Origin of the sequence: Aureimonas sp. Leaf454, from assembly GCF_001424685.1 — a bacterium.
Taxonomy (GTDB): Bacteria; Pseudomonadota; Alphaproteobacteria; order Rhizobiales; family Rhizobiaceae; genus Plantimonas.
This window is the reverse complement of record NZ_LMQT01000005.1, coordinates 1-54970: the sequence shown is the minus strand read 5'-3', so window position 1 is coordinate 54970 and position 54970 is coordinate 1. Positions and strand designations below refer to the sequence as shown.

54 protein-coding genes and 3 pseudogenes (1 of these 57 cut by a window edge) are annotated in these 54970 nt (G+C 68.7%); 29 read left to right on the top strand and 28 right to left on the bottom strand.

Features of this window, described 5'->3' with window-relative positions; all coding sequences use genetic code 11:
• From ASG43_RS07130 to thpR, 10 genes and pseudogenes are all read right to left on the bottom strand, one after another.
• Positions 1–103: the start of an ATP-binding cassette domain-containing protein gene (locus tag ASG43_RS07130; protein WP_056502350.1), read on the bottom strand. It extends 641 nt beyond the left edge of the window; the window shows 103 of its 744 coding nt (coding positions 1–103); its start codon is at positions 101–103; its stop codon lies beyond the left edge, outside the window.
• A gap of 302 nt (positions 104–405) precedes the next feature.
• Complete coding sequence (locus tag ASG43_RS07125) at positions 406–1065, bottom strand: glutathione S-transferase (RefSeq protein WP_056502346.1); 660 nt, start codon at positions 1063–1065, stop codon at positions 406–408.
• Between the two features lie 59 nt (positions 1066–1124).
• A complete protein-coding gene (locus tag ASG43_RS07120) occupies positions 1125–1376 on the bottom strand; it encodes a BrnA antitoxin family protein (RefSeq protein WP_056502342.1) in 252 nt (83 codons plus the stop codon).
• Between the two features lie 70 nt (positions 1377–1446).
• On the bottom strand, positions 1447–1911 hold the full coding sequence (locus ASG43_RS07115) for a hypothetical protein (RefSeq protein ID WP_056502340.1): 465 nt from the start codon (positions 1909–1911) through the stop codon (positions 1447–1449).
• Positions 1912–2011: 100 nt separating this feature from the next.
• Entirely contained in the window at positions 2012–3202 is a 1191-nt protein-coding gene (rlmN, locus tag ASG43_RS07110) for a 23S rRNA (adenine(2503)-C(2))-methyltransferase RlmN (protein WP_348271066.1), read from the bottom strand.
• A gap of 199 nt (positions 3203–3401) precedes the next feature.
• Positions 3402–3635, bottom strand: coding sequence for a type II toxin-antitoxin system RelE/ParE family toxin (locus ASG43_RS07105; protein ID WP_056502333.1), 234 nt, complete (start codon positions 3633–3635; stop codon positions 3402–3404).
• Positions 3636–3730: 95 nt separating this feature from the next.
• Positions 3731–3937 (bottom strand): annotated as a pseudogene (locus ASG43_RS23490) (type II toxin-antitoxin system ParD family antitoxin); the annotation flags it as partial.
• Positions 3938–4121: 184 nt separating this feature from the next.
• Entirely contained in the window at positions 4122–4544 is a 423-nt protein-coding gene (locus tag ASG43_RS07100; RefSeq protein WP_244488010.1) for an invasion associated locus B family protein, read from the bottom strand.
• A gap of 478 nt (positions 4545–5022) precedes the next feature.
• Positions 5023–5409, bottom strand: a complete 387-nt coding sequence (locus tag ASG43_RS07095; protein WP_082490714.1) for a YkvA family protein — start codon at positions 5407–5409, stop codon at positions 5023–5025.
• A gap of 166 nt (positions 5410–5575) precedes the next feature.
• Complete coding sequence (gene thpR, locus ASG43_RS07090; protein WP_056502328.1) at positions 5576–6175, bottom strand: RNA 2',3'-cyclic phosphodiesterase; 600 nt, start codon at positions 6173–6175, stop codon at positions 5576–5578.
• Positions 6176–6377: 202 nt separating this feature from the next.
• Here thpR and ASG43_RS07085 point away from each other — a divergent pair, with 202 nt between their 5' ends.
• Positions 6378–7061, top strand: a complete 684-nt coding sequence (locus ASG43_RS07085) for a GNAT family N-acetyltransferase (protein WP_056502325.1) — start codon at positions 6378–6380, stop codon at positions 7059–7061.
• Positions 7062–7094: 33 nt separating this feature from the next.
• Here ASG43_RS07085 and ASG43_RS07080 read toward each other — a convergent pair whose 3' ends face one another.
• Positions 7095–7808, bottom strand: coding sequence for an arylesterase (locus ASG43_RS07080; protein WP_056502322.1), 714 nt, complete (start codon positions 7806–7808; stop codon positions 7095–7097).
• A 64-nt stretch (positions 7809–7872) separates the two neighbouring features.
• Here ASG43_RS07080 and ASG43_RS07075 point away from each other — a divergent pair, with 64 nt between their 5' ends.
• The 4 genes from ASG43_RS07075 to ASG43_RS07060 all read left to right on the top strand — a co-directional run bounded on the left by ASG43_RS07075 (position 7873) and on the right by ASG43_RS07060 (position 14443).
• Positions 7873–8610, top strand: coding sequence for an ABC transporter ATP-binding protein (locus ASG43_RS07075; protein WP_244488009.1), 738 nt, complete (start codon positions 7873–7875; stop codon positions 8608–8610).
• Positions 8611–8711: 101 nt separating this feature from the next.
• Positions 8712–11204: an ABC transporter permease gene (locus ASG43_RS07070; RefSeq protein ID WP_056502434.1), complete on the top strand. Its 2493-nt coding sequence runs from the start codon at positions 8712–8714 to the stop codon at positions 11202–11204.
• 204 nt (positions 11205–11408) lie between these two features.
• Positions 11409–12173, top strand: coding sequence for a Bax inhibitor-1/YccA family protein (locus ASG43_RS07065; RefSeq protein ID WP_056502319.1), 765 nt, complete (start codon positions 11409–11411; stop codon positions 12171–12173).
• A gap of 503 nt (positions 12174–12676) precedes the next feature.
• Positions 12677–14443: an MFS transporter gene (locus tag ASG43_RS07060; RefSeq protein WP_082490711.1), complete on the top strand. Its 1767-nt coding sequence runs from the start codon at positions 12677–12679 to the stop codon at positions 14441–14443.
• Between the two features lie 56 nt (positions 14444–14499).
• Here ASG43_RS07060 and ASG43_RS07055 read toward each other — a convergent pair whose 3' ends face one another.
• From ASG43_RS07055 to leuB, 3 genes are all read right to left on the bottom strand, one after another.
• Positions 14500–14988 carry a hypothetical protein gene (locus ASG43_RS07055; RefSeq protein ID WP_056502315.1) on the bottom strand — a complete coding sequence of 163 codons (489 nt, stop codon included), beginning with the start codon at positions 14986–14988 and terminating at the stop codon, positions 14500–14502.
• Entirely contained in the window at positions 14985–15338 is a 354-nt protein-coding gene (locus ASG43_RS07050) for a nucleotidyltransferase domain-containing protein (RefSeq protein WP_056502313.1), read from the bottom strand. The genes ASG43_RS07055 and ASG43_RS07050 overlap by 4 nt, the downstream gene beginning before the upstream one ends.
• Before the next feature lie 113 nt (positions 15339–15451).
• Positions 15452–16567 (bottom strand): 3-isopropylmalate dehydrogenase, encoded by a 1116-nt coding sequence (gene leuB / locus ASG43_RS07045; protein WP_056502310.1) that lies wholly within the window; start codon positions 16565–16567, stop codon positions 15452–15454.
• Between the two features lie 288 nt (positions 16568–16855).
• Here leuB and ASG43_RS07040 point away from each other — a divergent pair, with 288 nt between their 5' ends.
• The 3 genes from ASG43_RS07040 to ASG43_RS07035 all read left to right on the top strand — a co-directional run bounded on the left by ASG43_RS07040 (position 16856) and on the right by ASG43_RS07035 (position 19118).
• Complete coding sequence (locus tag ASG43_RS07040) at positions 16856–17824, top strand: mechanosensitive ion channel family protein (RefSeq protein WP_056502307.1); 969 nt, start codon at positions 16856–16858, stop codon at positions 17822–17824.
• Positions 17825–17869: 45 nt separating this feature from the next.
• Positions 17870–17995: a hypothetical protein gene (locus ASG43_RS23710; RefSeq protein ID WP_280137199.1), complete on the top strand. Its 126-nt coding sequence runs from the start codon at positions 17870–17872 to the stop codon at positions 17993–17995.
• A 106-nt stretch (positions 17996–18101) separates the two neighbouring features.
• A complete protein-coding gene (locus tag ASG43_RS07035) occupies positions 18102–19118 on the top strand; it encodes an LLM class flavin-dependent oxidoreductase (RefSeq protein ID WP_056502428.1) in 1017 nt (338 codons plus the stop codon).
• 3 nt (positions 19119–19121) lie between these two features.
• Here ASG43_RS07035 and ASG43_RS07030 read toward each other — a convergent pair whose 3' ends face one another.
• Positions 19122–20333, bottom strand: coding sequence for a multidrug effflux MFS transporter (locus ASG43_RS07030; RefSeq protein ID WP_056502424.1), 1212 nt, complete (start codon positions 20331–20333; stop codon positions 19122–19124).
• A gap of 307 nt (positions 20334–20640) precedes the next feature.
• Positions 20641–21147: a MarR family transcriptional regulator gene (locus ASG43_RS07025; protein ID WP_056502304.1), complete on the bottom strand. Its 507-nt coding sequence runs from the start codon at positions 21145–21147 to the stop codon at positions 20641–20643.
• A 315-nt stretch (positions 21148–21462) separates the two neighbouring features.
• On the opposite strand from ASG43_RS07025, the gene ASG43_RS07020 reads away from it, so the two are divergent.
• The 4 genes and pseudogenes from ASG43_RS07020 (at position 21463) to ASG43_RS07005 (ending at position 26214) form a co-directional block, all read left to right on the top strand.
• Positions 21463–23391 (top strand): M3 family metallopeptidase, encoded by a 1929-nt coding sequence (locus ASG43_RS07020; RefSeq protein ID WP_244488008.1) that lies wholly within the window; start codon positions 21463–21465, stop codon positions 23389–23391.
• A 202-nt stretch (positions 23392–23593) separates the two neighbouring features.
• On the top strand, positions 23594–25423 hold the full coding sequence (typA, locus tag ASG43_RS07015; protein ID WP_056502301.1) for a translational GTPase TypA: 1830 nt from the start codon (positions 23594–23596) through the stop codon (positions 25421–25423).
• Between the two features lie 116 nt (positions 25424–25539).
• A pseudogene (locus ASG43_RS07010) lies at positions 25540–25907 on the top strand (type II toxin-antitoxin system RelE/ParE family toxin).
• A complete protein-coding gene (locus tag ASG43_RS07005) occupies positions 25891–26214 on the top strand; it encodes a DNA-binding transcriptional regulator (RefSeq protein ID WP_056502300.1) in 324 nt (107 codons plus the stop codon). Before ASG43_RS07010 ends, ASG43_RS07005 begins: the two are co-directional and overlap by 17 nt.
• Before the next feature lie 29 nt (positions 26215–26243).
• Here the strand turns inward: ASG43_RS07005 and ASG43_RS07000 are convergent, their stop codons facing one another.
• Positions 26244–27914 carry an NAD(P)/FAD-dependent oxidoreductase gene (locus ASG43_RS07000; RefSeq protein ID WP_056502299.1) on the bottom strand — a complete coding sequence of 557 codons (1671 nt, stop codon included), beginning with the start codon at positions 27912–27914 and terminating at the stop codon, positions 26244–26246.
• 178 nt (positions 27915–28092) lie between these two features.
• On the opposite strand from ASG43_RS07000, the gene ASG43_RS06995 reads away from it, so the two are divergent.
• Both ASG43_RS06995 and ASG43_RS06990 read left to right on the top strand, forming a co-directional pair.
• Positions 28093–28476, top strand: a complete 384-nt coding sequence (locus tag ASG43_RS06995) for a PH domain-containing protein (protein ID WP_056502298.1) — start codon at positions 28093–28095, stop codon at positions 28474–28476.
• 207 nt (positions 28477–28683) lie between these two features.
• On the top strand, positions 28684–29190 hold the full coding sequence (locus ASG43_RS06990; RefSeq protein ID WP_056502297.1) for a GNAT family N-acetyltransferase: 507 nt from the start codon (positions 28684–28686) through the stop codon (positions 29188–29190).
• 83 nt (positions 29191–29273) lie between these two features.
• Here ASG43_RS06990 and ASG43_RS06985 read toward each other — a convergent pair whose 3' ends face one another.
• The 6 genes from ASG43_RS06985 to tsaD form a co-directional block, all read right to left on the bottom strand.
• A complete protein-coding gene (locus tag ASG43_RS06985) occupies positions 29274–29942 on the bottom strand; it encodes a methyltransferase (RefSeq protein ID WP_056502290.1) in 669 nt (222 codons plus the stop codon).
• A gap of 76 nt (positions 29943–30018) precedes the next feature.
• Positions 30019–30282, bottom strand: coding sequence for a DUF3072 domain-containing protein (locus ASG43_RS06980; RefSeq protein ID WP_056502283.1), 264 nt, complete (start codon positions 30280–30282; stop codon positions 30019–30021).
• A gap of 125 nt (positions 30283–30407) precedes the next feature.
• On the bottom strand, positions 30408–30845 hold the full coding sequence (locus ASG43_RS06975) for an EVE domain-containing protein (RefSeq protein WP_056502281.1): 438 nt from the start codon (positions 30843–30845) through the stop codon (positions 30408–30410).
• 4 nt (positions 30846–30849) lie between these two features.
• Positions 30850–31140 (bottom strand): YciI-like protein, encoded by a 291-nt coding sequence (locus ASG43_RS06970; RefSeq protein ID WP_056502278.1) that lies wholly within the window; start codon positions 31138–31140, stop codon positions 30850–30852.
• Positions 31141–31200: 60 nt separating this feature from the next.
• A complete protein-coding gene (locus tag ASG43_RS06965; RefSeq protein WP_056502275.1) occupies positions 31201–32220 on the bottom strand; it encodes an NAD(P)H-dependent glycerol-3-phosphate dehydrogenase in 1020 nt (339 codons plus the stop codon).
• On the bottom strand, positions 32217–33332 hold the full coding sequence (tsaD, locus tag ASG43_RS06960; RefSeq protein ID WP_056502418.1) for a tRNA (adenosine(37)-N6)-threonylcarbamoyltransferase complex transferase subunit TsaD: 1116 nt from the start codon (positions 33330–33332) through the stop codon (positions 32217–32219). The genes ASG43_RS06965 and tsaD overlap by 4 nt, the downstream gene beginning before the upstream one ends.
• Positions 33333–33634: 302 nt before the next feature.
• Between tsaD and ASG43_RS06955 the strand changes: the two genes are divergently transcribed.
• The 7 genes from ASG43_RS06955 to ASG43_RS06930 all read left to right on the top strand — a co-directional run bounded on the left by ASG43_RS06955 (position 33635) and on the right by ASG43_RS06930 (position 41456).
• Positions 33635–34663 carry an NADP-dependent oxidoreductase gene (locus ASG43_RS06955; protein WP_056502416.1) on the top strand — a complete coding sequence of 343 codons (1029 nt, stop codon included), beginning with the start codon at positions 33635–33637 and terminating at the stop codon, positions 34661–34663.
• Positions 34664–34817: 154 nt separating this feature from the next.
• The gene (hemC, locus tag ASG43_RS06950; RefSeq protein WP_056502413.1) at positions 34818–35765 is read left to right on the top strand and encodes a hydroxymethylbilane synthase; all 948 of its coding nucleotides are present in this window, start codon (positions 34818–34820) and stop codon (positions 35763–35765) included.
• Between the two features lie 6 nt (positions 35766–35771).
• A complete protein-coding gene (locus ASG43_RS22070; RefSeq protein WP_082490710.1) occupies positions 35772–36677 on the top strand; it encodes a uroporphyrinogen-III synthase in 906 nt (301 codons plus the stop codon).
• Positions 36562–38301, top strand: coding sequence for a hypothetical protein (locus ASG43_RS22610; RefSeq protein WP_056502270.1), 1740 nt, complete (start codon positions 36562–36564; stop codon positions 38299–38301). The genes ASG43_RS22070 and ASG43_RS22610 overlap by 116 nt, the downstream gene beginning before the upstream one ends.
• A gap of 10 nt (positions 38302–38311) precedes the next feature.
• Positions 38312–39880 carry a heme biosynthesis protein HemY gene (locus ASG43_RS06940; RefSeq protein ID WP_056502266.1) on the top strand — a complete coding sequence of 523 codons (1569 nt, stop codon included), beginning with the start codon at positions 38312–38314 and terminating at the stop codon, positions 39878–39880.
• Between the two features lie 311 nt (positions 39881–40191).
• Entirely contained in the window at positions 40192–40665 is a 474-nt protein-coding gene (locus tag ASG43_RS06935; RefSeq protein WP_056502260.1) for a TerB family tellurite resistance protein, read from the top strand.
• 38 nt (positions 40666–40703) lie between these two features.
• Positions 40704–41456: a glutamine amidotransferase gene (locus ASG43_RS06930; protein WP_056502410.1), complete on the top strand. Its 753-nt coding sequence runs from the start codon at positions 40704–40706 to the stop codon at positions 41454–41456.
• A gap of 35 nt (positions 41457–41491) precedes the next feature.
• Here the strand turns inward: ASG43_RS06930 and ASG43_RS06925 are convergent, their stop codons facing one another.
• The 3 genes from ASG43_RS06925 to ASG43_RS06915 form a co-directional block, all read right to left on the bottom strand.
• Positions 41492–42769 carry an MFS transporter gene (locus ASG43_RS06925; RefSeq protein ID WP_056502257.1) on the bottom strand — a complete coding sequence of 426 codons (1278 nt, stop codon included), beginning with the start codon at positions 42767–42769 and terminating at the stop codon, positions 41492–41494.
• Between the two features lie 105 nt (positions 42770–42874).
• Entirely contained in the window at positions 42875–43756 is an 882-nt protein-coding gene (locus ASG43_RS06920) for an aldose 1-epimerase family protein (protein WP_056502254.1), read from the bottom strand.
• 152 nt (positions 43757–43908) lie between these two features.
• Positions 43909–44808 (bottom strand): sugar phosphate isomerase/epimerase family protein, encoded by a 900-nt coding sequence (locus ASG43_RS06915; protein WP_056502250.1) that lies wholly within the window; start codon positions 44806–44808, stop codon positions 43909–43911.
• Between the two features lie 217 nt (positions 44809–45025).
• On the opposite strand from ASG43_RS06915, the gene ASG43_RS06910 reads away from it, so the two are divergent.
• The 7 genes from ASG43_RS06910 (at position 45026) to ASG43_RS06880 (ending at position 53080) form a co-directional block, all read left to right on the top strand.
• Entirely contained in the window at positions 45026–46048 is a 1023-nt protein-coding gene (locus ASG43_RS06910; RefSeq protein WP_056502246.1) for a LacI family DNA-binding transcriptional regulator, read from the top strand.
• A gap of 45 nt (positions 46049–46093) precedes the next feature.
• The gene (locus ASG43_RS06905; protein ID WP_056502243.1) at positions 46094–47101 is read left to right on the top strand and encodes a substrate-binding domain-containing protein; all 1008 of its coding nucleotides are present in this window, start codon (positions 46094–46096) and stop codon (positions 47099–47101) included.
• Positions 47102–47335: 234 nt separating this feature from the next.
• Positions 47336–48829, top strand: a complete 1494-nt coding sequence (locus ASG43_RS06900) for a sugar ABC transporter ATP-binding protein (RefSeq protein ID WP_056502241.1) — start codon at positions 47336–47338, stop codon at positions 48827–48829.
• A complete protein-coding gene (locus ASG43_RS06895; RefSeq protein WP_056502237.1) occupies positions 48822–49853 on the top strand; it encodes an ABC transporter permease in 1032 nt (343 codons plus the stop codon). The genes ASG43_RS06900 and ASG43_RS06895 overlap by 8 nt, the downstream gene beginning before the upstream one ends.
• Positions 49846–50964, top strand: coding sequence for an ABC transporter permease (locus tag ASG43_RS06890; protein WP_082490709.1), 1119 nt, complete (start codon positions 49846–49848; stop codon positions 50962–50964). Before ASG43_RS06895 ends, ASG43_RS06890 begins: the two co-directional genes overlap by 8 nt.
• The gene (locus ASG43_RS06885) at positions 50961–52379 is read left to right on the top strand and encodes an FGGY family carbohydrate kinase (RefSeq protein WP_056502232.1); all 1419 of its coding nucleotides are present in this window, start codon (positions 50961–50963) and stop codon (positions 52377–52379) included. The genes ASG43_RS06890 and ASG43_RS06885 overlap by 4 nt, the downstream gene beginning before the upstream one ends.
• On the top strand, positions 52376–53080 hold the full coding sequence (locus ASG43_RS06880) for a class II aldolase/adducin family protein (protein WP_056502231.1): 705 nt from the start codon (positions 52376–52378) through the stop codon (positions 53078–53080). Before ASG43_RS06885 ends, ASG43_RS06880 begins: the two co-directional genes overlap by 4 nt.
• Positions 53081–53526: 446 nt before the next feature.
• On the opposite strand, the pseudogene ASG43_RS23485 reads toward ASG43_RS06880, so the two are convergent.
• Positions 53527–53610 (bottom strand): annotated as a pseudogene (locus ASG43_RS23485) (hypothetical protein); the annotation flags it as partial.
• 89 nt (positions 53611–53699) lie between these two features.
• Positions 53700–53828 carry a hypothetical protein gene (locus ASG43_RS23705; protein ID WP_280137198.1) on the bottom strand — a complete coding sequence of 43 codons (129 nt, stop codon included), beginning with the start codon at positions 53826–53828 and terminating at the stop codon, positions 53700–53702.
• Positions 53829–54261: 433 nt separating this feature from the next.
• Here ASG43_RS23705 and ASG43_RS06870 point away from each other — a divergent pair, with 433 nt between their 5' ends.
• The gene (locus ASG43_RS06870) at positions 54262–54888 is read left to right on the top strand and encodes a hypothetical protein (RefSeq protein ID WP_056502230.1); all 627 of its coding nucleotides are present in this window, start codon (positions 54262–54264) and stop codon (positions 54886–54888) included.
• The last annotated feature ends 82 nt before the right edge of the window (positions 54889–54970 follow it).

Below are 54970 nucleotides of genomic sequence, written 5' to 3'. Positions count from 1 at the left end.
GACCGAGCACCTCGCCCTCGTGGATGTCGAGAGAGACATCGTTCAGCGCACGGATCGCGCCGAAATCCTTCACGATGCCGTCAAGACGCGCGAGTATCGCCATCCCCAATGCTTCCTGACAGTTTGTTACGCTTCACAACAAACATGCCGGCCGGGGTCCGTCAATCCAGTCTCTGAAAGTAAAATGGTGCATCGCAATATCACGGTGCTTGGCGCGCGATGTCGAACATCTCGTACCTTCGACGAGAAGCTTTCCGAAAAACTCGTCATCTGGCGGACATTCGATCGGTCGCTGAGATTTTCAGCGCATCGGCAGGGATGATTTGCTGTACCGGGACGCCGATGACACCCGAAGCTCGGCCCTTTCCGAAGGTCTGTGCCCAGCGACGCTGGTCCTTCCTTCTCTCAGGCGTAGGCGTACGGCCCGCCCCGCTCCAGCGCGGCCTTGTAGGCGGGCCTTGCGTGAATGCGGGCGAGGAAGGCCGGGAGGTTGGCGCGCTGGCCGAAGCGGACGCGGGAGGCGGCGGCCTCGACGGGGAAGCTCATCATGATGTCGGCGGCCGAGAAGTGCTCGCCGGCGAACCAGCCGGAGCGGCCGAGGGCGCGCTCCCAATGGTCGAGATGCCCGGAAATCTGGGGGTCCAGGAGGCGCTGGTTCACGGCTTGCACCGTGCCTTTCAGGATCGGCTTGGCGAAGAAGGGCGCTTCGGTCGGCAGGCGCGAGAAGATCAGCTTCATCACCAGCGGGGGCATGGCCGAGCCTTCGGCATAATGCAGGAAGTGCTGGTAGTCCCAGTAGGCCGTGGTGCCGCGCTCGGGAACGAGGCGGCCGGCGCCGTGGGTCTCCAGGATATAGGTGACGATCGCGCCGGTCTCGGCGAGCGTCAGCTCGCCCTCGGTGAGGATCGGCGACTTGCCGAGGGGATGGACGGCTTTCAGCGCCGGCGGGGCCTGCATCGAGGCCAGCCGCTCGTAGCGCTTCACCTCGTAGGGCACCTCCAGCTCCTCCAGGAGCCAGAGCACGCGCTGCGAGCGGGAGTTGTTCAGGTGGTGGATCGTGATCATCGGGGGAAGCTGGGCGGCGATGGGCGGCCGGCAAGGCTCCGGCGGCCGGGAACGCTCCTTCAGATCCCGGCGGCGGCCCGTAGCGCGGCGTTGATGCGGTCCTGCCAGCCGGGGCCGTCCTCCTGGAAATGATCGAGCACGTCGCGATCGATCTTGAGGGACACGAGCTCTTTGGCGCCCGGCACGGCGGCGGTGCGGAACTGCGTCTCGTCCACGCGCTGGGGCTTTTCGGTCACCTTCTTGAAGGCGGCCTCGGCGGCGCTGCGGGGATCGGTCGGGCGGCGCGTGGTGCGTTCGGGGGGCTTGGCCATGGCGTTCGTCGTCTCCGAGAAAGGGGCGGGCAGGCGGCGGGCAGGCCGCCGGGGTCCGATCGTGATCGGCTCAGGATGCGGGCGGCGCGGTGATCGGCTCGTTCGGGCGTCGGGCGGGCGTCGCCGTCCTCCAGCGGCCGGCGCCCCGTCCGGCGATGATCCAATAGACCAGGGCGAAGGCAAGGCCCGCCACCGCCATCGCGGTCTGGACGCTCGCATGGGGCAGCGCGCCGGCATAGGCGAAGCGGGTGGTGAGAAAGCCGGCGGCGAGGCCCGCCAGCGCATGGAAGATCAGCGAGCGCCAGCCCAGAAGCTCCGTCGCCAGGACGAAGGCGCCCCAGGGCACGAGCGCGGTGGAGCCGACCTGGGCGGCCTGCGCTGCAAAGCCCAGCCCGATCTGCAGCCAGAAGAAGGGATCGCCGTCTTTCGCGCCGGACAGATCGACGAAGGGCCAGAGCAGCGCGAAGCTCGCGGCGCCGCAGGCCGCGACGAAGCCGAAGGGAATGACGAAGAGGAACCGCAGGAAGGCGATCATCGTGCGAGGGGCCCCAGGCCCGATCCCGACGCGCCGGCCTTTGCGCCCCGTCGTCCGGGGGCCCCGCCGCGAACCGCCCGCCCGCCTCGATCCGCCGGGCTCACGCTCCGGCGGCCTCCAGCGCGAGGCGGTCGGTCTTCTTCATCCGCTCCGATTCCGACTTCAGCTGTCCGCAGGCGGCGAAGATGTCGCGGCCCCGCGGGGTGCGGATCGGCGAGGCGTAGCCCGCCTGGTTCACGACTTCGGCGAAGCGCTCGATCTGGTCCCAGTCCGAGCACTCGTAGGCCGAGCCCGGCCAGGGATTGAACGGGATGAGGTTGATCTTGGCCGGAATGCCCTTGAGGAGCCGGACGAGCTCGCGCGCCTCGGCAAGGCTGTCGTTGACGCCCTTCAGCATCACGTATTCGAAGGTGATGCGCCGCGCGTTGGACACGCCGGGATAGGTGCGGCAAGCCTCCAGAAGCACCTTCAGCGGGTACTTCCTGTTGATCGGCACCAGTTCGTCGCGCAAGTCGTCGCGCACGGCATGGAGCGAGATGGCGAGGCCGACGCCCATTTCCTCGCCGGTTCGCGCGATCATCGGGACGACGCCGGAGGTGGAAAGCGTGATGCGGCGCTTGGAGAGGGCGAGGCCTTCGCCGTCCGAGATGACCGCGAGCGCCTGCTTCACCCCGTCGAAATTGTAGAGCGGCTCGCCCATGCCCATCATCACGACATTGGAGACGAGGCGTCCTTCGGAGGGCAGGATGCCGCCGGCCGGCGTGTCGGCGTCGGGGAAATCGCCGAGCCGATCGCGCGCGACCATGACCTGCCCGACGATCTCGTCGGGCGTGAGGTTGCGCACCATGCGCTGCGTGCCGGTGTGGCAGAAGGAGCAGGTCAGCGTGCAGCCGACCTGGGAGGAGACGCAGAGCGTGCCGCGGCCCTCCTCGGGAATATAGACCGTCTCGATCTCGACGGGGCGGCCCGCCCCGCGCGCGGGAAAGCGGAACAGCCATTTGCGGGTGCCGTCGACGGAGATCTGCTCCTCGACGATCTCGGGCCGCGCGATGGTGGTGCGCTCGGCGAGGATTGCGCGAAGATCGCGCGAGACGTTCGCCATGACGGAGAAGTCCGAGACGCCGCGCACGTAGAGCCAGTGCCAGAGTTGGCCGACGCGCATGCGCACCTGCTTGTCCGGCACGCCCGCCTCGCGCAGGACGGCGCCGAGCTCCTCGCGGCTCATGCCGACGAGATGGGGTTTTTCCGGCACCGCCACGATCTCCGGCTTCACCAGCGTCACGGGCACGATCGCGTCCGCACCGGGCAGGCGGGACGCGGCCGATGCCGGCATGTGCGAGAGGTCGATGGAAACGGCCATGATCTGCCTTCGGGCGGCCGGCGTCGTCGCAAAACGCGGACGCCTACGATGTCTGATAGGGATCGGAACCCTCGCTAGATGGCCTTTTCTCGCGATTTTCGCAAGTCGGGGCCGATTTTTCGGAGGCAATTCAATCGAACAGCGTCTGCCAATCCTGGCGAGAGTGAAGGACGCGGACGATCAGGACATCGTCGTCGGGCTGGATGAGATCGACGATCAGGTGCGCGCCATGCGGCAAGAGCCGGATCGGCGGCTGGAATTCCAACCGTTCGCGCGCCATCCGAGGCTGCGATGCGATACGCTCGAACGTCGCCTCGAAACCCCGAAGGTAACGGTCCGCCTGCCGTGGCTCGAAATCACGGATGCCGCCCAGATAGATGTTCGCAAGGTCGCGGTCGGCCTGTCGCGTCCTTCGGCAGGTCCAGATCTCGCCGACGCACTCAGCCGGGCTTGGGTGACGACGTCTGCGAAGGATTGCTCGCGGATCCCGCTGTCGATCCCCTCATCGACGAAGCGCTGAAGCTCGTCAATGGCAGCCGCCCTCGCCTGATCCCGGCGGATCAGATCACTGACATAGGCGCTTTCGTTCTCGAAACGTCCGGATCGAGCCTGGGCTTCGACCCAGTCCTTCATTCCATCGGGGCGTGATACGTTCATGACCGCCATCGCCAACCTCCGTGCTACAGAATCGTCCCTAAAATCGGAGAGGATGTTCGGAGAGGCTGATGCGTAGAATCAAAGAGTTAGAGCGTCTTTTGTGCGTCCGAAAGGACGCACGGCGCTCTAGGATGAGGCTGGAGCGTCGGCGATGTCAATCTTGGAAGAGCCCGACAGGCGTGCGCCGGAAAATCTACTTGCAGTCGTCGATCGACTTCAGGGCGGCGGTGACGCCGGCGAGGGAGTAGGTGTAGTTGGTGGCGGTGCCGCGGCGGGACTTGGCGTCGACCTTCATCGACGTGCCGTTGCGCAGCGCGGCGACGAATTGCGGCTCCTCGGCGGCGTTCTCCATCCAGGCGGATTCGCCGCGCGTGAAGAGCGTGTATTTCTTGCCGTCGATGTCGACGATGACCTTCGAGCCTTCCTGCATCGGATAGCCCATCACGGCCTGCGGCTCGTAGGAGACGCCCTGGCCGGGCTTCTGGGAGACGAGAAAGAAGATGTCGCCGTGATCCACGCTCGGCGGCTGCATGGAGGTGGGCGTCGAGAGGATGTAGCAGACCTTCGCGCCGGACGCGGTGTAGGAATAGCTGCCCCAGGCATTGAACTGCGCCATGCGCGTCGGCGTCTGCGCCAGCGCGACCGAGCCGCCGAGGAGAAGGAAGGCGGTTGCCGCGGTCAGGATGGTCTTCAAAGGAAAGCTCCCCACTGAGTTCGGCTGCGGCCGACGGATTTTGACCGTCCGCGACCTGCGCCACTTGCGTCCGATTTGACTCAAAAGCTCTTTACACGCCGTAAACATGGGCCGGTTTCGCCCTGTCGAAACCGGATCCCGGCCGTTCGCGAAACTCGAAAAGCGCAGCATCTTCAAGGGAGAAGATGCTGCTCGAGCGAGGAATCGCCGGTGTATCGAGCATCCTGGGACGCGCTGGTTCGTCGCCCCATCCGCGGCCGACTGTTCGAACGAAATGGGCGAGAATGGGGCGAGCGTCGCCGCCAAGAGCCCGGTGCCCTATTGCGTCGTCCTCAAGCCTTTCACACGAAGGTTTGAGGACGATGTCCGGCCTGCCTTTGCGTCGGCGTCGGCGTCGGCGTCAGTGCTCGGTCTCGAGATCGGTCAGCGCCTGCCGGGCCTTGTCGTAATGTTCGGGCCGGATGCTGGTGCGCACGGCCTGCACCGCGGCGAGGAGCACGGCGACATCGTCGGTAAAGCCGAGGCCGAGGAGAAAGTCGGGCACGATGTCGAAGGGCATCACGAAATAGGCGAGCGCGGCGAGAAGAATGCCCTTGGAGGCCGAAGGCGTCTGCGGGTCGATCGCGCAATAATAGGACGCCGCGACGTCCTCCATGAAGGGGACGTGGCGCATGGCGCGCTTCACGGTCGCAAAGAAGCCCGAACGCACGCGCGCTTCGCGCCGATGCTCCTCGTCCGGATGCACCGGGGCGAGAATCTCGCCCACCTTGACCGTCTCCACCTGCATCGAAGCCTCCGTCCTGTCCCTTCATGTCCCGGCGAGATGGAGCGCCGGGGGCCGGACCTCAAGGCCAAGGTGCTGGCGACGCGGCCAAGACGGAAGCCGGGCACGCGCGCGCGCCCATGGACCGGAGCGCGGGAGCCGGGAATTCGGACCGGAGCGGGCGGGGTCCTCAGGTCACGGCGAGCCCGAGCCGCGCGCCGCCTTCGCCGACGCGTTCGTTCGGCGTGCCGGCGGGGCCGGTGAGGCGGTAGCTTTCCTCCAGGAGGTAGGGACCGCCGCCGACGGAATCGCGCGAGGAGTAAAGGACGAAGCGCCCCACGGGAAAGGCGGGCGTGCGGAAGTCGCCGCGCCCGGCCAGATAGTGCGCGACATCGTCGGCCTTGGGCTGTCGCAGACGGGCCAAGGTCACGTGCGGGACGAAGCGACGGATGTCGCTGGGCAGGCCGAGCCGTCGGCAAGCGCGTTCGATGTCGGCCTGCAGCGCTTCCAGCGCCGGGCTCGGAGCGACGCCGGCATAGAGCGAGTGGGGCTTCTTGGAGCCGAAGGCGCCGACACCCTGAAGCTTCACCTCGAAGGGCGCCCGGCTGATCCGATCGAGCGCGGCGACGATCTCGTCGGCCAGCCGGCTTTCGACATCGCCGATGAAGCGCAGCGTGATGTGATAATTCTCCGCATCGATCCAGCGGGCGGAGGGAAGGCCTCCCCGCAGGAAGGACAGCGACAGGGCGGCATCTCGCGGAATTTCGAGGGCGGTGAAGAGTCGCGGCATCAAATGTCCTTTCCCAGTGGATCGTCCCAGTGGATCGGAGGCCTTCACGCCGAAATCCTTTCACCTCGCGCCGCCTGCAGCAAGCGCGAGGCGCGGATCCCGGCCCGGATTTCAGCTTGATCCCGCTGCAATGCACAAGTACTTAAGACGGGGGCGACGGGAGACGCCGGGAGGATCGACTCGGTCTTGCGAAAGTCTCCCGATGGCCTATCCCCTTCCCCCCGATGCAGACGCGCCCGTCCGCGACCCCGTGGCCTCCGGGACGTCGTCCGCGACCGGCGAGACGATCGTCCTCAGAAGCCTGCGCGCCGACGAGACCGCGCTCTTCACCGCGCATCTGGCGCGGCTCGATGCGGAAACGCGCCGTCTTCGCTTCGGCAATCCGGTGAACGACGTGTTCCTCGCCCGCTATGCCGAACTCGCTCTGTCCTCCGACGCGATCGTGAAGGGCTGTTTCGTCGACGGCACCCTGCGCGGCGTCGGGGAGCTGCGCTTCCTGTCCGGCGACCGGACGGATGCGGAGGGCGCCTTCTGCCTGGAGCGGCCCTTTCAAGGACGCGGCCTCGGCGACCGTCTCTTCGAGCGCCTCGTGACGGCCGCCCGCAATCGCGGCGTGAAGCGCCTGTTCCTGACCTGCCTGCGCGAGAACCGGCGGATGCAGCGCATCGCCGATCATCACGGAGCGGAGCTGTCCTTCACGGGCGGCGACGTGATGGCCGAAATCCGCAGGCCCTATGCCGATGTCCGCTCGCTGTCCCGGGAGTGGCGGGACGAGGGCGAGGCCTTCGTGTTCGCGATGCTCGACTGGCGCGGGCTCGGCCTCAGGCGCCTCGCTGCGCCGTTCCGTCGGTTCACCGCCGGGCGGCGCGGCGAGCGTCCGTCCTGACGACGGGCCGCATCCCGTTCGACGGCGCCGGGATCAATCGGCGGATGCCGCGTCGAGTTCGGCGCTGACGACCGGCAGCAGGCGCTCCACGATGCGGGCGACGCCCTCGGCATTGGGGTGCATCTTGTCCGCCTGGTTGAGGGCCGCGTCGGCCGCGACGCCGTCGAGGAAGAACGGGTAGAGCGTCACGCCGTATTTCCCGGCCAGGCGCGCATAGATCGGGTTGAAGCGGTCGGCATAGTCGGCGCCCATGTTGGGCGGGGCGATCATGCCCGCCAGAAGCGTGCGGATGCCGCGTTCCTGGAGGCGCGCGAGCATGGCGTCGAGATTCGTCTCGGTGATGTCGGGCGCGATGCCGCGCAGCGCGTCGTTGGCGCCGAGCTCGAGGATCACGAGATCGGTGCCGTCCGGAACCGACCAGTCGAGCCGCGACAGCCCGCCGGTGGAGGTGTCGCCGGAGACGCCGGCATTGACGACGCTCACCTCGCGCCCCGCGGCGGCGAGCGCCGCCTGGAGCTGTTCGGGAAAGGCCTTGCCCGGCTCGACCCCGTAGCCGGCCGACAGGCTGTCGCCGAAGGCGACGATCACGGCGGGCGCGGTCGAGGGCTCCGCCGACGGCGCGGCTTCGACGGGGGCGGGGGGCTGCGGCGCGGGTTGTGCGCTCGCGGCTCCGGGCAGGAGCGTCAGACATGACAAGGTCGCGAGCACCCGCGCGAGCCGGCGGGGGGACGGTTTAAAGCGGTTCATCGGCGGCCCATATAGCGATCGGCCCGTGTGGTCGGACCCTTCAAGAGAGCGATATAGGAACCCCGTGGCGATTACAGAACCGGCAGCCGCCGCTCCGTCCCGACCGGCGGCGATCCGCCTTGCGGACGTCCACCTGACGCTCGGGCGCGGACGCACCTCCGTCCACGTCCTGAAAGGCATGGGACTTTCCGTCGCACGCGGCGAATCCGTCGGCATCGTCGGGCCGTCCGGATCGGGCAAGTCGACGCTTCTCATGGTGCTCGCCGGGCTCGAGCGGGCCGATTCCGGTCTCGTCGAGATCGCGGGCCAGCCGCTGGGCTCGCTCTCGGAAGACCAGCTCGCGAGCTTCCGGGGCCGCAACATCGGCATCGTCTTCCAGTCCTTCCATCTCATCCCGAACATGACGGCCCTCGAGAACGTCGCGGTGCCGCTGGAGCTGGCGGGCGAGCCCGATGCCTTCGCGCGCGCCGAGCGCGAACTCGGCCATGTCGGCCTCGCCGGCCGGATCACGCATTATCCCGGCGAATTGTCCGGGGGCGAGCAGCAGCGCGTGGCGATCGCCCGGGCGCTCGCGCCCGAACCCGCGATCCTCATCGCCGACGAGCCGACCGGCAATCTCGACGGCGAGACGGGCCGGCAGATCGCCGATCTCCTCTTTGCCGAACAGGCGCGGCGCCAGATGACCCTCGTCCTCGTCACGCACGACAAGGGTCTGGCGGCCCGCTGTGGCCGCGAGGTCTGGGTGCGCTCGGGCGTGATCGAGCGCGACGGCGTGCTGTCCGGCGACGCGGTGCCGGCATGACGGCGGTCGATGCGGGCCGCACGGCCGCGACGCGCGAACAGGGGGCCGCCGCGCGGCGTTCCACGCGGCTGAAGCTCGCGCTCCGCTTCGCGCTTCGCGAGATGCGGGGCGGGCTGTCCGGTTTCTACATCTTCCTCGCCTGCATCACGCTCGGCGTCGCCTCGATCGCGGCGGTCAACTCGGTCTCCTCGATGATGACCGAGGGCATCCAGCGCGAGGGCCGGTCCATCCTCGGCGGCGACGCGCGCTTCCAGCTCGTCCAGCGCGAGCTTTCGCCCGAAGAGCTCGACTATATCGAGGGGCTCGGCACCGTCTCCAAGGCGTCCGACATGCGCTCCATGGTGCGCAATGCCGATGGCACGGGCGATCCGACGCTGGTCGAGGTGAAGGCCGTCGACGGCGCCTATCCGCTCTACGGCGCGGTGGAACTCGACCGGCCGGATTCCTTGTCGGCGCTTCTCGCCGAGCGGAGCGGACGCTACGGCGCGGTGGCGGCGCCCGAACTCTTTGATCGCATGGGTCTCCAGCCCGGCGCCGTCCTCAAGCTCGGCACGATCGAGGTGGAGCTTCGCGGCATCCTGAAGCGCGAGCCCGATCTCCTGTCGGACGGCTTCACCTTCGCGCCGCGCCTGATGGTGGCCGGTCCCGCGCTCGCCGCCACCGGGCTCGTGCAGCCGGGAAGTCTCGTCGAGAACGCCTACAGGCTGCGCCTCGATCCGGGTGTCGCCGGCGGGCAGGCGCTGAAGGACGCGGCGAACGCAAGGTTTCCGGAGGCCGGCTGGAACATCCGGGACGCCTCCGAAGCCGCGCCCTCGCTCCAGCGCAACATCGAGCGCTTCTCGCAATTCCTGACGCTGGTCGGCCTCACCGCGCTGATCGTCGGCGGCGTCGGCGTCGCCAACGCGGTCAACGCCTATCTCGACGGTAAGCGGCAGGTGATCGCGACGTTCAAATCGCTGGGCGCGGCCGGCGGCTTCGTGGTCGAGATCTATCTCCTGCAGATCATGATCATGGCGCTGGTCGGCGTCGCGCTCGGTCTCGTCCTCGGCGCCGTCGCGCCCTTCGTCACCGCACGCTTCCTCGAAAGCGTCATCCCCGTCGCGGCGCAGGCCTCGGTCTATCCCGGCGCGCTCGCGATCGCCGCCGCCTTCGGGCTCCTCACCGCGCTCGCCTTCGCGCTCCTGCCGCTCGGTACAACGCGCGACGTCGCGGCGACCGCGCTCTTCCGCGACGCCACGGCCGGCGGACGGCGGATGCGGCTCGGCTATCTCGCCGCCGCTCTCGGGCTCGCCGCCGTGATCGCGGGGCTGGCGCTCGTGATGGCGAGCGACCGTTTCGTCGCCGGCACGTTCCTCCTCGCCACCGCCGTCGCCTTCCTGGTGCTGCGGCTCGTCGCGGTCGGCATCCAGTGGCTGGCGCGCCGCGCACCGCGCGTCCGATCCACGCCGTTGCGGCTCGCGATCGGCAACATCCACCGGCCGGGCGCGCTGACGCCCTCGGTGGTCCTCTCGCTCGGCCTCGGCCTGACGCTGCTCGTCACCCTCGCCATCATCGACATGAACCTGCGCCGCGAGATCTCCTCGGGCATCGCGACGCGCGCGCCGAACTTCTTCTTCGTCGACATCCAGAACAACGAGATCGACCGCTTCCGCTCCGAGATCGAACGGCTGGCGCCGGGCTCCTCGCTCGACGCCGCCCCCATGCTGCGCGGGCGGATCACCAAGCTCGGCGGGGTCGAGGTCTCCAAGATGGAGATCCCGGCCGAAGGCGGCTGGGTCCTGCGCGGCGACCGGGGTCTCACCTATGCGCCGACGCTGCCGGAGAACTCGAACCTCACGGCGGGCGAATGGTGGCCGGCGGACTATGCCGGCGAGCCGCTCGTCTCCTTCTCGGCGGAAGAGGCCGGCGAACTCGGCCTTTCGATCGGGCAGACGATCACGGTCAACGTGCTCGGCCGCGACGTGACGGCGAGGATCGCGAACTTCCGGACGGTGGAATGGGAATCGCTCTCGATCAACTTCGTGATGGTCTTCACGCCGAACACCTTCGCCGGCGCGCCGCACGCCTGGCTCGCGACGCTCGCCATCCCCAATGCCACGGCCGAGACGGAGAAGGCGGTCCTGTCCGGCATCGCCGAGGCCATGCCGGCGGTGACGACGGTGCGGGTGAAGGACGCGCTGGATGCCGTGAACGGCCTCGTCGCGCAGCTCGCGCTCGCCATCCGCGCGGCGGCGGCGGTGGCGCTGGTCGCGTCCGTCCTCGTCCTGTCGGGGGCGCTGGCCGCGGGTAACCGCAACCGGATGCACGACGCGGTGGTCCTGAAGACGCTCGGCGGCACCCGTGCCACGCTGATCCGCGCCTTCGTCACGGAATACATGCTGCTCGGGCTCGCCACCGCGATCTTCGCGATCGGCGCGGGGGCGGCGGCGGCCTGGTTCGTGCTGGCCACGATCATGCAACTGCCGTTCCATTTCAGCGCGGGACTGGCGCTCGCGACGATCGTCGTGTCGCTGGTGCTCACCGTCGGCTTCGGCCTTGCCGGGACGTGGCGGGTGCTCGGGCAGAAGGCGGCGCCGGTGCTGCGGGAGCTTTGAGACGCGGCATCCGTCTAACGCCGAATTAACCTCGCCGGGGTCCGATCCGCCTGCCTTCGGACGGTTGCGGCCTTGTGCGGGGGCGGCCGCCGCCGCATATTATCGGACAGGCATGCTGGGCGCCCCGCCAGCGGGGCCTCGATGCGCGAGCCTTCTGGTTCCGCCGCGTCGACACCGGACGGGACACGCAGAAAGGATATTCCGATGGCTGACAAGTGGAACGGGGGCGTGCGCAGCGTCCCGATGACCGGCTCGAGGGCCGACGCATCGATCGACCAGGGCCTTCGCACCTATATGCTAAAGGTCTACAACCTCATGGCGGGCGGTCTCCTGATCACCGGCATCGCGGCCTATGCGATGTTCGCGGGCTCCGTCGTCACCAATGTGGCCGGCGACATCACCGCGCTGACGCCGCTCGGCCAGGCCGTGTTCGGTTCGCCGTTGAAGTGGGTGCTGATGTTCGCGCCGCTCGCGATGGTCTTCTTCCTGTCCTTCCGCATCGACAGGATGAGCGTTGCCGCGGCGCAGGCGACCTTCTGGGGCTATGCGGCCCTCGTCGGCCTGTCGCTTTCGACCATCTTCATGGTCTACACGCAGGAATCGATCGTCCAGGTCTTCTTCATCACGGCCGCTTCCTTCGGCGCGCTGTCGCTCTTCGGCTATACGACCAAGCGCGACCTCTCGGCCTGGGGCTCGTTCCTGTTCATGGGCGTGATCGGCATCGTCCTCGCCTCGATCGTGAACATCTTCCTGGCGTCCTCGGCGCTCGCCTTCGCCATCTCGGCGATCGGCGTCCTCGTCTTCGCGGGGCTCACCGCCTACGACACGCAGCAGATCAAGGAGATGTACTACGAGGGCGACGGCTCGGCCGTCATGGGTCGCAAGGCCATCATGGGCGCGCTTCGCCTCTACCTCGACTTCATCAACATGTTCATGTTCCTGCTGCAGTTCTTCGGCGATCGCCGCTGAGCGGACGCAGCGGCCGGGCGCCTCGTCGCCCGGTCTTCTCCGACATCGACATGCAAAAAACCCCCGGTCGCGAGACCGGGGGTTTTTCGTTTCCGGCGATGCCGCGCCGATCAGTCCGCGCGGCGCGGCACGACCGGGCGCTGGCTGCCGCGCGCGGCGCGCTTGGCGAGCCAGCCGAGGAAAAGCGTCTTGAGGATCGTGCGGATCATGGGATCGGTCCTTCGCTATGGGATGTTGCGGTCCTAACGCGGGATGGCGGCAAGAGTTGCGTGCGGCAATCCCCGAGAACCGCGCGCTGTACGACTAACGGCTCAATTTTCGTTGATCTCTCCTCGGTATAGAAAGCTTTAACGGTGCGGCACGTGGAGGACGCGAGCCCATCCGGCGGGACGTCCCGGGTCGAAGATCCGGCGTCTTTCGTGCGGCCGATCGGGAGTCGGCCGTTTGTTCTTGGCGATGCGGCCGGCGCGAGCGCGCCGCCATCGACCCCTGGGGAGGGAACCATGTCCACGATGAACCCGACGGTCGGCGAAAGCCCGGCCATGACGAAGGAGGAGCGCAAGGTCATCTTCGCCTCCTCGCTCGGCACCGTCTTCGAATGGTACGACTTCTACCTCTACGGCTCGCTTTCGGCCGTCATCGCCGTGCAGTTCTTCTCCGGCGTGAACCCGACCGCGGCCTTCATCTTCGCGCTCATGGCCTTCGCGGCGGGCTTTGCCGTGCGTCCCTTCGGCGCGCTGGTCTTCGGCCGGCTCGGCGACATGATCGGACGCAAGTACACGTTCCTCATCACCATCCTCATCATGGGCCTGTCGACCTTCATCGTCGGCATCCTGCCGAACTACGAGACGATCGGCATCGCGGCGCCGATCATTCTCATCGCGCTGCGCCTCCTGCAGGGCCTCGCGCTCGGCGGTGAATACGGCGGCGCCGCAACCTACGTCGCCGAGCACGCGCCGCACGGCAAGCGCGGCGCCTACACGTCGTGGATCCAGACCACGGCGACGCTCGGCCTCTTCATGTCGCTGCTCATCATCCTCGCCTGCCGGGCCTCAATGACGGCGGAGGACTTCGCGTCCTGGGGCTGGCGCATCCCGTTCCTCGTCTCGGTCGTCCTGCTCGGCATTTCCGTCTGGATCCGCCTGATGCTGAGCGAAAGCCCGGCCTTCGTGAAGATGAAGGCGGAGGGCAAGGAGTCCAAGGCGCCGCTCACCGAGAGCTTCGCGCGCTGGGGCAACCTGAAGATCGTGCTTCTCGCCCTCTTCGGCCTCGTCGCGGGACAGGCCGTCGTCTGGTACACCGGCCAGTTCTACGCGCTGTTCTTCCTGACGCAGACGCTGAAGGTCGACGCGCAGCCGGCGAACCTCATGATCGCCGCCGGTCTCCTGATCGCGACGCCGTTCTTCGTGATCTTCGGCACCCTGTCCGACCGCATCGGCCGCAAGCCGATCATCATGGCCGGCCTGGCACTCGCCTGCCTGACCTACTTCCCGATCTTCAAGGCGATCACGCATTACGCCAACCCCGCCCTGGAGCAGGCCATCGCGACGTCTCCGGTCGTCGTCACGGCCGATCCGGCCGAGTGCTCGTTCCAGTTCAACCCGGTCGGCACCTCGAAGTTCACGACCTCCTGCGACGTGGCCAAGGCCTCGCTCGTCAAGCGCGGCATCCCCTACACCAACGTTGCGGCTCCGGCGGGAACGCCGGCCGTCGTCTCCGTCGGATCGACGCAGATCGACTATGCCATCGCCTCGATCGCCCCCGCAGCTCCGGCCGCCGATGCCGCGGCCCCGGCTCCGGCGACGCCCGCGGCACCTGCCGCGGCCTCGGGTAGCCACTCCCCGGTGCCGGCACCGGCCGCCGCCGCCGCGACCAGCCCCGCGGCCGTCTACGACAAGGCGCTTGGCGCCGCCGTCGTCGCCGCCGGCTATCCCGCCAAGGCGGATCCGGCCCAGACCAACACGGTCATGGTCATCCTGATGCTGACGATCCTCGTCATCTACGTGACCATGGTCTACGGGCCGATCGCGGCCATGCTCGTCGAGATGTTCCCGACCCGCATCCGCTACACCTCGATGTCGCTGCCCTACCACATCGGCAACGGATGGTTCGGCGGCTTCCTGCCAACGACCTCCTTCGCCATGGTCGCGGCCACGGGCGACATCTACTACGGCCTCTGGTACCCGATCGTGATCGCGGCCGCGACCTTCGTCATCGGCATGCTCTTCGTGCGCGAGACCAAGGACGTGGACATCGACCGCATCGCGTAAGGGCGGTCGCCAGAACCCAAATCACAACACGAAAAGGGGCCCGCCGGGCCCCTTTTTCATGGCTGCAAGGGCGGGTCGATCCGGTCCCTGAAGGCCAGGATGCAGGGCTTCAGACTTGATGCCAGCCGCCGCGCCGCTTCGATCGCGGGGCCGGCGCGGGTCGGATCGAAATTGTCGTAGCCGTGGGTCGCACGATGGCGGAAGCGCCGGGACTCGTCGACGTCCCGCGCGACCTCCGGCGTCAGGATCGCCGGCCGGGCATGCCCCGGCACCGTCACCGGCTTCGCCGCGCGGCGGATGAGATCGAGGTGGGACTGGCTGCCGACGGGGGCCTCTTCTCCCAGAATCTCCAGAATGCGTTTCAAGCCGCCTTCGAGCGACGTATGAGCCGACTGCATCGCGTGAAGCAACGCCATGCGTGCCCGGTAGCCCGACAGATCGTCCGCATCGAAGCCGCCTTCGTCGGCGAGACGCGTGGCGTTGCGAAAGTGGAGCGCGGCGGAATCGACGTCGTCCTCCACCTCGATCCAGCGCGCATCCGTCATTGGAGAAGGCGCCCCTTCTGACGGACGCGATCGACGAAGGCAGCCCTGCTCGTCGATGCGTCGTGAAGATCGATGGGGATCGCGTGGCGGCGGGCGACGTCTTCCGCGAAGATCCAAGCTTCCACGGCTCGATCGGCCGGAAAGTCCACCAGGACGTCCAGATCGCTGTCGAACCGCATGACGCCGTCGACATAGGACCCGAAAAGGACGAACCGTCCTCCTCGCTCCCTGGCATGATCGTGCAGATCACGCACCGCTGCGTCGGCCGCCGCTTTGCGCCGATGGGCTTCGGACGACTTGCGCCGGGCAAGGGTCGTGACCTCGGCTTCCGGTGGGACCAAGCTCGACATGCCGCTCTCCAAGGATTCCCTTCGTTCGCCCGCTGTCACGCCCCGCCGTGCGGACGCGACCGACAAGCGCAAGATGCACCACGATGGGGCGGACGGCCAGGGCCGTCGACCCTTTACCCCGCGAGGCGCCTCCGGAACGCGGCCGTGACCGCGTCGCCCATCTCGGCCGTGCCGACCTTCGTCGCGCCGGGCGCCATGATGTCGGGCGTTCGGGTGCCGGCTTCGAGGGTCTGCGCGATCGCGGCTTCCAGCGCGTCGGCCTCGCGGATGCGCGCGAAGGAATAGCGCAGGCACATGGCGAAGGAGGCGATCATCGCGATCGGGTTGGCGACGCCCTGGCCGGCGATGTCCGGTGCCGAGCCGTGAACGGGCTCGTAGAGGGCGCGGCGCTTGCCCGTCGCGGGGTCTTCCGCGCCGAGCGAGGCCGAGGGCAGCATGCCGAGCGAGCCGGTCAGCATGGCCGCGATGTCGGAGAGCATGTCGCCGAAGAGATTGTCGGTGAGGATCACGTCGAACTGCTTCGGGGCACGGACGAGCTGCATGCCGCCGGCATCGGCCAGCATGTGGTCGAGCGCGACGTCGGGATATTCGTCCCGCCCGACGCGCGTGACGACCTCGTTCCAGAGGACGCCCGACTTCATGACGTTGCGCTTCTCCATGGAGGTGACCTTGTTGCCGCGCGTGCGCGCCAGCTCGAAGGCGGCGCGTGCGATGCGCTCGATCTCGTAGGTGTCGTAGACCTGCGTGTCGATGCCGCGCTTCTGGCCGTTGCCGAGGTCGATGATCTCCTTGGGCGAGCCGAAATAGACGCCGCCGGTGAGCTCGCGCAGGATCAGGATGTCGAGGCCCTCGACGAGCTCGGGCTTCAGCGAAGAGGCCTTCGACAGAGCGGGATAGCAGATGGCGGGCCGCAGGTTGGCGAAGAGCTCGAGATCCTTGCGAAGGCGCAGCAGGCCCGCCTCCGGGCGCTTCTCGTAGGGCACGGCATCCCATTTCGGCCCGCCGACGGCACCGAAGAGGACCGCGTCCGCCGCCAGCGCCAGCGCCATGTCGGCATCCGAAACCGCTTCGCCATGGGCGTCGTAGGCCGAGCCGCCGACGAGACCGTCCTCGGTCTCGAAGGACAGGTCGGTCTCGGCATTCACCACCGCCACGACCTTGCGCACCTCGTTCATGGCCTCCGGCCCGATGCCGTCGCCGGGAAGAAGGAGGAGCTTGGCGGTGGTCATGGCGGGATCTCCGGGAACGGGTTGCCGCCCGCTTAAAGCCGGGCCGGCGCGACAGGGCAAGCCCGGCCGGGGGCGGGCTGCCACCGTTGCAGCGTTAACACATTCATATCAAAGGCGAACACGCCCTGCGAATGCCGCGGTTCCGACACAATCCGGAAAGGTCTCCTTAACCCTCCCGGCGCGATATCCATCCCAACACGTGACGATGCTTCGACGGCGGAGTCGGCGGCTTTTCCGAAGAGGGAGACCGCCGGCAGGGCCACCGCATCGTCCAACCGGAGGTTATCGATGTCCCTGTCCGCACCCTCGCACCCCCTGGCATCGTCCGGCTTCGCCGATACGGCCGCTTCCGGCAACATCGTCTGGAGCTTCGCCATCGTCGTTGCCTTCGCCGGGATCCGGTTCGCCGCGGAGCGGTATTGGACTCCCTCCGGCGACCAGGTGGAGGTGCGCCAGCGGCGCTTCGCCCTGCGCGCCTCCACCAACGCCATCCTCGCCATCTGCCTTCTCGGCGTCTGGCTGTCGGAGATCCAGAACCTCGTCTTCTCGCTCGCCGCCGTGATGGTGGCGCTGGTGGTGGCGACCAAGGAGCTGATCATGTGCGCGGCGGGTGCCCTGCTGCGCGTCGGCGGCCGGCTCTTCAAGGTCGGCGACCGCATCGACGTGCTCGGCTTCTGCGGCGAGGTCGTGGATCACGGCATCTTTTCGACGACGCTGATGGAGCTGACCTCGGCCGGGCACGGCACGGGCGGCACGGGGCGGCGCGTGACGATCCCGAACAGCCTGCTTCTCGCCGGCCCCGTGCGGATCGCCGCCCAGCCGCGTCAGTTCGCCCCGCATCGCTTCACGGTGACGCTCGAACATCCCGTGCCGCCGGTCTACGCCCTGTCCCGGCTGGATGCCGTCGCCGCCGATGCGCTCTCCGGCGACATGGACCGCGCCTCCCGCTTCCATCGTCTCTCCGCCGCCAAGTCCGGGGTCGAGACGGAGGGCCCCGGCGCCAAGGTCCATCTCGGCACCAGCGATATCGGCAAGATGCAGTTCCACGTCATGCTCTACTGCCTGTCGAGCGATGCGGCGGACCTGCAGAACCGCGTCACCGCCGGCTTCCTCGCCGAGGTTCTCCGGGCCAACGACCGAAACGCCGTCGCGAGCGAGCGGCCGGAGGTGGCGACGCGATCGAAGGTCCACGAGGCCTTCGCCGATCTCGCGCGCCAGCTCCAGGAGCCCCGCGCCAAGGCCTCGAACGCCGCCTGAACGTCTTGTCTCGTCTTCGCCCCTCGCATCCCGAAAGATCCGGTCATGAACCCTTCCCGCATCTCCTCCTCCATCCGTCCCGGCACGCGGCACGGCGCGTGCGCTCTGTCGATCGTCCAGCCCGCGCGCGTCGCCGGGCGCGACCGCACGGCCCGCCGGACGGCCGCCTGACGGACCGGACGCCCCGGCTCGGCCAGCGGCTCGGCCTTCCCATCGGGTGGAAAGGACGGGATCGCACCCCCATATTCGAGGCGATTGATTTCAAACGGTGTTCGCCATGATCCCCTTTTCCGTGCTCGACCTTTCGCCGATTCCGGCGGGAGGCACCGCCAAGGACGCGCTCGACAACAGCCTCGATCTCGCCCGCCACGCCGAGGCGCTCGGCTATCACCGCTACTGGCTGGCCGAGCATCACAACATGACCGGCATCGCGAGCGCGGCGACGGCCATCGTGATCGGCCATGTCGCGGCGGGAACGCGCACGATCCGGGTCGGGGCCGGTGGCATCATGCTGCCGAACCATGCGCCGCTCGTGATCGCGGAGCAGTTCGGAACGCTCGCGACGCTGTTTCCCGGCCGCGTCGATCTCGGTCTCGGGCGCGCGCCCGGATCGGACATGGAGACGGCGCGGGCGCTGCGCCGCAATCTCGCGGGCGGCGACAGCTTCCCGCAGGACGTCCTCGAGCTCATCGCCTATTTCGCCGAGGAACACGGACTGCGCGTGCGGGCGGTGCCGGGCATCGGGACGAAGGTGCCGATCTGGATCCTCGGCTCCAGCCTCTACGGCGCGCAGCTCGCGGCCCATTTCGGCCTGCCCTATGCCTTCGCCTCGCATTTCGCCCCCGCCGCGCTGGACGAGGCCGTGGACGTGTACCGACAGACCTTCCGCCCGTCGGAACATCTCGACGCGCCGCATTTCATGCTGGCCGCCAACGTCTTCGCCGCCGAGACGGATGCGGAGGGCATCCGGCTGCGAACGTCCATGGAGCAGGCCTTCGCCAATCTGCGCACCGGGCATCCCGGACCCTTGCCGGCTCCCGTCGACGACATCTTCGCGGTGCTCGATCCCCTCGTGAAGATGGGCGTCGACCAGGCGCTCGCGATCTCGGCCACCGGCTCGCCGTCGAGCGTCGAGCGCGACCTCGAGCGGCTCGTCCGGCGCTACCGCCCGGACGAGGTGATCCTGACCGGGCAGATCCACGATCCGGCCGCGCGCAGGCGCTCCTTCGCGATCGCCGCCGAGGCGATGCAGGCGATCGGCCGGCGCTCGGCGCTCGCGACCGCGGCCGAGTAGCGCTCAGGTCTCCGGCGCGTCCACATCCGCCGGAGCCTCCTGACGGCTCTGGCGGGCCAAGCGGACATGGGCGAGGTAGCCCGTGAGCGAGGTGAGCGCCAGCGCGGGGACGACGAGTTGCACCGCGCGGACCGGATCGGCCATGGCCGCGCAGACGAGGCCGCCGGCAAGGCCCATGCCCATCTGGACGAAGCCGAGAGCGGCCGATGCCGCCCCCGCAATGGAGGGAAACGGCGCGAGGGCCGCCGTCGTCATGGCGGGAATGACGAGGGCGATGCCGAAGGCATAGAGCCCGACGGGTCCCATGACGGTGAGATAGGTCGGCTCCGCGAACCCGGCCGCGAACAGCGCCGCGGCGCCCGCGAGCATGAAGCCGAGACCGGGGGCGACGAGATCGGCCGCCGGGCGGTGGCGCATGAGGAGGCGCAGCGCCAGCGAGCCGGCCAGGAACATCCCGCTCTGTCCCAGCATGCCGAGCCCGAACTCGGCCGGCGTCAGCCCCGCACGACCGATGAGGACGAAGGGCAGGACCGTCGCCAGCGTGTAGAGCGTTCCCACCGCTCCGCCGAGCGTGAAGGCGCTGGCGAGAAATCCGGGATCGCCGAAAATCTGTCGATAGGAGCCGACGAGCCGAGATGGAAGCGCGAGCGCGCGATCGGGTCGACCGGTTTCCTTCATCACGAACAACGCCAGCGCGACGATGCCGAGACCGAAGGCCACCATGAGCAGGAACACGGCGTGCCAGCTCGACAGATGGAGAGCGATGCCCCCGATCGTCGGCGACAAAGCGGGGCCGATGGCCAGGACGATGCCGATCGAGGCCATGATGCGCGCGGAGCGCTCGCCCAGGAACTGGTCCCGCACAATGGCCCGCGCCGTCGCCACGCCGACGGAGGCTCCGATGCCCTGCAGCAGGCGTGCGGCGAGGAGCCAGGCGATGTCGCGAGCGAGAAGGGCCAGTACCGATCCCGCGAGATAAAGGAGCATGAAGAGAACCGTCACGCGCCGACGGCCGAAGGCATCCGACAAGGGACCGCAGAGAAGCTGGGTCACCGCGAAGCCGCCGAAATAGAGGGTCAGCGTCAGCTTGACGACCGCCTCCGACGTGTCGAAAGCCGAAACGAGCGTCGGCATGGCCGGTGTGTAGAGGGCCATCGACACCGGACCGACGGCCACCAGCAGGCCGCCGACGAGGCTGGTTCGCCGTTCGGACATGACGGGGTCCGCCGTCGAGGCGTGCGGAAGCGCGCCCCGAACGGCGTCCCGGTTCGGTTCTGTCGTCACGGAGTCAGGATGTAAGGACTTCATGCCCAAGGCCGTGCGTCGTCTGGCGCATCGGGTCAAGGCAAAGAAGCCGGATCACCACGCCGTTGTGATGATCGGGAAAGGATCGCCCCATGGCGGCGGCGAAAAAGTGTATCGCGCTCGCCGCGAGATCCGCGACGGCTTCAGGTTTCACCCGCTCTGCCTCCGGCGCAAGCCGGTCCGGGCTGGGTGGAAGATGATCTCTCTGGAAACGCCGTCAGGCGGCCGCACCCTTGGATTCCGCCAACCGAGTTTCCCCCACGCGCGAACGGCGGTCGGAGGAGGGCTCGTAGCCGAAATTGGCGCGCATCGCGACGAGGCTTGCCTCCATCGTCTGCACCTGATCCGGCGACAGGCCGCGGGTCGCCTGGCTGTAGACGCCGAGGGCGAGGGGTCTCACCTCATCGAACAGCTTCTCGACCTTTTCCGTCGGACGGATCACCTTGGCCCGGCGATCGGTCGGATCGGGCATCCGCGTCACGAGGCCCTGCATCTCGAGCCGGTCGATATAGGCCGAAAGTGTCATGGGTTCGACGCCCATGAGCTCGGCCAGGACCGCTTGGCGCGAGCCGTCGTAGGTTGTCACGTGGGCGAGCGCACGGATCTCACCCGGCGTGAGCTCGAGGCCCGACTGCTCGACCGCCTTCTCGAACGACTGCCGAAAAAGGCGGGAAACGTCGGTCAATAGAAAGCCGAGGGCAGTTCTTGGCATGAGCTGGCTCATTGAATCCTCTTCCTATATCCGATTATGTCCGGTGCGGGAGGCCGCAGTCCGGAGCGAGGGTCTGGTGGACCGCCGTACCGCAGGACTTTCGGTCCTCCGTCACGACTGCCATCTTGCGTTGCGTCATGTCTCTTCGTGGTGCTCTACGTAGCTTAAGCTCACTGGATCAAATTAGCCGGAACCGGATCGAAAAGAAATATGCCGATGCACCCTGATTTGTCTGACAATAGCTATTTTCTTTATAACGATTCTGATGATTTGCCGATTTTTGCGCAATTGAACCCTACAATTTGGCAAGCTGCTTTTAATATCAGCATGGCTAAGCATATTTCCGAGATCGAAAAGATCGCGGAAAACCCGAATCACCCCGACTTCGAGAACACGATCGCCGCCCTCGAGCGATCCGGGCGGGACCTGTCGCGGGTCGCGTCGATCTTCTACGCGCTGGCCGGGGCCGAGACGGGTCCGGAACTGGAGGCGGTGGAGCGGGCCGTATCGCCCCTGCTCTCGCGGCACGACAGCGCCATCTCTCTGAACGCGGCCCTGTTTCGCCGGATCGAGACCGTCTACGAAGCCCGTCGGACGGCGGGTGGACTGTCCGCGGAGGACCGGCGCCTCCTCGATCGAACCTATACCGGTTTCCTGCGCTCGGGTGCCCGGCTCGTCGGTGGCGACCGCGATCGGCTGGCCGAGGTCGATGCGCGCCTTTCCACCCTCGGCACGCAGTTCTCGCAGAACGTCCTGTCCGACGAGCGCGACTTCGTGCTGCCGCTGGACGCGGGCGATCTCGCGGGCCTGCCGGACTTCCTCGTCTCCGCCATGGCGGGCGCGGCGGCCGAAAGAGGCCTGACGGGGCATGTCGTGACGCTGTCGCGCTCGATCATCGTGCCCTTCCTCTCGTTTTCCGAGCGGCGGGATCTGCGCGCGCGCGCCTTCGCCGCCTGGACGGCGCGCGGGGAGCGGCCGGGACCGACGGACAATCGCCCGATCCTCGCCGAGATCCTGCAGCTTCGCGCGGAGAAGGCGAGATTGCTCGGCTACGCGTCCTTCGCGCATTACAAGCTCGACGACGCCATGGCGAAATCGCCCGGTGCGGTGCGCACGCTTCTCGAAGAGGTTTGGGACAAGGCGCGCGAGCGGGCGCTTCGCGACGCCGAAGCCCTGAAGCGCATCGCGATCGCGGGCGGAGACCATGAGCCGCTCGCCCCCTCCGACTGGCGCTTCTATGCCGAGAAGCGACGCCGGACGGAGTTCGCCTTCGACGATGCGGCCCTGAAGCCTTACTTCCAGCTGGAGCATATGATCGAGGCGGCCTTCGACGTCGCGAACCGCCTCTTCGGCCTGACCTTCGAGCGCCTGCCGGAGGCGACAGCCTGGCATCCCGACGTTCGCGTCTGGACGGTGACGGGCGCCGGCGGACGCAAGGTCGGCACGTTCCTCGGCGACTACTTCGCGCGTCCCTCGAAACGTTCGGGCGCCTGGATGAGCGCGTTGCGCCGCCAGCACGGGCTCGATGGCGGGCAGACGCCGGTGATCTACAACGTGATGAACTTCGCCAAGCCCGCGGACGGGCAGACGGCGCTCCTGTCGGTGGACGAGGCCAAGACGCTGTTCCACGAGTTCGGCCATGCGCTGCACGGCCTGCTCTCGGCCGTCACATGGCCTTCGCTCGCCGGCACGTCGGTCGCGCGCGACTTCGTGGAGCTGCCCTCGCAGCTCTTCGAGCACTGGCTGACCGTGCCGAGCATCCTGGAGCGCCACGCGCTGCATGCGCAGACGGGCAAGCCCTTGCCGGCCGAACTCGTGGCGCGGATGGAATCCGCGCGCGGCTTCGATACCGGCTTCGACACGGTGGAATACACGTCGTCCGCGCTCGTCGACCTCGCCCTCCACGAAGCCGCCGAGGCGCCGGCCGACCCCGCCGCGCGGGAGGCGGAGATCCTGAAAGGGCTCGGCATGCCCGCCGCCATCACCATGCGGCACCGCTCGCCGCACTTCGCCCACATCTTCGCGGGCGACGGCTATTCCGCGGGCTACTATTCCTACATGTGGTCCGAGGTGCTCGACGCCGACGCCTTCGAGGCCTTCGAGGAGACGGGCGACGCCTTCGATCCCGCCACCGCCGAACGCCTCCTGCGCAACGTCTATTCGGCCGGCAATTCCGACGAGCCGGGCGTGCTCTACGAACGCTTCCGCGGCCGCCTGCCGACCACCGCCGCTCTCCTGCGCAAGCGCGGGCTGTAGCGGGGCGATGAGGCAGGGGACGCCGTCCCCTGCACCCCTGCCAAGGGACGGGCAGGGTCCGGGGCGGCAGCCCTGCCACATGGCCCTCCGACACCCGGGCTTTCGCATCTGCGGAAATTCGTGTAAGGGAACCTCAATTGCGCGACCGGCGTCCCAGGATGGAAGACCCCGGCCGCGCTTCTTCCATTTCCGGTGACCCTTCATGAAGCTTCGCAACATCGCGATCATCGCGCACGTCGACCATGGAAAGACGACACTGGTCGACAAGCTGCTCGCCCAGTCCGGCTCGTTCCGCGACAACCAGCGCCAGGAAGAGCGCGCGATGGATTCCAACGACCTGGAAAAGGAGCGTGGCATCACGATCCTGGCCAAGGCGACCTCGGTCGAGTGGAAGGACGTGCGCATCAACATCGTCGACACGCCCGGCCACGCCGATTTCGGCGGCGAGGTCGAGCGTATCCTGAACATGGTGGATGGCGCGGTCATCCTCGTCGACGCGTCGGAAGGCCCGATGCCGCAGACCAAGTTCGTGCTCGGCAAGGCGCTGAAGGTCGGCCTGAAGCCGATCGTGGCGATCAACAAGATCGACCGCCCGGACGAGCGCCACGAGGAGGTGCTGAACGAGATCTTCGATCTCTTCGCCAATCTCGACGCGACGGACGAGCAGCTCGACTTCCCGGTTCTCTATGGGTCGGGCCGCGGCGGCTGGATGGCCGATGCGCCGAACGGTCCCCAGGACAAGGGGCTGGAGCCGCTCTTCGACCTGATCGTCAAGCATGTGCCCGAGCCCGATACGTCGGGCGTCGACGAGCCCTTCAAGATGATCGGCACGATCCTCGAGGCCAACCCCTTCCTCGGCCGCATCATCACCGGCCGCATCCAGGCCGGCTCGATCAAGCCGAACCAGGCGGTCAAGGTCCTGCACGGCGACGGCACGCAGCTGGAAACCGGGCGGATCTCGAAGATCCTCGCCTTCCGCGGTCTCGACCGCGTGCCGCTCGACTATGCCGAAGCCGGCGACATCGTCGCCATCGCGGGCCTCTCCAAGGGCACGGTCGCCGACACGTTCTGCGATCCGCAGGTCACCGAGCCCCTCGTCGCCCAGCCGATCGATCCGCCGACGGTGACGATGTCCTTCATCGTCAACGATAGCCCGCTCGCGGGCACCGAGGGCGACAAGGTCACGAGCCGCGTCATCCGCGACCGCCTGTTCAAGGAGGCCGAGGGCAATGTCGCGCTGAAGATCGAGGAATCCGAGGACAAGGACTCGTTCTACGTGTCCGGCCGCGGCGAGCTTCAGCTGGCCGTCCTCATCGAGACCATGCGCCGCGAGGGCTTCGAGCTCGGCATCTCGCGTCCGCGCGTCATCATGAAGAAGGACGAAGAGTCCGGCGACATGCTGGAGCCGATCGAAGAGGTCGTGATCGACGTCGACGAGGAGCATGCCGGCGCGGTCGTCCAGAAGATGAGCGAGCGCAAGGCCGAGATGGTCGAGCTTCGCCCCTCCGGCGGCGGTCGCCAGCGTCTGGTGTTCCACGCGCCGACGCGCGGCCTCATCGGCTACCAGTCGGAGCTGCTGACGGACACGCGCGGCACGGCGATCATGAACCGCCTGTTCCACTCCTATCAGGCCTACAAGGGCCCGCTGGCCGGCCGCAACACGGGCGTCCTCATCTCCAACGATTCCGGCGAGAGCGTCGCCTTCGCGATGTTCCACCTGGAGGATCGCGGCCCGATGGTGATCGATTCCGGCGTCAAGGTCTACGAGGGCATGATCATCGGCATCCACACCCGCGAGAACGACCTCGAGGTCAACGTTCTCAAGGGCAAGAAGCTGACGAACATGCGCGCGTCCGGCAAGGACGAGGCGATCAAGCTGACCCCGCCGATCCGCATGACGCTCGACCGCGCGCTGTCCTGGATCCAGGACGACGAACTCGTCGAGGTCACGCCGAAGACGATCCGCCTGCGCAAGCGCTATCTCGACCCGAACGAGCGCAAGCGCCACTCGAAGGCCAGCAAGGCGGCCTGATCGGGCCAGGGTACGGAATGACGGAACGGCGGGGCGAAGGCTCCGCCGTTTTGCGTTTGGCGGGATCAGGACCGATTTCGAATGGAACGGTGTAGCACTTGGCGCTAGACTGTTTCGTGAGGGAGCGCTGCTTCAAGACGTCATGGTTCGCGAAGGCCGCGCGCAAAGCGCGGTTGTCCGACGCGGAGCTCCGGAGCGCGGTTTCCGCGATCGCAGCGGGACAGGCGGACGACCTCGGCGGCGGCGTTTTCAAGAAGCGTCTCGCGCGGACAATCGGCAACGGGCGATCGTTCTGGCCAAGGCTGGAGAGTTCCGGGTCTTCGTCTACCTCTTCGCGAAGAAGGACCGCGCCAATATCGACGATGCCGAACTGGCCGCCTTCCGCAAGCTCGCCAACCTTTACCGTGGAAAAACCGAGGCCGACATCGACGCTGACCTGATGGCGGGCGCTCTTTGGGAGATAGGCGATGACCGCACGGCGTAAGTTCAAAAGCGATGCTTTCGAAGCCATCCACAGCGCGGTCGACGACATGCACCGCGCCGGTACCATCGACAAGATGACGATGAGGGGCTTCGACGCGACCTGTCTCGCAGAGCCCGCTCCTCTTCTGCCCGACGAGATCAAGGCGATCCGGGAGCGGCAGCATGTCAGCCAGCCGATCTTCGCTCGCTATCTCAACACGAGCGAATCGACCGTTCAGAAATGGGAAAGCGGCGCAAAGCGGCCGAGCGGGCTGGCCTTGAAACTGCTCTCGATCGTCGATCGCCACGGGCTGACGATGCTGGGCTGACGATGCTGGGCTGACCATCCGCCCTCGACTCAATCTCCGAGATCGAGCGGCTTCAATTCCTCCCAGACATCGCCGGGACCGGGATTGTCCGGATGGGTCGCGCCGCCGAAATGCGTCGTGACACCCCAGACCGCGTTCAGCGCCGTCTGAACGGCGCCCTCGACCCAGCCGGGCGTCCAGGAGACGTCGTCGCCGGCGAGGAAGATGCCGCGCTCGGCGGGCGGCATCGCCGCCTGCACGAAATGGCCGTACATGCGGTGATTGTAGCGGTAATGGCCGGGCAGGGCGCCCTTGAAGGCGCCGAGGAAGTTCGGATCGGATTCCCAGGAGACCGTGATCGGATCGCCGATGATGTGGGAGGCGATGTCGACGCCGGGATAGATCTGCCCGAGGGCCGACAGGGCGAGGTCGACCCGGCGGTCGACCGGTAGCGGCAGCATCTTCAACGCGTCGGACATCCAGGTGTAGGTGAGGCAGATGACGCCGGGGCGCGGGCGACCGGCCTCGTCGAGCCCGTTGTCGAAGAGATAGGTGCCGCGCGTCAGGCGATCGGTCAGCGTCATCGAGAGCGTGTCGCGCCCGGTCGCGGGATCCTTGTCCTTCCAGAAGGGACGATCGACCGCGACGAAGGTCTTGGAGGACTGCATGTAGCGCGTGCGGTCGAGCGCCATCCAGAGCTTGTGGGAGAAGAGGCTCTCGTCGGTGCGGATCGAGGTCGTCAGCAGCCAGCTCTGGCAGGTCGCGACCACGGCATTTACCGCGCTCCGCCGGCCCCAGCGATCGACGAGGCCGATCCGGCCGTCGGGCAGGCGGCTCATGGCTGCGACGCCCGGACGCGGCGCGCCGCCGTGGAGGCTGGCGAGCGTGGTGCCGGCCGGCCAATGGACCATGGTCTCCGGCACGCGCCGCCAGAGGCGCTGCGGCACCTGCTCGGCGCCACCGACGACGAAATGCTGGTCGGTGTCGAACTCGAGCGCGTTGACGCGCAGGATTTCCAGCATGGAATTGGGAAAGTCCGAATCCCATCCGCCCGTGCCGAAGCCGACCTGTCCGAAGACCTCGCGGTGGCGGAAGGACAGCGACTTGAAGGCCCGCGACGTCGTGACGAAATCGTAGAAGGTGCGCTCGTCCCAGAGCGGCACCAGCCGGTTCCAAAGGGCCTTGACGGCCGCCGCATCCCGCGAGGCGATGGTTCGGCGCATGTCGGCGAAGCCGAAGGCTTCCTCCAGCGCCTCGTCATAGGCGGTGGCGACCTCGCGAAAGAGCGGCGGCAGGTCGGCCAGCGTTTGGGCATAATGCGTCTCGCCTTCGAGATCGACGACGGTCGAGCCTGCGGCGGGGGTCAGCGGGTTCGGAAAAGGGCGCGTTTCGAGCCCGAGCGCCTCCACGTAATGGAAGAAGGCGGCGGAGGAGCGGGGAAAGCGCATGGCGCCGAGCTCGGCGACGATACCGTCCATGCCCTCGAAGGGCTGCGAGCGGAGCCGCCCGCCGAGATGGCCGGCCTCGTGGACGACCGGCTTCAGCCCGAGCCGCATCAGCTCGTAGGCCGTGACAAGGCCCGCGATGCCGGCCCCGATCACCGCGACCTCGGTCCCGTGCGCCGCCTCCGGCAGGCTGCCGAGACCGGCGGGATGCTTCAGCCAGTCGTCGAAGGCGAAGGGGAAGTCCGGGCCGAAGCTCGAATGGGGGAGTGCCGTCATCGCATGTCACCTTGACCGTCGCTCGCTCGGGGGAGGGGTAGCGAGACGGCGGCGCCGAGTCCATCGGGCCGTCTGCGCTCTTGCGTGGGCGAGGAGAGGCGCCACCTAAGGGCGAGCGAGCGACAGCGCTCGGCCCGTGCCCTTGTCGCGGCACGCCGTTTCCTGAAAGGACGATGCGATGGGACTCTTCTCCGGCCTTCTCGGTCTCGCCAGCGATGTCGACGTCGGCGCGGTGCGGCGCGACCTGGAGCCGATCCTCCTGCCGGAAGAGGAGGTGGATCTCGCCTTCTCCGTCATCCGCGATCTCTTCGTCTTCACCAGCCATCGCCTGATCCTCGTGGACAAGCAGGGCGTCACGGGACGCAAGCGCGAATACGTGTCGCTGCCCTACCGCTCGATCACGATGTTCTCGGTCGAGAATGCCGGGACGTTCGATACCGATTCCGAGCTGAAGATCTGGATCTCCTCGCAGGGCACGCCGCTGACCAAGACGCTGTCGCGCGGCACGAACATGACGGGTATCCAGCAGGCCCTCGCCAAGGGCGTGCTCGGCCGGAAATAAGGCAGTTCGACGATCCTGCCGACAGACATCCCGTCACACATAACCGGTGACAAATATCCGGTGACAAGGACGACGGGCGTTCACTCCCGCGTTGACCCCGATCGCCGGTTCGATTCATTTCGACCCTGTTTCCCGAGGGGTTCCGTCCCGTGCCGAAAAATACTTTTCGGCAAGGGATCGTTCGCCCGAGATCATGGTTAACGACGGATGAAGACGAGCCTTGCCGAAATCCGCTTCGCGGAGCCAGACGACGATGCCGCGCTGTCGGCCGTGCATGAGGCATCGTGGCGCGGCGCCTATACCGGCATCATCCCGCACAAGTCTCTGGGGGCGATGATCGCACGGCGACATGCGGGATGGTGGCGACGGGCGATCGATCGCCAGGCCGCCGTCCTCGTGCTCGAATTCAACGGCGAAATCGCGGGCTACGCGACCCTCGGGCGCAATCGCACCCAGGCGCTCGACGTCGACGGCGAGATCTACGAACTCTATCTGAGGCCGGAATATCAGGGTGTCGGTTTCGGTCGTCGCCTGTTCCGGGCGGCCCGGGCCCTTCTGACCGATCGTGGTCTGGGGGGCGTCGTCGTCTGGGCTCTGGCCGACAACGAGACGGCCATGGGCTTCTACGGCACCCTGGGCGGCGCCGACATCGCGGAGGGCGCCGAGACCTTCGAAGGGCGCAGTCTGCGCAAGGTCGCCTTCGTCTGGCACTGACGTCTCGAACCACCTCGAAATAGGCGCGGCGCTGCTGCGACTTCGGCCACCCAGCCTGACGACGCCGCGATCCGCCGGGGGCGTCATCCGGGTTCGGTCCGCCATTGCCAGACCGCCGAACGCTTGACCTCGGCATCCTCCAAGGCGCGCGTCACCGGGACGTCGTAGGTCGCCAGATGCGTCAGGCGCTCTCGGGGCAGGTAGGCTCGCCCGGGATCGCCGACCAGGATCGTCAGTCCCCCGCCGGCCAGCGCGTCGAACCAGGGGATGAGGGACGCCGCCATCTCGCGGTCGAAGAAGACGTCTCCCGCCAGCAGAAGATCGGTTTCGACGGGCGATCCGATACGGTTCTTTCCGGAGGACTCCACGATGACGCCGTTCAGGTCTGCGTTGATCGCCGTCGCCTCGCCTGCGAAGGGATCGATGTCCCAGCCTTCGGCGCATGTCGCGCCCGCCTTCAGCGCCGCGATCGCGACGAGGCCGGAACCCGACGCGAAATCCACGACACGACGACCCGCCACCCGCTCCGGATGATCGAGGACGTAGCGCGCGAGCGCCTGCCCGCCCGCCCAGGCGAACGCCCAGAAGGGCGGGGCAAGGCCGATCGCCTGCAGTTCCTCCTCGGTGCGATGCCAGAGGTCGTGGGCTTCGTCGGCCAGATGGAGGCGGAGTTCGGGAACGTGCGGGGGAGCCGCGATCGCGGTGTTGGCGAGGATGAAGGCGCGGGCGCGGCGCGGCGACAGCAACGTCATCGAACGGGTACCGACGGCCCCGAGAGCCGGCGCGGGTCGCGCCGGCTGTCGGCAATCCAGGCGATGCGGCCGTTCGTCAGGCCGACTTCAGGCGCTTGCTCTGGCCCTGCAGGGCGTCGATCTGCTTGGAAGCCTCGGCCTTGTTGAGCTTGGGATCGAACTCGGTGCCGGTCTCCTCGCAGAGCGTCTGGAGATAGGAGGCCTGGGCTCCCGTCATCGGCTCGTCGCCCGTGGTCCACGTGTCCGGATCCTTCTCCGCATTCGACGGCGCGTCGACCTTCGGGTTCTCGCTCAGCTCGGCGGAATGGGCGTCGTCGGCCTTGGCGGTGGTCTTGGTCATGGAGACATCCTCGGAACAGATCAGATGTTCCTAGAATGTTCATGCAGGCGACGCGTTCCCCGCCTGCGGCATCGCGTCGTTCGGTCCTGGCGTCAGCCGGCGACGATCCGTGGGGGAGAGAGCCTTCAGGAGAGGGCGTCGTCGGGATCGAGACCACCCATTTCGCAGATGGTGCGGAACTCGGCCTCCCGCACGGGCTGGACGGACAGACGCGAATTGGTGGCCAGCACCATGTCGGAGAGACGCGGATCCCCCTTGATCACATCGAGCGGAACGGGCCGGGCCAGGGGCATGACCGCGCGCAGGTCGACGCAGTCCCAGATGCCGGGCTTCTCCGCGGTGTCGTCGGGATGGGCGGGGCTCGCCACCTCCACGATGCCGACGACGGCCTTGCCCTCGTTGGAATGGTAGAAGAAGCCTCGCTCGCCCGGCTCCATCGCGCGCATGAAGTTGCGGGCCTGATAGTTGCGCACGCCCGTCCAGGCCGTGCCGTCCCGTCCGGCTTCGACCTGCTGATCCCAGGACCAGGTGACGGGTTCGGACTTGAAGAGCCAGAAGGCCACGGGTTCAGGGCGCTTCGGGATTGTTGATCGTCCAGCGCCAGGCCCGCACTTCGGTCGCCTCGAAGAGACCGGCCTTGGCATAGGGGTCCTCGGCGGCGATAGCGCGGGCGGCGTCCGCGCTATCGGCCTCGACGACGAGCATGGAGCCGCAGGGATTCTGCGAGCCGTCGAGGAAGGGTCCGGCGAATTTCAGCGTGGCGCCGAGGCCCGTCAGAAAGGCGACGTGCTCGGGGCGAGTGGACATGCGAAGGTCGAGGCCGCCGGCCTTGTCGTCGCAGAGAATGGCGAAGAGCATCGGTTTGCGCCTTTCGTGGCAGGGGATCGGGCGTGGGGTTAGCCGCGCGAGGCCCGCGTTTCAACCGAAATCGGCGTCGTCGGCCTCGCGCTTCAAAGGCCGCGCCAGAAGCGAGCGCACCGCGTCGTCGACGCCGATCCGGCCGGCGAGAATGGCGGCCACGGCCTGGATGATCGGCGCGTCGATCGAGCGTTCCTCGGCGAGCCGGGCCGCGATGCCGGCGGAATGGACGCCCTCGGCCAGCTTCAGGCCCGCGAGGTCGTCGCCCCGCCCGAGCGCGACGCCATAGGCGAAGTTGCGCGATTGCGCTCCCGAGCAGGTCAGGACGAGGTCGCCGAGGCCGGACAGGCCCATCAGCGTTTCGGGCCGGGCGCCCAGCGCCCCGCCGAGACGGCGCAGCTCCACGAAGCCGCGCGTGACGATCGCCGCGCTCGCCGAAGCGCCGAGCCCGCGCCCCGCGACGCAGCCGGCGGCGAGCGCGAGGACGTTCTTCAGAGCGCCCCCCGCCTCGACGCCCACCATGTCGGTGGAGGCATAGGGGCGGAAGGTCTCGGTCGAGAGGCGGCGTGCGATGGCGTCGGCCTCCGCCTCGCTCATCGCCGCAAGGGTGACCGCGGTGGGAAGGCCGCGCGCGACGTCCTCGGCAAAGCTCGGGCCGGACAGGACGGCGAGCCGGGCGCCGGGCATCCTATCGGCGACGACGCCCGTCGCGAAGCGCCCCGTGCCGCGCTCGATGCCCTTGGCGCAGAGCACGACCGGCGCTTCGGCCGGACAATGGGCGGCGAGCTCCGGGCCGATTCCCGCCAGGCTCTGGGCGGGAACGACGAGGAGCACCAGCGTCGCGCCGTCGAGCGCCTCGCGGAGCTGCGTCGTGGCGCGAAGGCTCGGGGCGAGCGGCACGCCGGGGAGATACCGCGGATTGCCCGCGCCCCGCCGGATCGCCTCGACCGTGCCGGCATCGCGGGCGTAGAGGCAGGTCTTGCGCCCGGCATGCGCCTCCAGGCTCGCGAGCGCCGTGCCCCAGGCGCCGCCGCCGATGACGGCGATGCGCTCGGATGTTCCAACGGGTGACGCGCTCATGCCTTGGCCCCACGGCGGCCGAAGCCGACCAGCGGCTCGGCCCGCTCGTCGAGCGGCCAGCGCGGGCGGACGGGGGCGCTGAGCGCGTCGAGACGCCCGGCTTCGAGCCGCTCCAGGCCGGCATGGGCGATCATCGCGGCATTGTCCGTGCAGAGCTTGAGGGGCGGCGCGACGAGGCGCGTGCCGGCCTTGGCGCAGGCGGTTTCCAGCTCGGCGCGGATCGAGCGGTTGGCGGCGACGCCGCCCGCGACCGCGAGGACGGGATCGACGAGATCGGGAAACTCCGACCGGAAGCGGCGGAGCGCGCGTGTCACGCGATCGGCGAGCGATTGGGCGGCGGCGGCCTGGAAGCTCGCGCAGAGATCGTCGAGATCGCCCTCCGACAGCGGCGCCGCGGCCTCCGCCGCGAGGCGGACGGCGGTCTTCAGGCCCGAGAAGGAGAAGTCGAGGCGCGTCTCGCCCCTCATCGGGCGCGGCAGGGCGAAGCGCCCGGGATCGCCGCTTTCGGCCCGTCGCTCGACGACGGGGCCGCCGGGCTGGCCGAGGCCGAGCAGCTTGGCGGTCTTGTCGAAGGCTTCGCCCAGCGCGTCGTCGATCGTCGTGCCCCAGCGCTCGTAGGCGCCGAGGCCGCGCACGAGGAGGATCTGCGTGTGCCCGCCGGACACGAGGAGCATGAGATAGGGATAGGCCACGGCATCGGTCAGACGCGGCGTCAGCGCATGACCCTCCAGATGGTTGACGGCGATGAAGGGCAGGTCGCAGGCGGCCGCGATCGCCTTGCCGGTCATGGCGCCGACGATGAGCCCGCCGACGAGGCCGGGACCGACCGTCGCCGCGACGCCGCTCAGAGCGTGGAAACCGATTCCGGCATCGGCGAGCGCGGCGCCGACGATGCCGTCCAGCGCCTCGACATGGGCGCGCGCGGCGATCTCCGGCACGACGCCGCCGAAGGCCGCGTGTTCCTCGACCTGGCTGAGGACGACGTTGGAGAGGATGACCGGCGCGCCGTCTGCCCCGCGCCCGACGACGCTCGCCGCGGTTTCGTCGCAGCTCGTCTCGATGCCGAGCACGAGCGAGGCGGCACGGATCGAGGGGAAGGGGGAGGAAGACATGGAGGAGGGTTCCGCTCGCCGCAATGTGGTCTTCAGATAGCGGTGCAGGCGGGCGGGCGCCACCCGGGTTCCGCTCGGAAGGGAACGCTGCGCCATCGCCTCCGCTTCGCCCTCGCGCAAGGCTCCCCCGCGCCGCGGGGGGTACCCGGCGCAGGCCGGCGGCCTAGCTTTCGCCCATCGACGCCGGTCCCATGCGGCCGGCCGCCCGCTCCGCCGTCGCGGGGCCCAGCCTCACGCGCTCGCCCTTCCCGCAGGCGGCTCCGACCGGCCGACAGGACGACGGCGAGCGAAAAGGAGACCTCATGTCCACCGAGACCACCCGCATCCACCTGGCGTCCCGGCCCGAAGGGGCACCGACGCCCGACAACTTCCGCACCGAGACCGCCCCGGTTCCCGAACCCGGCGACGGCGAGGTGCTGCTGAAGATCCTCTATCTCTCGCTCGACCCTTACATGCGCGGCCGCATGAGCGCGGCCAAATCCTATGCCGCGCCGCTCGAGGTCGGCGACGTCATGGAGGGCGGCACGGTGGCGCGCGTGGAACGATCGCGCCATCCGGACTTCGCCGAAGGCGAAATCGTCCTGTCCCATTCCGGCTGGCAGACCCATGCGCTGTCGGACGGACGTGGCCTTCGCAAGCTCGACCCGGCGCTCGCGCCGGTCTCCACCGCGCTCGGCGTTCTCGGCATGCCCGGCTTCACCGCCTATGCCGGGCTCCTCTCGATCGGCCGGCCGAAGGCGGGCGAGACGGTGGTCGTGGCCGCGGCGAGCGGCGCGGTCGGGTCCGTCGTCGGGCAGATCGCGAAGATCAAGGGCGCGCGCGCCGTCGGCATCGCGGGCGGGCCCGAAAAATGCGCCTTCGTGCGCGACGAGCTCGGCTTCGACGCGGTCGTCGACCATCGCGCGCCGGACTTCGGGCAAGCCCTCGCCAAAGCCTGCCCGGACGGGATCGACGTCTATTTCGAAAATGTCGGCGGCGCCGTGTGGGAGGCGGTCTTCCCGCTTCTCAACACCCATGCGCGCGTGCCCGTCTGCGGCCTGATCGCGCAGTACAACGCGCGTCCCGGCGCGGCAACCGGTCCGGACCGGCTGCCCGGTCTGATGCGGGAGGTGCTCAGCCGGAGCCTGACCCTTCGCGGCTTCATCCAGACCGAATTCGCCGACCAGCGCCCGGCCTTCCTGGCGGAGGCCGCCGGCTGGATCGCGGAGGGACACCTCAAATATCGCGAGGACATCGTGGACGGGCTGGACCGGGCGCCCGACGCCTTCATCGGTCTTCTCGAAGGCAGGAACTTCGGCAAGCTCGTCGTGCGCGTCGCGAACGAGACCTGAAGGCCCCGCGCGGGGGGGCGGGCGGACACCGCCGCGTCCCCCGCGTGGCTGGACGCCCGGACGGGTGCGCGAGGGCCGGGCGGCAACCCCGATCTTTCGCGCGAAGGCCATCGGGGTGCTTGACCTTCGGCGCGAAGCGGCTGATCTGCGGATCATGACCGTTTCGAACGTTTCCAAACGACCCATCCGCATCGGAACGCGCGGCAGCGCGCTGGCGCTGGCGCAGGCGAGCGAGGTGCGCGCCCGCCTGATGGCGGCCCACGACCTCGACGAGGACGCCTTCGAGATCGCGGTGATGTCGACCTCCGGAGACCGGATCCTCGACCGGCCGCTGTCCGAGGTCGGCGGCAAGGGCCTCTTCACCAAGGAGATCGAGGAGGCGCTCCACGAGTGCCGGATCGATCTCGCCGTGCACTCCTCCAAGGACATGGCGAGCGCGCTGCCCGAAGGCCTGCACCTCTCGGCCTTTCTCGAGCGCGAGGACGTGCGGGACGCCTTCATCGGCCGCACGGCCTCGACCATCGCCGAGCTGCCCGAGGGCGCGGTCGTCGGCTCGGCCTCGCTGCGCCGGCAGGCTCTCCTCCAGCGCCTGCGGCCGGACCTTCGGCTGGTGATCCTGCGCGGCAACGTGCAGACGCGGCTGGCCAAGCTCGCGAACGGCGACGTCGACGCGACTCTGCTGGCGCTCGCCGGTCTGAAACGCCTCGGGCTCGAGGATCGGGCAACCGAAATTCTCGACGAGACGGCGTTTCCCCCCGCGCCCGGACAGGGCGCGATCTGCATCGAGACGCGCGTCGGCGATGCCGAGACCGAGGCTCTGGTCGCGGCGATCGATCACGCCCCGACCCATCGCGCGCTTCTGGCCGAACGCGCCTTCCTCGCGGAACTCGACGGATCCTGCCGAACACCGATCGCGGCCCATGCGACGATCACGGGCGAGCGGGTGCAGCTTTCCGGCATGATCCTGTCGCCGGACGGGGCGCATGCGCATTCCGGCCGGCGGGAGGGCTTGGCGGCGGACGGCGAGGCGCTCGGCCGGGCACTCGCCCGCAGCCTTCTCGAAGAGGCGGGTCCCGCCTTCTTCGAGGGCTGGGCGCGCTAGAGCGAGATGGCGCGCGTCGTCGTCCTGCGGCAGATGCCGGAAGCCGAGGAGACGGCGGCCGAGATTCGCGCGCGCGGCCACGATGCCGTTCTCCTGCCGCTCGCTCGCACCGTGCCGCTCGACGCTCCGCCGCCCTTTCACGATGTCGGCGGCTTCGTGGTGACGAGCCTCCAGGCCGTCCGCGCGCTCGCCGCGGCCTTTCCCGGCGATCCGCGACCGGTCCTCGCCGTCGGCGCGCGCACGGCGGAGGCGCTGACCGCCGCCGGATTTGGCGCCGTGGAGGCGGGGCCGGGAACGGCGGAGGGACTGGTGGCGCGGGCCGAAGTTCTGGCGCGGGAGAGCGGCCGGCCGCTCCTCTACGCGGCGGGCCGCGTGCGCACGCCCGATTTCGAGGCGGGGGCGGGCGCGGCGGGCGTGGCTCTCCTCGTCTGGGAGGTCTACGACGTCGAGCCGCTCGATCCCGGCCCGGCCGGACTCGCGGCGGCCTTTCCCAACCGGGAATCCCCGGACGTTCTGGTTCTCTCGGTCGGACAGGCGGAGGGTTTTGCGCAGCTCTGGCGGCGGATCGCGGCAGAGGGACGGTCGGTGCCGCGGCTTCTTTGTCTGTCGGAGCGGATTTTGCGGGCTCTTCCCGTTGATCTCCGGCCTTTCGCCTGCATTTCACCACAGCCGAAGCTTTCATCGCTTTTCGATCGCTTTCTTCCACTTACATGGGATGGTGGGATCGCCGGTGACGACCGGATGTCCCACGATGGCCGCGAGCAGCGGTCGCGTCAGGAAACGGAGCCAAGACACCATGAGCCAACCTCCGCGACGTTCGCGTCCGAAGCGGCCGGGCCAGACGATCGACCTGAAGCCGGAGCGCTCCGGCACGGTCGGCTATGCCGGCCCGGTCTCGCCCGAGACGGGTGATCCGGCCGCCGCGACCGGACCGGAGGACCGGCTCGCCGAAACGGCGACGACGGTCTCCCCGGACGGCGCTCCGCTCGGTGCGGCGGCTTCGCTGTCCGCGACGCCGGAGACCGTGGACGGACCTTCGGTCCCGGCCGAGGCGTCAACGGGCGGGGTCTTGTCGGGAGAGACCGGGCCGGCCGGCGCGATTGCGGGCGACACGACGCTGCGCGACTTCGCCGAGGACGAGGGTCTCGTCGATCCAAGCCGGCGCGAGCGCGCGGCCGAGGAGTTCGACGACGAAGCCATTCTCAGCGCTGCCGGTCCCGACCAGGCGGCCCGCGACGCGGCGGCGGCGGCCAAGCCGAGCTACGACTATCATGCCGCCAGTGCGCTGACGCAGCCCGAGCCTCGTGGCGGCGGCTTTGGAACCGCGTTGGGCGCGGGCCTTCTCGGCGCGCTCCTCGCGCTCGGCGGTGCCGGCGCGCTGCAATATGCCGGCGTTCTCCCCTCGTTCGGTCGTCAGGACCCGGCGGAGCTGACCCAGCAATTCGCATCGATCGGCGACGTGCAGCAGGTGACGGCAGACTTCGCCACGCTCCGGGGCGACGTCGAGCAGCTGAAATCGGCACAGGCCGCGGGCGGCGCAGGCGCGGGCGCGACGACCGCCGATCTCAACGCGGTCGCCGATCGCGTGACCGCGATCGAGCAGCGCGCGGCGCAGGCGCCGACCGGGCCTGCCGGCGTCGATCCCGCCGCGCTCGACGGCGTGCGCGGTACGGCCGAGGAGGCCAAGCGCATCGCCGAAGAGTCGCAGCGGATCGCCGCGGACGGCAAGACGGCCGCCGACGACGCCAAGCGCGCAGCCGGCGAGGCGACGGGCGCCGTCGACGCGATCCGCCGCACCGTCGACGGCGCGGTGTCGACCGCCAACAACGCCCAGGCGACGGCGGCCAACGCCGTGCAGGCCGCCGAGACGGCGCAGCAGACGGCGACCACCGCCCAGGCCGCGGCGACGGCCGCGCAGCAGGCCGCTTCGGGGGCGCAGTCCACCGGCGGAGCCGCCAATGCCGCCGTGGCCGCGCTCGAGCCGCGCATCGGTGCGATGGAAGCGTCGAGCCGGCAGGCTGCGGTCTCGATCGCGGCGGCGAGCCTCAAATCGGCGATCGACGAGGGCAGCCCCTTCATGGGCCAGCTCGAACGCTTCGCCAAGGTGGCCGGCCCGTCGTCCTCGGCGGTGGAGACGCTGCGGCAATTCGCGGCCTCGGGCGTGCCGTCCAAGGCCTCGCTCGCGGCGGATTGGCCGGAGGCGGAAAGCGCCATCGATGCCGCGCTTCGGCCCGCTCCGGCGCAGGGCGATGTCGGCGGGCAGGTGTTGAGCGGGCTCAGCGCCCTCGTCACCGTGCGCCCGTCCGCGTCCGCGGCGGCCACGGCGGACGGTTCGGACGCGGCGGTGTCGCGCCTGTCGGCCGCCATCGCGGAGGGCGATCTCAAGGCCTTCCTCGACGAATGGAACCAGCTTCCCGAGGCGGCGAAGACCGCGAGCGCCGATTTCCAGGCGCGCGTGAAGGCGCGGGCGGAGGCCGAGGCAGTGATCGGGCAGACGCTCGACGAGGCGGTCCAGGCCGTCGGAACGACGGGTTGAGGATCGGTCCATGCTGAAAATTCTGGCCTTCTTCCTCGTCGTCCTCGCCTTCGCGCTCGGGTTCTCCTGGCTCGCCGATCATCCCGGCACGGTCCAGATGAGCTTCCTCGGCAACGAGGTGGGCACGAGCTTCATGGTCTTCGTGATCCTGCAGATCGCCCTCGTCGCCGCGGCGATCCTCGTCTTCTGGCTGGTGCGCGGGCTTTTCAAGACGCCCGGCCGGCTCAGCGGCTTCTTCAGCGCACGCCGACGGGACAAGGGCTATCAGGCGCTCTCGACCGGCATTCTCGCGGCCGGCGCGGGCGATGCGGTCCTGGCGCGCCGCATGACCAAGAAGTCCGACAAGCTGCTCGGCTCGCGCCGCGAGCCGCTCGTGCGCTTCCTCGACGCGCAGACCGCGATGATCGAAGGCGATCACGGCCGTGCCCGCTCGGTCTTCGAATCCATGGAGCGCGATCCCCAGACGCGCCTTCTCGCCCTGCGCGGCCTCTATCTCGAAGCCGAGCGCCTCGGCGACGACACCGCGGCCCGCGCCTATGCCGAGCAGGCCGCGCGCATCGCGCCGCACGTTCCCTGGGCCGGCGGCGCGGTGCTCGAGGCCAAGGCCATGGCCGGCGACTATCGCGGGGCCCTCGACATCCTGGAGGCGCAGCGCAGCAACCGCCTCATCGATGCGACGGAATCCAAGCGCCTGCGCGCCGTCCTCCTCACCGCCCATGCCATCGACATCGCCGAACGCGATCCGGAGGGCGCGCGGACCGCGGCGCTGGAGGCGCACAAGCTGGCGCCGGACCTGACGCCGGCGGCCACGGCCGCCTCTCGCGCCCTGTTCCGGCTGGGCGACCTGAAGCGCGGCTCGAAGGTCTTGGAAGCCGCCTGGACGACGGAGCCCCATCCCGACGTCGCGACGGCGTATATCCATGCACGGCCGGGCGATTCCGTCGCCGACCGTCTGAAGCGGGCCCGCCGCCTGCAGGAGCTTCGCCCGACCCATGTGGAATCGCACATCGCGCTCGCCCATGCCGCACTCGACGCCAAGGACACGGCGCTGGCGCGGGCCGAGGTCGAAGCGGCGCTGAAGGCCGAGCCGCGCGAGGGGCTCTATCTCCTGATGGCCGACATCGAGGAGGCCGAGGGCGGTTCGGAGGGACGCGTGCGCGAATGGCTCGGCCGCGCGATCCGGGCGCCGCGCGATCCAGCCTGGACGGCCGACGGCACCGTGGCCGAAGACTGGTCGCCGATCTCGCCCGTCACGGGCCGGCTCGACGCCTTCCGCTGGAAGGTGCCGACCCAGCGGCTCGGGGGTCCCGCCGGGGGTCCGGCGATCGAGGCCGATCCGTCGGTCGCCCATGCCGGGTCGCTCGGCATCGAACCGGCGCCGGTCGACCGGACCGGCCTTGGCCCCGTGCACACACCCGGCCCTGTGCCCGGCCCCGGCTCTGGCGGCGGCGTGCTTTCGTCCTCCACGCCCATCCGGACGGAGGGGTCGGCCGAGCCGGTGCCGAACGGAACCGTCAACGGATCGTCGGGCGCGTCTTCGCCGGGCACCCGGACGGACGGGGGTCTGCGTCTGTTCTGAACGTCCGCTCGCCCGGGCGAGACGCTCAGTAAGGCTTCCCTGTGATGCGGAGACCACGGCTGCGGTGCGGATCATCCGCCCGCGGCCGTTTTCGCGACATCAAGGGTGGTGCGGCGCCGAAATGCACTGCACCATGGAACAGGCATCGACACAGCCGGAGCGACCGATCGTCGAGGAACAACGGCGATCGACGCCCCGGGGGCGATCGGCCGCGATCGGCCGCAATCGGTCCCGGTCGATCAACCACAACTCGGCGGTGCCGGGGACTTCAAAGGCAAGACCCTCGGTCGAGCCGCAGGCAGGGCAAGGCGATGTTCGAAGGCTTCAAGGATTTCCTGCGGTCGATCGGCGTGGAGGATGCGTTCGGCGCGACGGCTCCGGCCACCGCGGACGATCCGCGGGTGGCGGCGGCCGCGCTTCTCTTCCATGTCGGGGAGGCCGACGGTGCGATCACGGCGGCCGAGCTCGACCGGCTGAAGACCGCGCTCGCCGAGGAGTTCGGGCTCGGCGATGCGGAGGCCGAACGGATCGCGGCGGCCGGCCGGGATGCCGATCACGAGGCGGTCGATCTCTACCGCTTCACCTCCGTCCTGAAGAGCCGCCTCGACGAAGCCGCCCGCATCCGCTTCGTCGAGATCCTCTGGGACGTCACCTATGCCGACGGCACGGTGCACGAACTGGAGGACAACACGATCTGGCGCGTCGCCGATCTCCTCGGCGTCTCCACCCGCGACCGCATGCTCGGCAAGCATCAGGCGGCGCGCCGGAGCGAGCGGGCGCAATGAGCCTCTCGCGCGCCATCGGTCCCGCCGCCGCCGCGCCGATGCCCGCGGACGCGCCCCGGCCAGCCCGCTACACGCTGGCCGGCACCGACGACAGCCGGCCGATGCTGATCGTGCTTCATCAGGAGACCTCGACGCCCGGCCGCGTCGGGCAGTTGCTCCACGCCCATGGCATCCGTCTCGACATCCGCCGGCCGGTGATCGGCGATGCGCTGCCGGAGACGATGGAGAACCATCGCGGCGCGGTGATGTTCGGCGGTCCGCCGAGCGTCAACGACGACGACGCCTATCTCGCGCGGGAGATCGACTGGATCCAGGTGCCGCTCGCCGAGCGCGCGCCGCTGCTCGGGATCTGCCTCGGCGCCCAGATGATGGTGAAGCAGCTCGGCGGGCGCGTCGGTCCGCACCCGGACGGACTGGTCGAGGTCGGCTATTACCCGCTGGCCGCCACGGAAGCGGGACGCTCGCTCGTGCCGGACTGGCCGGCGATGATCTATCAATGGCATCGCGAGGGCTTCGACCTCCCCGCCGGGGCGGAGCGTCTCGCAACCGGCGACCGGTTTCCGAACCAGGCCTTCCGCTACGGCGAGAGCGCCTACGGAATCCAGTTCCATGCGGAGCTGACGCTGGCCATGGTGCATCGCTGGACGACGCGCGGTCACGAGCGGTTGAGCCTTCCCGGCGCGCAGATGCGGCGCGAGCATTTCGACGGACGCGCCGTCTACGACGCGCCTGTGCGTCATTGGCTCGACCTCTTCCTGGCGCGGATCTTCGGCCGTCCCGCCGCGGACTGACGCGGCGGCCGCACGGCTCGGCCGCCGCGTGCGCTTTAAGACTTGGGCTGGGCGTCTTGGTGGTCGAGCGTTCGGATGCGGCGCAGCTCGGGGAAGAGCAGCGACCAGATTCCGGCGACCGCGACCGTCGCCGCGCCGCCGAGCGCCACGGCCGGAACCGCGCCGATCCAGAAGGCGACGACGCCGGCCCGGAACTCGCCGAGCTCGTTCGACGCGCCGACGAAGACCATGTTCACCGCGTTGACCCGGCCGCGCACCGCATCGGGCGTCCAGAGCTGCATCAAAGTCTCGCGCACGTAGACGCTGATCATGTCGGACGCGCCCATCAGCGCCAGCGCGACGATCGAGAGCCAGGGCATGGTGGACAGGCCGAAGACGACGGTGAAGGCGCCGAAGAGCGCGACGAAGGCGAACATGACGAGGCCGGCATGGTCGCGCACGGGATGGGCGGCGAGATAGACCACCATGGCGATGGCGCCGATGCCCGGCGCGGCGCGCAGGAGACCGAGGCCCCAGGGGCCGACCTCCAGCACGTCGCGCGCATAGACCGGCAGCAGCGCCACCGCTCCGCCGAGGAGAACGGCGAAGAGGTCGAGCGAGATCGCGCCGAGCACGACCTTTTCCGACCAGATGAAGCGGAAGCCGGACAGGATGGTCTCGAGGCTGGCGGGCTGGCTGGAACTGCGCTGCGCCGGCGCGGCCAGCGAGAAGATGAGGATCGCGCCGGCTGCAAAGAGCACCAGAGCGACGCTGTAGGCGAAATCGGGGTTCAGCCCGTAGAGGAGGCCGCCGACGACGGGACCGACGATCGAGGCGATCTGCCACGACGAGGAATTCCAGGCGATGGCCTGCGGCAGTTCCTCGCGCGACACGAGGTTGACCACCAGCGAGGCGCTGGCCGGCCCGAAGAAGGCCCGCGCGACGCCGAAACCGACGAGAACCACGAAGACGGGCGTCGCCGAGGTCAGCCCGCCGATCGTCAGCCAGAGGAGCGCGGCGGCGCCCGCAGCCTCCGCGAGAATGGAAAAGCCCATGATCCGGCGGCGGGAATAGCGGTCGGCTGCGGTGCCTGTGGCGAGGAAGAGAAGGAGCGAGGGCAGGAACTGGCAAAGGCCCACGAGGCCGAGATCGAGCGGATCGCGCGTCAGGTCGTAGATCTGCCAGCCGACGGAGACTGAGACGATCTGGACGGCGAAGGAGGCGAAGAACCGGGACAGCCAGTAGCGCAGGAACTGGCCGTTGGAGAAGACCGCGAAACGGCCCGGCGCGGCCGCGTCCGTGGACGGGCCCTTCGACTGATCGGCTGATGTCACGGGGAAGACTTTCGATGGGCGATCCGGCTGGATTTAGCAAGGTAACCTGCCAAATCCAGCTGCCGGCGGAAGAAAGCGTGCGGCTCCGACGGACGGGGCTCGGCGCTATCGCGCCGTCACGCGCCAGACGAAGTCCCGGCTCTCGCCGGGGTCGAGATGAAGGATGCCGGGCTTGTCCGAGAAGTCGCCGTCCCATCCGACGGGGCTTGCCATCGAATACCAGGGCTCGATGCAGAGGAAGGGCGCGCCGCCCGGCTTCGACCAGATGCCGAGATCCTTGTAGCCTTCCCAGGCGACGTCGAGCGCCCGCAGGGTCTCGCCGCCGGGGCCTTTCGCGACATAGCGCAAGGCGCGGCTGGCGACGCCGGGCATCACGAGCGCGTCGCGGGCGAAGAGCGCCTCCGACAGCGGCAGGACGCGGCCCTCCAACGGGAGTGGCTTGCCGGGACCCAGCAGCCCGCCGACGACGGACAAGGCCTCGCCGGTCTCCTGCGAGCCGAATTCGAGGACGTGGTCGTCCTTGGCCACGCCGTCGACCAGCGGCCAGCGGAAGCCGGGATGGGCGCCGATGCCGCAGGGAAGCGTCGCGGCGCCGGGATTGGCGATGCGCGCGGTCACCGACAGCGTCGATCCCGCGACCTCGTAGATCATGTCGAGCGTGAAGGCGAAGGGGAAGACGGCGCGGCTCGCCTCGGTGTCGCCGAGCCGGAGCACGGCGCGGGACGGGCCGGCCTCGATCACCGCGAAGACCGCGTCGCGCGCGAAGCCGTGCTGCGTCATGCGGTGGGTCTTGCCCTCGTGGCGCAGCGTGTCCTCGGCGAGGCGTCCGACCACGGGGAAGAGCACCGGCGCCTGACGGGGCCATTCGGAGCCGCCCTGCCAGAGGAGCTCGATGCCGGCGGCATCCTGGAGGCCGACGAGCTCGGCACCCGCCGTCGTCACCACCGCCGAGAGTTCCGACGTTCCGATCTCGATCCGCTCGCCCATGACCGCTCCTTTCGATTGCGCGCCCTTTCCCTAAGCCATTGCGCCACCCTGCGACAGGGGCGAGGACAGCGCCGGCAGGCGGTCGGAGGAAACCGCCGCCTGCCGAACGCCCCGGGGGAAGCGGACGGCAGGCGGCTCGGGGAGCGTCTGGATCAACCGGGGAGGCGGCTGCGCTCCCGGGCCTGGCGCTCGGCTTCCTGTGCGGCCTTCAGCTGGGCCTTGGTGTACATGAGGGCGTGGCTGGCGAGATCGTGGCCGTCGTCCCAGAGATTGCGCCAGATGCCGAGAATGCCTTCGAGCGGCTGGCCGACGACGCGCGAGGAGAAGCTCTCGAAGGTGATCGGCCCCTGATAGTTCGCGCGCACCAGTGCCCGGAACACGGAGGCGAGGTCGATCGATCCCGATCCCATGTAGCCGCGATGGGAATCGCCGGTGTGGAAATAGCCGATGTGCTCGCCCGTATCGATGATCGCGGAGGCGATGTCCGATTCCTCGATGTTCATGTGATAGACGTCGAGATGCACCTTCACGTTCGGCGCGCCGACGCGCTTCATCATCTCCACGCCCTGCGCGGCCGTGTTGCAGATGTTGGTCTCGTAGCGGTTCACCACTTCGAGGACGAGCGTGATGTCGCTCCGGGCCGCGATCTCGGCGACGGTGCGCAGCGTCTCGGCGGACTGGGCGATGCCGTCCGCGGTCGGCGGCTCGTAATACTTGCCGAAGGCGGAATAGAGGATGCCGCCGATATACTGGCCGCCGCAGTCGCGGCAGACGCGGATCGCATCCTCGAGCTTGGCCTGCCCCCGCCGCCGCTTCTCCGGATCGCCCGAGGAGATGTCGCTGTCGAAGTCGAGCCCGAGCGAGAAGTTGATGCCGATGCCGGCGGCTTCGAGCTGGCGCCGCGTGAAGTCGGGATCGATCAGGCTCGGATCGAGGGCCGGCGCCTCGATGAAATCATAGCCGACCTCGGCCGTTTTCGCGATCGCACGCGCGCATTCCTCGTGACTCCAGCCGGCTTCCCAGACCAGCGCATGCACTCCGAGCTTGTTCATTCCTGCTTCTCCCATCTTTTTCTTCGCATTTGCGAGACATGCTGCATTGCATCGAAAAATCCACAGCACATCCGGTTCCGTTGCATGATTGACAAAGTCAGTCTCGCTGTCTAGCGTCCAATAAAACGTTTCACCAAAAAACGTGAAGCGCCGACGACTTGGGGTGACGATCCGGCGCGGACGTCGTTGCGATGGTTGCGAGAGAGGAGGGCAGACGTTGTCGAAGCCGCAGACGCCCTCGATCCGTATGGTGGCCGAACGGGCCGGCGTGTCCGTGGCGACCGTCTCGAACGTTTTGAACGGCAAGGCGAGCGTGTCGCCGGACTTCGCCGAGCGCGTCCTGAAGGCGGTCCGCGAGCTCGGTTACGTCGTCGACATCGCGGCCTCGCGGCTGCGGTCGGGCAAGGCCGCGCTCGTCGGCGTCGTCGTTCCCGACCTCACCAATCCGATGTTCGCGAGCTTCGTCTCGACGCTCGAACATGCCGCGCGCCTCGACGGCTACGATCTCGTCGTGGTGTCGGCGCGCAACGATCCGGCGGAGGAGGCGGACCGGCTCTCCAACCTGCGCTCCTGGCGGCCGGCGGGCCTCATCGTGATCCCTTGCGACGGCGCCTTCGCCGCGCGCCTGCCGGCCGGCCAGTCCGTGCCGATCGTCGTCGCCGACCGCATCCCCGATGCGGCGGGGTTCGATCTCGTCGCCGTCGACAACGGGCCGGCCTCGGCCGCGATCGGCCGGCATCTCGGGATCGTGGGTTGCCGGACCTGCCTCGTCGTCGGCTCGAGCCTTGCCATCAGCAACGTGCGGGAGCGCTGGGAGGGTGTCTCATCGGCGTCGGGATCGATCGCCTTCGAGATGCTGGAGGTCGGCTTCGAGCCGGAAGCCGCCACCGCCGTCCTGGCGCAGCACCTGGGAGGCGCGGCACGGCCGGACGCGCTCTTCGCGCTCGATCACATGACCTCGCTCGCGCTCTACCGCCTCGTCGGCTCGCTCGGCCTGCGCATCCCCGACGACATCGCCTATGCGAGCTTCGACGAGATGGAGTGGATGCGGCTCGTGTCGCCGGCCCTGACGGCGGTGCGCCAGCCGGTCGAGGCCATGGCGGACGAGGCCTGGGCGCTCCTGTCCCGGCGCATGTCCGGCGGGGGAGGCGAAGCGGTGACGCAGCGCCTGGCCTGCGCCGTCGAGTTCCGCGGCTCCACGTCGCGGGAGGGTCCCGCGCGGAGGAGCGCGGCGGCCTGATCTTCGAAGACGCAACGACAACAACACGGGTCTCGGGAGGACAGCATGAACATCACCAGACGCACCGCGCTGACGGCGCTCGGCGGCACGATCGTCGCCGCCTCGCTCGGCGGAACGCTCGGCATGGCCGCCGCGGCGGAGCCGCAGGTCGGCATCGTCGTCAAGATCGGCGGCATTCCGTGGTTCAACGCCATGGAGGAGGGCATCAAGGCGGGCGCCGAGACGAACAAGGTCGATGCCTGGATGGTCGGTCCGACGCAGGCCGACGCCGCCCAGCAGGTGCGCGCGATCGAGGATCTCATCGCGCGCAAGGTCGCCGTGATCGGGATCGTGCCGAACGATTCCGCCGCGCTCGAGCCCGTGCTCGGCCGCGCCCGCGCCGCCGGCATCAAGGTCATCGCGCACGAGGGCCCGGACCAGAAGGAGATGGACTGGGACTTCGAGCTGACGACGACGGAGGCCTACGGGCAGGCCCACATGGATCTTCTGGCCAAGGAGATGGGCGAGGAGGGCGAGTACATCGTCTATGTCGGCACCTTGACCGTGCCCCTGCACAATGCCTGGGCCGATGCCGCCATCGCCTACCAGAAGGAAAAGTATCCGAAGATGACGATGCTCGGCGACCGGTTCGGCGTCGCCGAAAGCCTCGACGAGTCGATCAAGACGACGCAGGACCAGCTCCGCGCCAACCCGAACCTCAAGGGCATCCTCACCTTCGGCAGCCAGGGGCCGATCGGCGCCGCGCGCGTTCTCGACGATCGCGGCAAGGCCAAGACGATCGCTCTCGTCGGCGGCTTCTCGCCGGGCCAGGGTCAGCGCTACGTCAAGTCCGGCGTCATCCGCGGCGGCTACATCTGGAATCCGATGACGGCCGGCGTCGTCTTCACGCAGCTGGCCGCCCTTCTCGCGGCCGGCAAGGAGCCGACGGACAACATGGAGCTGGAGGGCGTCGGCCCGGTGCGGGTCTATCCCGACAAGAAGCTGATCCAGGCGCAGAAGCTGGAATCGCTCGACAAGGAGAATGTCGGGCGGCTGGCCGAGATGGGTCTGTAGGCACGCGACGAACGGGGCGGCGTCGGGAGACTTTCCGGTGAAGCACCGGGACAGGGTCTCGCTTCTTCTGCCTGCCGGCACCTCTCCTTCGAGGGGGAGGGGTCCGGCAGGACGGAGGGGGTGCGCTTGGCGAACGCCATCCCCTGCCTTCTCCCGTTGTCCCGCCCTTGACCCCGACGGTCCGCTCTGCCGGCGCGCCGTCCCTTCGACATCCCCATCACCGGAGCCGAAACCATGGCGAACGGCGTGCCGTTCCTGCGCCTGACGGGCCTGTCGAAACAGTTCGGCGGGGTGAAGGCGCTCGATGACATCGACTGGGAGGTCATGCCGGGCGAGGTCCATTGCCTCGTCGGCGAGAACGGCTGCGGGAAGTCGACGCTGATCAAGACCGTGGCGGGCGTCCATCCGCCGAGCTCCGGCACGATCGAGATCGACGGAGAGCCGGTGCTGCCGCTCGATCCCGTGAAGGCCAAGGCCCTGGGGATCCAGGTGATCTTCCAGGACCTGTCGCTCTTTCCCAACCTGTCGGTCGCCGAGAACATCGCGATCGAGAGCCATCTCGACCACGCGCTCGCCCCCGTCCGCAAGGGCCGGATGCGCGAGACGGCGAAGGCGGTGCTCGCCCGGCTCGACCTGTCGCTCGACCTCGACGCCACCGTCTCGGACCTTTCCGTCGCCGAGCGCCAGATCGTCGCGATCGCGCGCGGGCTCGCGGGAGAAGCGCGCCTCATCTTCATGGACGAGCCGACCGCCTCCCTGACGCGGGCCGAGGTCGACCGGCTCCTCGCGATCGTCGCGCGGCTGAAAGCCGACGGGATCGCCGTCGTCTTCGTGTCGCACCGGCTGGACGAGGTGGTGGAGATCGCCGAGCGCGTCACGGTGATCCGCGACGGGCGAAAGGTCGGCACCTATCCCGTGGCCGAGGTCGACCAGCGCCGGATCGCCCATCTCATGACCGGGCTCGAGATCGAGCAGCCCGTGGTGGCGCGCGACATGAGCGCGGCCGAGCCGCTGCTGGTCGTGGAGGGCCTGTCGCGCGACGGCGAATTCGCCGACATCTCCTTCACCCTCCGCCGCGGCGAGGTGCTCGGGATCGTCGGCCTCCTCGGCTCGGGCCGCACGGAACTCGCGCTGACGCTGTTCGGCATGAACCGCTCGGAGGGCGGCACGATCCGTCTCGACGGCCGCGCGCTGAACCTTCGCTCCAACCGCGACGCGGTGGAGGCCGGCATCGCCTATGTCTCGGAGGATCGGCTGTCGCTCGGCGTGATCCTGCCGCAGTCGATCGAGGACAATATCGTGCTCGCCATGATGAAGGGGATGGCCGGCCGCTTCGGCCTGATCCCGAGGCGGCGCCGGCGCGCGCTCGGCGCGGACTGGGTGGAGCGGCTGGCGATCAAGGTGCCCGGCCTCGACCGGCCCGTCGGCACGCTGTCGGGCGGCAACCAGCAGCGCGTGGTGCTGGCCAAATGGCTGGCGACCGCCCCGAGCGTCCTCATCCTGGATTCGCCGACGGTCGGCGTCGACATCAAGAACAAGAAGGGGATCTACGAGGTCGTCGCCGATCTCAGCCGGCGCGGCGTCGGCGTGATCCTCATCTCCGACGAGGTCCTGGAGATCTTCGCCACCTGCGACCGAGTCCTCCACATGCGCGAGGGGCGGATCGTCGGGGAGGCCGTGCCCGGCCGCCTGTCCGAACACGAGATGGAGGAGCGGATCTATGCGTGACGGCCGAACGAAGCCGAGCGCCCTCCTGTCGCGCCTCAAGCGACGGCCGGAGGCTTGGCTCCTCCTCGTCATCCTCCTCGTCGGCGCGATCTTCGGCGCGGCCGCTCCGGGCTTCCTGACGCTGCCGAACATCGTCGATCTCCTCGAGACCTATTCGGTGCAGGCGATCATGGCGATGGGGCTCTTCGTGGTGCTGGTGTCGGGCGGCATCGACATCTCGTTCGCGGCGACCGCCTCCGTCGCGCAGTATGCGGCGGCCCTGCTGGCCTCGCAGGCGGGGCTGCCCGCGCCGCTCGTGATCGCGGCGGGGCTCCTCGTCGGTACGGCGCTCGGCTGCGTCAACGCCGCGCTGATCCACCATGTCCGCATCACCTCGATCATCGCGACCATCGCCATGATGAGCGTCAGCTTCTCGACGCTCATGTATCTGTCCGGCGGGCGATCGATCTACGACCTGCCGGACTGGTGGATCGAGCGCGTGACGTTCTACGAGCACGAGACGGCGTCGGGCGATCTCGTGCGGCTGACGCTGCCGATCGTCGCGATGCTGGCGGCGACGCTCTTCACCTATCTGATGATGACGCGATCCTCGATCGGCCGGCAGCTCTACGCCATGGGCGGCAATCCCGAAGCCGCGCGGCGCATCGGCATGAAGATCGGCCGGCTCCACTTCGTCGCCTACGGCTATCTCGGCTTCCTCGCGGCGGTCGGGGGCCTCGTCCAGGCGCACCGCGTCGGCGAGAGCGTGCCGAACGCGATGGTCAACACCGAACTCGCCGTCCTGTCGGCGGCCGTGCTCGGCGGAGCCAGCCTCACGGGCGGCATCGGCACCGTGCCGGGCGTGCTCCTCGGCATCGTGCTCCTCGCCATCCTGCAGAACGGGCTGAACCTTCTCGGCGTCTCCTCCTATTTCTTCCAGATCGTGATCGGCCTCACGATCCTCGTCTCCACCGCCGTGACCGTCATCTCCTCGCGGCGCGGACGCCGTCACCGCATTCTCGGGGAGGCGTCCGTCCATGCCTGATCGCTCCAGCTCGCCCGCCGCGCCGCCGCGCGCCGCCGCGCCGCCGCGCATCGAGGACCGCGACGGCCTGTCGGGCCTCCTGGCGCGGCTGCGGCCCGGCCTGCCCGGCGGGCATGGCGGCCTCCTCGCCCTCCTGGCGGCGCTGCTTCTCCTCTTCTCGCTTTTCGTTCCGGGCTTTGCGAGCCTTGGAACGCTCCAGTCCTTCGCCTACCAGCTGCCGCTGCTCGGGCTCCTGTCGCTCGCCATGCTGGTGCCGCTGATCACCGGCGGGCTCAACCTCGCGATCATCGCGACCACCAACCAGGCGGCGCTCCTGATGGTCTTCGTCATGCAGACCGCGATGCCGGGGGATGCCGGACCGGCGACCGTCGCCGCCGTCATCGCCCTGGCGATGCTGTCGGGGCTCGCGCTCTGCCTCGTCATCGGACTCGCGACCGGCGCGCTCGTCGCCTATACCGGCGTCCATCCGATCCTCGTCACGCTCGGCACGAAGTCGCTGATCGACGGAATCTCGATCTACCTCACGCGCGGCATGGCCCTGTCCGGCGTGCCCGAAGCCTTCAGCCGCGTCGGCAACGCGACGCTTCTCGGCATCCCCGCCGTGTTCTTCGTGCTCGTCGTCGCCGCGATGGTCGTCGGCATCGTCCTGAAGCGCACGGCCTTCGGTATTTCCTGCGCGATGATCGGCTCCAACATCGAGGCGACGCGCTATTCCGCCGTCGACGTGAAGCGCGTCCTCGTCGGCGTCTACGCGCTGTCCAGCCTCACCTGCTTCGTCGCAGCGCTCGTGATGATCGTCACCTTCAACTCGGCGAGCGCGGACTATGCGCAGTCCTACCTCCTCGTCACGATCCTGGCGGCGGTGCTGGGCGGCGTGGATCCGTTCGGCGGGTTCGGCACGGTCGGAGGGCTGATGCTGGCGCTTGCCATTCTCCAGGTCATCTCGTCGGGCTTCAACCAGTTCGGCCTGTCGAACTACCTCACCGTGGCGATCTGGGGCGCGACGCTGATCCTCGTTGTGATGGCGCAGACGATGCGGCCGCACCTGTCCGGTCTGCGCGCGAGCCTCTTCAAGCGTCGTGCCGGCCGCGCGCGGGGAGAGCGGACGTGAGCGCGCCGGACAGGAGCGCGCCGGATGGGCGCGCGGTCGCGGTCCTCGACATCGGGAAGACCAATGTGAAGCTCTTCGCGGCGAGCCCCGACGGCCTCGCTTTGGAGCATGTCTCGGCTCCGAACCGCACCATCGCGGGGCCGCCCTACCGGCATCACGACCTCGCCGGGCTGGAGGACTGGCTGCTCGAGGGACTTCGCGATCTCGGCCGGCGACACGACATCGCCGCGATCGTTTCCGCCGCCCATGGATCGGGCGGCGTCCTCGTCGGCGAGACCGGTCCGGCGCTGCCGATGGTCGACTACGAGCAGGACGTGCCGTCCGAGGTTCAGGCGGACTATGTCCGGGCCGTCGGTTCCTATCGCGAGCGCGGCAGCGCCGTCATGCTGGGGGCGGCGCATCTGGCGCGCCAGATGCTCTGGATGGAACGGCACCGGCCGGACGACTTCGCCAAGGCGAAGGCCTTCCTCGCGACGCCGCAATACTGGGCCTTCCGCCTGTCCGGGGTCGCGGCCGGGGAGGTGACGAGCCTCGCGGCGCAGTCGCATCTCTGGTCGCCGGCCGACGCACGCCCGACGCGCCTCGTGGCTTCGCGCGGCTGGGAGCGGCTGATGCCGCCGATGCGGCGCGCCTACGAGACGCTCGGGCGCCTCAAGCCCGACCTCGCCGCCCGCACCGGATTGTCGCGGGAAACCCGCATCCTCTGCGGCATCCACGATTCCTCGGCGAACTTCTACCGGTATCAGGCGGCGGGCCTGTCCGATCTCACCGTCGTGTCCACCGGCACCTGGATCGTCTCCCTGACCGACCGGACGGGAATCGACTTCGACGTCGAGCGACCCGGCCGCTCCTGCAATGCCGACGTGTTCGGACGGCCGATGCCGGGCATGCTGACCATGGGCGGACGCGAATTCCAGGCGGTCGCGGCGGGAGAGGCCGGTCCCGCCGATCCCGCCATGCTGCACCGGATCGTGTCGGGCGGAACCTTCGCGATTCCCTCGTTCGGCTCCGACGACGGGCTGTTTCCCGGCACCGCCCGCACGGGACGCATCGCGGGACCGCTCGGCGACGAGCCCGGCGCCCGCTTCACGCTGGCCGTCCTCTACACCGCGCTGCTCGCGGCCGAGTGCCTGGAAGACCTGCCGCCGGCGCGGACGATCGTCCTCGACGGTGGCTTCGTGCAGGACCCGATGTTCGGGCGCATTCTCGCCGCCCTTCTTCCCGGCTCGCGCGTTCTCGTCAACCACGATCCGTTCGGAACCGCGACGGGGGCCGCTCTCCTCGCCGGCCACGAGATGCGGACCCGCCCCGCCCCGCTCGACGCCGAGAGGCCCGACGTCGCGGGACTTCCCGATCTCTCATCCTACCGGTCGCGCTGGCGCGACCTCACGCGACAGAAGGAGTCTGCAAGATGATCGCCTATGACGACCTGGCCACCCGCCGCGAGATGGTCGCGACCTGCCGCCGCATGAACGAGAGCGGCATCAACCAGGGCACCGCCGGCAATCTGTCGATCCGCAATCCCGCCGGCTTCCTGATCACGCCGACCTCGCTGCCCTACGACCAGATGCAGCCGGAAGACCTCGTGCAGATGTCCTTCGACGGCACCTACGAGGGGGCGCGCCGGCCCTCCTCGGAATGGCGCTTCCATCGCGACATCCTCGAGTCCCGGCGCGACGTCGACGTCATCCTCCATTGCCACTCGCTCTATGCGACGACGCTCGCGGTCCACCACAAGGAGATCCCGAGCTTCCACTACATGACGGCGGTCGCGGGCGGCACGACGATCCGCTGCGCGCGCTATGCGACCTTCGGCACGCAAGGCCTGTCGGACGCCGCCATCGAGGCGCTGAAGGACCGGCTCGCCTGTCTCCTCGGCCAGCACGGGCAGATCTCGCTCGGCCGGACGCTTTCCGGCGCGCTCGGCCTCGCGATCGAGGTGGAGACGCTGTCGCGCATGTATGTCCAGGCGCTGACGCTCGGCGAGCCGCCGATCCTGCCCGAGGACGAGATGCAACGCGTCATCCAGCAGATGAAGAACATGAGCTACGGACAGGCGCCCGATCTCGACGGCGTCAACGACGTCGCGAGGCCGAAGATCGCCGCCGCGTCCTGACCGTGTCCGGCGGGGGTGCCCGCGCGATGGTGAGACGCTCAGCGTCTTGATGGCGCCGGCCGAGGAACGGCCGGTCGCCTACCGTGATTGGAAGGAGGATAGGACAGAGAGGCTTCGGCAAGGTCCGAGACTCTTCCTCCGCCGAGCACGGGAGCCAGCGACATGACGACCTCATCCAAGACCGAAGCCGCCGACCGGCACCATGGCGGACCCGGCAGCAGCCACCAGCGCCCCGACCGTCCCGATCCGACGGATGGCCGCGGTCCGAAGCCCGGCGAGCCGACCAACGGCCCCGATGCCACGGTCTCCGGCGGCGGCGGCGAACAGGACCGCAGGCACAGCCACGATCCAGTGGAGAAGTCGGGCCGCCGGAGAAATTCGCCGATCCGATCCGCGTTGCCCGGCTGCTTGAGGCGGGGTGCATCGACCACGAAGCCCTTCGTCGCGAACCGGACCAGCACGCCGGTCGCCCAGCGCCGGAACACGGTCGCCTGCGCGGAGGAGACGCGGTGGCCGACCGAGATCACCATATCGAGGCTGTAGAGGGTTACAGGCTTTGTCGAACCTGCAATTTGCACTTTTTGCAAATTGCTTTCTTCCGACAACTCGCCTTCCTCGATCACGTTGGCGATTCACCCTCGTAGCGGATGTCGAGCCTGAGGCCCTTGTCGGTGCCGTAGACGAGGAAGCGGTCGCCGGTCGTCTCGTCCTCGACCAGGCGAACCGGTTCGATTTCGTCGCCGCTCATGCCGTGCATCCCTTTCATGGCTTGGCCGCCGGCCTTCCATGGCCTCACCGCCGGCCGATCGATATCAGACGGGTCGTCCGCGTGAGCCTTCAGCCCGGCGCGGGACGCCGGAGGCAGCCCTCGATGCCGCCGCCGCCATCGCGTCGGTCTCACCGCACAGGATGAGCCTGGGAACCTGTTTTGTCTGCTGGCGTCGTCGGGATTTCGGTCGCGGGCGCGCGTACGAGCCGCCATCGGGGGGCAGCCGGCCTGAAGTCGTTCGACGCCAAGCGCCGTTCAAAATCCGTGATGGAGCCAGTGAAAATCAGGTGGTGGAGCTGAGCGGGAACTCCGCTACGGGCCTCTGGACCCCCTGCGCCACAAGAGAACCTAGACCGGGCAGGGCTTTGCGGGTACTCGTGCCGGGTACGCAATCGGGTACGCAAGGTCCCTCATGGCACGCTCAACCTCCACCGACACCCGTTATCTGGAGAAGAAGGACGGCAAGTATCGCGTGGTCGTATCGGTGCCCCGTGGCCTCCATGCGGAGTTCAGCACGAAGCTCAAGCACCCGCTCCACACGGACAGCCTTGCGGTCGCTAATCAGCTTAAGTGGCAGGTAGTGGCAGAGTTGAAGGCGAGGCTTTCGGGCGCCCTAAAGCGCGGCGGTCGTGATCCTCTGGCCCGTGAAGCCCTCAACATCGCCGCCCTTCGATCCCGCGCTCAAACTCACGAGGACCGGGCTAACATCAAGGACGGCATCTCGGTGAGGCTCGATCAAATCCTCGGCTCTCCAGTCTCCGTTGAGCACCTCCCCAGTGGCGTGGAGGAGGCGGTCCATGATCCCGAACGGGTGCGTCAGGCAAAGGCTTATGCGGACTTGGCGTACGGCAAAGCGATCCCGCTTGCACATCATCATCCTGAGTACCTGAAGGGGCTTACAGTCAAACCTCGCACCCGGGCTGACGACGAGCGGGCGCTGCGCTACCTCGAAGACTGGTGCTCTCAGAACCGCGTGCCCCCCACACTCCACGCGATCAACCGTAAGGTTGCGATGCTGTTGATTTCCACTGAGAGCTGACCCAGGCAGCTTCGGTTTTTCCATCGAGAATTGACCCATGTTTGAACTCGTCTCCACGCCATCGGTGCGGGGACATCGGAGT

What these genes read in the sequence shown, in the direction of transcription:
- ASG43_RS07125 (WP_056502346.1), bottom strand. Translation starts at nt 1,065, where the DNA reads ATGATCACGATCCACCACCTGAACAACTCCCGCTCGCAGCGCGTGCTC.
- ASG43_RS07120 (WP_056502342.1), bottom strand. Translation starts at nt 1,376, where the DNA reads ATGGCCAAGCCCCCCGAACGCACCACGCGCCGCCCGACCGATCCCCGC.
- ASG43_RS07115 (WP_056502340.1), bottom strand. Translation starts at nt 1,911, where the DNA reads ATGATCGCCTTCCTGCGGTTCCTCTTCGTCATTCCCTTCGGCTTCGTC.
- ASG43_RS07100 (WP_244488010.1), bottom strand. Translation starts at nt 4,544, where the DNA reads ATGGCGCAGTTCAATGCCTGGGGCAGCTATTCCTACACCGCGTCCGGC.
- ASG43_RS07095 (WP_082490714.1), bottom strand. Translation starts at nt 5,409, where the DNA reads ATGCAGGTGGAGACGGTCAAGGTGGGCGAGATTCTCGCCCCGGTGCAT.
- thpR (WP_056502328.1), bottom strand. Translation starts at nt 6,175, where the DNA reads ATGCCGCGACTCTTCACCGCCCTCGAAATTCCGCGAGATGCCGCCCTG.
- ASG43_RS07085 (WP_056502325.1), top strand. Translation starts at nt 6,378, where the DNA reads ATGGCCTATCCCCTTCCCCCCGATGCAGACGCGCCCGTCCGCGACCCC.
- ASG43_RS07080 (WP_056502322.1), bottom strand. Translation starts at nt 7,808, where the DNA reads ATGAACCGCTTTAAACCGTCCCCCCGCCGGCTCGCGCGGGTGCTCGCG.
- ASG43_RS07070 (WP_056502434.1), top strand. Translation starts at nt 8,712, where the DNA reads ATGCGGGGCGGGCTGTCCGGTTTCTACATCTTCCTCGCCTGCATCACG.
- ASG43_RS07065 (WP_056502319.1), top strand. Translation starts at nt 11,409, where the DNA reads ATGGCTGACAAGTGGAACGGGGGCGTGCGCAGCGTCCCGATGACCGGC.
- ASG43_RS07060 (WP_082490711.1), top strand. Translation starts at nt 12,677, where the DNA reads ATGTCCACGATGAACCCGACGGTCGGCGAAAGCCCGGCCATGACGAAG.
- ASG43_RS07055 (WP_056502315.1), bottom strand. Translation starts at nt 14,988, where the DNA reads ATGACGGATGCGCGCTGGATCGAGGTGGAGGACGACGTCGATTCCGCC.
- ASG43_RS07050 (WP_056502313.1), bottom strand. Translation starts at nt 15,338, where the DNA reads ATGTCGAGCTTGGTCCCACCGGAAGCCGAGGTCACGACCCTTGCCCGG.
- leuB (WP_056502310.1), bottom strand. Translation starts at nt 16,567, where the DNA reads ATGACCACCGCCAAGCTCCTCCTTCTTCCCGGCGACGGCATCGGGCCG.
- ASG43_RS07040 (WP_056502307.1), top strand. Translation starts at nt 16,856, where the DNA reads ATGTCCCTGTCCGCACCCTCGCACCCCCTGGCATCGTCCGGCTTCGCC.
- ASG43_RS23710 (WP_280137199.1), top strand. Translation starts at nt 17,870, where the DNA reads ATGAACCCTTCCCGCATCTCCTCCTCCATCCGTCCCGGCACGCGGCAC.
- ASG43_RS07035 (WP_056502428.1), top strand. Translation starts at nt 18,102, where the DNA reads ATGATCCCCTTTTCCGTGCTCGACCTTTCGCCGATTCCGGCGGGAGGC.
- ASG43_RS07030 (WP_056502424.1), bottom strand. Translation starts at nt 20,333, where the DNA reads ATGTCCGAACGGCGAACCAGCCTCGTCGGCGGCCTGCTGGTGGCCGTC.
- ASG43_RS07025 (WP_056502304.1), bottom strand. Translation starts at nt 21,147, where the DNA reads ATGAGCCAGCTCATGCCAAGAACTGCCCTCGGCTTTCTATTGACCGAC.
- ASG43_RS07020 (WP_244488008.1), top strand. Translation starts at nt 21,463, where the DNA reads ATGGCTAAGCATATTTCCGAGATCGAAAAGATCGCGGAAAACCCGAAT.
- typA (WP_056502301.1), top strand. Translation starts at nt 23,594, where the DNA reads ATGAAGCTTCGCAACATCGCGATCATCGCGCACGTCGACCATGGAAAG.
- ASG43_RS07005 (WP_056502300.1), top strand. Translation starts at nt 25,891, where the DNA reads ATGACCGCACGGCGTAAGTTCAAAAGCGATGCTTTCGAAGCCATCCAC.
- ASG43_RS07000 (WP_056502299.1), bottom strand. Translation starts at nt 27,914, where the DNA reads ATGACGGCACTCCCCCATTCGAGCTTCGGCCCGGACTTCCCCTTCGCC.
- ASG43_RS06995 (WP_056502298.1), top strand. Translation starts at nt 28,093, where the DNA reads ATGGGACTCTTCTCCGGCCTTCTCGGTCTCGCCAGCGATGTCGACGTC.
- ASG43_RS06990 (WP_056502297.1), top strand. Translation starts at nt 28,684, where the DNA reads ATGAAGACGAGCCTTGCCGAAATCCGCTTCGCGGAGCCAGACGACGAT.
- ASG43_RS06985 (WP_056502290.1), bottom strand. Translation starts at nt 29,942, where the DNA reads ATGACGTTGCTGTCGCCGCGCCGCGCCCGCGCCTTCATCCTCGCCAAC.
- ASG43_RS06980 (WP_056502283.1), bottom strand. Translation starts at nt 30,282, where the DNA reads ATGACCAAGACCACCGCCAAGGCCGACGACGCCCATTCCGCCGAGCTG.
- ASG43_RS06970 (WP_056502278.1), bottom strand. Translation starts at nt 31,140, where the DNA reads ATGCTCTTCGCCATTCTCTGCGACGACAAGGCCGGCGGCCTCGACCTT.
- ASG43_RS06965 (WP_056502275.1), bottom strand. Translation starts at nt 32,220, where the DNA reads ATGAGCGCGTCACCCGTTGGAACATCCGAGCGCATCGCCGTCATCGGC.
- tsaD (WP_056502418.1), bottom strand. Translation starts at nt 33,332, where the DNA reads ATGTCTTCCTCCCCCTTCCCCTCGATCCGTGCCGCCTCGCTCGTGCTC.
- ASG43_RS06955 (WP_056502416.1), top strand. Translation starts at nt 33,635, where the DNA reads ATGTCCACCGAGACCACCCGCATCCACCTGGCGTCCCGGCCCGAAGGG.
- hemC (WP_056502413.1), top strand. Translation starts at nt 34,818, where the DNA reads ATGACCGTTTCGAACGTTTCCAAACGACCCATCCGCATCGGAACGCGC.
- ASG43_RS22070 (WP_082490710.1), top strand. Translation starts at nt 35,772, where the DNA reads ATGGCGCGCGTCGTCGTCCTGCGGCAGATGCCGGAAGCCGAGGAGACG.
- ASG43_RS22610 (WP_056502270.1), top strand. Translation starts at nt 36,562, where the DNA reads ATGAGCCAACCTCCGCGACGTTCGCGTCCGAAGCGGCCGGGCCAGACG.
- ASG43_RS06940 (WP_056502266.1), top strand. Translation starts at nt 38,312, where the DNA reads ATGCTGAAAATTCTGGCCTTCTTCCTCGTCGTCCTCGCCTTCGCGCTC.
- ASG43_RS06935 (WP_056502260.1), top strand. Translation starts at nt 40,192, where the DNA reads ATGTTCGAAGGCTTCAAGGATTTCCTGCGGTCGATCGGCGTGGAGGAT.
- ASG43_RS06930 (WP_056502410.1), top strand. Translation starts at nt 40,704, where the DNA reads ATGCCCGCGGACGCGCCCCGGCCAGCCCGCTACACGCTGGCCGGCACC.
- ASG43_RS06920 (WP_056502254.1), bottom strand. Translation starts at nt 43,756, where the DNA reads ATGGGCGAGCGGATCGAGATCGGAACGTCGGAACTCTCGGCGGTGGTG.
- ASG43_RS06915 (WP_056502250.1), bottom strand. Translation starts at nt 44,808, where the DNA reads ATGAACAAGCTCGGAGTGCATGCGCTGGTCTGGGAAGCCGGCTGGAGT.
- ASG43_RS06905 (WP_056502243.1), top strand. Translation starts at nt 46,094, where the DNA reads ATGAACATCACCAGACGCACCGCGCTGACGGCGCTCGGCGGCACGATC.
- ASG43_RS06900 (WP_056502241.1), top strand. Translation starts at nt 47,336, where the DNA reads ATGGCGAACGGCGTGCCGTTCCTGCGCCTGACGGGCCTGTCGAAACAG.
- ASG43_RS06895 (WP_056502237.1), top strand. Translation starts at nt 48,822, where the DNA reads ATGCGTGACGGCCGAACGAAGCCGAGCGCCCTCCTGTCGCGCCTCAAG.
- ASG43_RS06890 (WP_082490709.1), top strand. Translation starts at nt 49,846, where the DNA reads ATGCCTGATCGCTCCAGCTCGCCCGCCGCGCCGCCGCGCGCCGCCGCG.
- ASG43_RS06880 (WP_056502231.1), top strand. Translation starts at nt 52,376, where the DNA reads ATGATCGCCTATGACGACCTGGCCACCCGCCGCGAGATGGTCGCGACC.
- ASG43_RS23705 (WP_280137198.1), bottom strand. Translation starts at nt 53,828, where the DNA reads ATGAGCGGCGACGAAATCGAACCGGTTCGCCTGGTCGAGGACGAGACG.
- ASG43_RS06870 (WP_056502230.1), top strand. Translation starts at nt 54,262, where the DNA reads ATGGCACGCTCAACCTCCACCGACACCCGTTATCTGGAGAAGAAGGAC.